The sequence below is a fragment of the Flavobacterium agrisoli genome (genome assembly GCF_016522065.1).
Classification (GTDB): Bacteria; Bacteroidota; Bacteroidia; order Flavobacteriales; family Flavobacteriaceae; genus Flavobacterium; species Flavobacterium agrisoli.
Genome location: NZ_JAEHFV010000002.1, coordinates 692056 through 749726, shown reverse-complemented (window position 1 = coordinate 749726; position 57671 = coordinate 692056). Strand labels below are relative to the sequence as shown.

Annotated in this window: 57 protein-coding genes and 1 tRNA gene (2 of these 58 only partly in view); 15 read left to right on the top strand and 43 right to left on the bottom strand. The window is 34.8% G+C overall.

Features of this window, described 5'->3' with window-relative positions; translation table 11 throughout:
* Positions 1-1217, top strand: partial view of an ATP-binding protein gene (locus I5M07_RS08280; RefSeq protein WP_200105747.1) — the 3' portion only. 1216 nt of this gene lie to the left of the window's left edge; only the last 1217 of its 2433 coding nucleotides appear in the window; its start codon lies beyond the left edge, outside the window; its stop codon occupies positions 1215-1217.
* Here I5M07_RS08280 and I5M07_RS08275 read toward each other — a convergent pair.
* The 11 genes from I5M07_RS08275 to pdxA form a co-directional block, all read right to left on the bottom strand.
* Positions 1214-2545 carry a sigma-54-dependent transcriptional regulator gene (locus tag I5M07_RS08275; RefSeq protein ID WP_200105745.1) on the bottom strand — a complete coding sequence of 444 codons (1332 nt, stop codon included), beginning with the start codon at positions 2543-2545 and terminating at the stop codon, positions 1214-1216. The two genes, I5M07_RS08280 and I5M07_RS08275, sit on opposite strands and share 4 nt — an antisense overlap.
* A 122-nt stretch (positions 2546-2667) precedes the next feature.
* Entirely contained in the window at positions 2668-2961 is a 294-nt protein-coding gene (locus I5M07_RS08270; RefSeq protein ID WP_200105744.1) for a hypothetical protein, read from the bottom strand.
* Positions 2962-2967: 6 nt separating this feature from the next.
* Entirely contained in the window at positions 2968-3267 is a 300-nt protein-coding gene (locus tag I5M07_RS08265) for a hypothetical protein (RefSeq protein ID WP_200105743.1), read from the bottom strand.
* Between the two features lie 46 nt (positions 3268-3313).
* Positions 3314-3610: a hypothetical protein gene (locus I5M07_RS08260; protein ID WP_200105742.1), complete on the bottom strand. Its 297-nt coding sequence runs from the start codon at positions 3608-3610 to the stop codon at positions 3314-3316.
* A gap of 57 nt (positions 3611-3667) precedes the next feature.
* On the bottom strand, positions 3668-3964 hold the full coding sequence (locus I5M07_RS08255; RefSeq protein WP_200105741.1) for a hypothetical protein: 297 nt from the start codon (positions 3962-3964) through the stop codon (positions 3668-3670).
* A gap of 257 nt (positions 3965-4221) precedes the next feature.
* A complete protein-coding gene (gene accC / locus I5M07_RS08250; RefSeq protein ID WP_200105740.1) occupies positions 4222-5571 on the bottom strand; it encodes an acetyl-CoA carboxylase biotin carboxylase subunit in 1350 nt (449 codons plus the stop codon).
* 91 nt (positions 5572-5662) lie between these two features.
* Positions 5663-6154, bottom strand: a complete 492-nt coding sequence (accB, locus tag I5M07_RS08245) for an acetyl-CoA carboxylase biotin carboxyl carrier protein (RefSeq protein ID WP_200105739.1) — start codon at positions 6152-6154, stop codon at positions 5663-5665.
* A 17-nt stretch (positions 6155-6171) separates the two neighbouring features.
* Positions 6172-7176 carry a beta-ketoacyl-ACP synthase III gene (locus I5M07_RS08240; protein ID WP_200105738.1) on the bottom strand — a complete coding sequence of 335 codons (1005 nt, stop codon included), beginning with the start codon at positions 7174-7176 and terminating at the stop codon, positions 6172-6174.
* A 175-nt stretch (positions 7177-7351) separates the two neighbouring features.
* Entirely contained in the window at positions 7352-7546 is a 195-nt protein-coding gene (gene rpmF, locus I5M07_RS08235) for a 50S ribosomal protein L32 (RefSeq protein ID WP_200105737.1), read from the bottom strand.
* A gap of 9 nt (positions 7547-7555) precedes the next feature.
* Positions 7556-8098 (bottom strand): YceD family protein, encoded by a 543-nt coding sequence (locus I5M07_RS08230; protein WP_200105736.1) that lies wholly within the window; start codon positions 8096-8098, stop codon positions 7556-7558.
* Between the two features lie 106 nt (positions 8099-8204).
* On the bottom strand, positions 8205-9254 hold the full coding sequence (gene pdxA, locus I5M07_RS08225; protein ID WP_200105735.1) for a 4-hydroxythreonine-4-phosphate dehydrogenase PdxA: 1050 nt from the start codon (positions 9252-9254) through the stop codon (positions 8205-8207).
* A gap of 58 nt (positions 9255-9312) precedes the next feature.
* On the opposite strand from pdxA, the gene I5M07_RS08220 reads away from it, so the two are divergent.
* On the top strand, positions 9313-9897 hold the full coding sequence (locus I5M07_RS08220) for a riboflavin synthase (RefSeq protein ID WP_200105734.1): 585 nt from the start codon (positions 9313-9315) through the stop codon (positions 9895-9897).
* Positions 9898-10161: 264 nt separating this feature from the next.
* On the opposite strand, the gene I5M07_RS08215 is transcribed toward I5M07_RS08220, so the two are convergent.
* Both I5M07_RS08215 and I5M07_RS08210 read right to left on the bottom strand, forming a co-directional pair.
* Positions 10162-10509, bottom strand: a complete 348-nt coding sequence (locus I5M07_RS08215; RefSeq protein WP_200105733.1) for a type II toxin-antitoxin system PemK/MazF family toxin — start codon at positions 10507-10509, stop codon at positions 10162-10164.
* Entirely contained in the window at positions 10499-10729 is a 231-nt protein-coding gene (locus tag I5M07_RS08210; RefSeq protein WP_200105732.1) for a hypothetical protein, read from the bottom strand. Before I5M07_RS08210 ends, I5M07_RS08215 begins: the two co-directional genes overlap by 11 nt.
* Before the next feature lie 535 nt (positions 10730-11264).
* Here I5M07_RS08210 and I5M07_RS08205 point away from each other — a divergent pair.
* Positions 11265-11468 (top strand): hypothetical protein, encoded by a 204-nt coding sequence (locus tag I5M07_RS08205; protein WP_200105731.1) that lies wholly within the window; start codon positions 11265-11267, stop codon positions 11466-11468.
* 107 nt (positions 11469-11575) lie between these two features.
* Here the strand turns inward: I5M07_RS08205 and I5M07_RS08200 are convergent, their stop codons facing one another.
* The 9 genes from I5M07_RS08200 to I5M07_RS08160 form a co-directional block, all read right to left on the bottom strand.
* Entirely contained in the window at positions 11576-14341 is a 2766-nt protein-coding gene (locus I5M07_RS08200; RefSeq protein WP_200105730.1) for a T9SS sorting signal type C domain-containing protein, read from the bottom strand.
* Positions 14342-14600: 259 nt separating this feature from the next.
* Positions 14601-18527 (bottom strand): T9SS sorting signal type C domain-containing protein, encoded by a 3927-nt coding sequence (locus tag I5M07_RS08195; RefSeq protein ID WP_200105729.1) that lies wholly within the window; start codon positions 18525-18527, stop codon positions 14601-14603.
* Positions 18528-19019: 492 nt separating this feature from the next.
* Complete coding sequence (locus I5M07_RS08190) at positions 19020-19895, bottom strand: cupin-like domain-containing protein (RefSeq protein ID WP_200105728.1); 876 nt, start codon at positions 19893-19895, stop codon at positions 19020-19022.
* A 270-nt stretch (positions 19896-20165) separates the two neighbouring features.
* Positions 20166-20324, bottom strand: coding sequence for a GIY-YIG nuclease family protein (locus I5M07_RS08185; protein WP_394369048.1), 159 nt, complete (start codon positions 20322-20324; stop codon positions 20166-20168).
* A 178-nt stretch (positions 20325-20502) separates the two neighbouring features.
* Positions 20503-20790 carry a GIY-YIG nuclease family protein gene (locus tag I5M07_RS08180; protein WP_200105727.1) on the bottom strand — a complete coding sequence of 96 codons (288 nt, stop codon included), beginning with the start codon at positions 20788-20790 and terminating at the stop codon, positions 20503-20505.
* A 204-nt stretch (positions 20791-20994) separates the two neighbouring features.
* Positions 20995-21411 carry a DUF5004 domain-containing protein gene (locus tag I5M07_RS08175; protein WP_200105726.1) on the bottom strand — a complete coding sequence of 139 codons (417 nt, stop codon included), beginning with the start codon at positions 21409-21411 and terminating at the stop codon, positions 20995-20997.
* 10 nt (positions 21412-21421) lie between these two features.
* Entirely contained in the window at positions 21422-21943 is a 522-nt protein-coding gene (locus I5M07_RS08170) for a hypothetical protein (protein WP_200105725.1), read from the bottom strand.
* A gap of 46 nt (positions 21944-21989) precedes the next feature.
* On the bottom strand, positions 21990-22232 hold the full coding sequence (locus tag I5M07_RS08165) for a hypothetical protein (protein ID WP_200105724.1): 243 nt from the start codon (positions 22230-22232) through the stop codon (positions 21990-21992).
* A 595-nt stretch (positions 22233-22827) separates the two neighbouring features.
* Entirely contained in the window at positions 22828-23328 is a 501-nt protein-coding gene (locus I5M07_RS08160) for a hypothetical protein (RefSeq protein ID WP_200105723.1), read from the bottom strand.
* An 83-nt stretch (positions 23329-23411) separates the two neighbouring features.
* On the opposite strand from I5M07_RS08160, the gene I5M07_RS08155 reads away from it, so the two are divergent.
* Entirely contained in the window at positions 23412-23633 is a 222-nt protein-coding gene (locus I5M07_RS08155; RefSeq protein ID WP_200105722.1) for a helix-turn-helix domain-containing protein, read from the top strand.
* A 13-nt stretch (positions 23634-23646) separates the two neighbouring features.
* Here I5M07_RS08155 and I5M07_RS08150 read toward each other — a convergent pair whose 3' ends face one another.
* From I5M07_RS08150 to I5M07_RS08135, 4 genes are all read right to left on the bottom strand, one after another.
* Complete coding sequence (locus tag I5M07_RS08150) at positions 23647-23865, bottom strand: hypothetical protein (RefSeq protein WP_200105721.1); 219 nt, start codon at positions 23863-23865, stop codon at positions 23647-23649.
* Positions 23866-23943: 78 nt separating this feature from the next.
* Positions 23944-25128, bottom strand: a complete 1185-nt coding sequence (locus I5M07_RS08145; protein WP_200105720.1) for a hypothetical protein — start codon at positions 25126-25128, stop codon at positions 23944-23946.
* A gap of 143 nt (positions 25129-25271) precedes the next feature.
* A complete protein-coding gene (locus tag I5M07_RS08140) occupies positions 25272-25706 on the bottom strand; it encodes a JAB domain-containing protein (protein WP_200105719.1) in 435 nt (144 codons plus the stop codon).
* A gap of 79 nt (positions 25707-25785) precedes the next feature.
* The gene (locus I5M07_RS08135; RefSeq protein ID WP_200105718.1) at positions 25786-26181 is read right to left on the bottom strand and encodes a hypothetical protein; all 396 of its coding nucleotides are present in this window, start codon (positions 26179-26181) and stop codon (positions 25786-25788) included.
* Positions 26182-26654: 473 nt separating this feature from the next.
* On the opposite strand from I5M07_RS08135, the gene I5M07_RS08130 reads away from it, so the two are divergent.
* Positions 26655-28220, top strand: coding sequence for a hypothetical protein (locus I5M07_RS08130; protein ID WP_200105717.1), 1566 nt, complete (start codon positions 26655-26657; stop codon positions 28218-28220).
* Positions 28221-28230: 10 nt separating this feature from the next.
* Here the strand turns inward: I5M07_RS08130 and I5M07_RS08125 are convergent, their stop codons facing one another.
* From I5M07_RS08125 to I5M07_RS08085, 9 genes are all read right to left on the bottom strand, one after another.
* Complete coding sequence (locus tag I5M07_RS08125; protein ID WP_200105716.1) at positions 28231-29268, bottom strand: DUF3871 family protein; 1038 nt, start codon at positions 29266-29268, stop codon at positions 28231-28233.
* Positions 29249-30112 carry an AAA family ATPase gene (locus I5M07_RS08120; RefSeq protein WP_200105715.1) on the bottom strand — a complete coding sequence of 288 codons (864 nt, stop codon included), beginning with the start codon at positions 30110-30112 and terminating at the stop codon, positions 29249-29251. Before I5M07_RS08120 ends, I5M07_RS08125 begins: the two co-directional genes overlap by 20 nt.
* A 147-nt stretch (positions 30113-30259) precedes the next feature.
* The gene (locus tag I5M07_RS08115) at positions 30260-31588 is read right to left on the bottom strand and encodes a DUF3987 domain-containing protein (protein WP_200105714.1); all 1329 of its coding nucleotides are present in this window, start codon (positions 31586-31588) and stop codon (positions 30260-30262) included.
* A gap of 125 nt (positions 31589-31713) precedes the next feature.
* Positions 31714-32520, bottom strand: a complete 807-nt coding sequence (locus I5M07_RS08110; protein WP_200105713.1) for a hypothetical protein — start codon at positions 32518-32520, stop codon at positions 31714-31716.
* A 66-nt stretch (positions 32521-32586) separates the two neighbouring features.
* Entirely contained in the window at positions 32587-33804 is a 1218-nt protein-coding gene (locus I5M07_RS08105) for a site-specific integrase (protein WP_200105712.1), read from the bottom strand.
* A 185-nt stretch (positions 33805-33989) separates the two neighbouring features.
* Positions 33990-34063 (bottom strand) — tRNA-Ile (locus tag I5M07_RS08100).
* 124 nt (positions 34064-34187) lie between these two features.
* On the bottom strand, positions 34188-34589 hold the full coding sequence (mce, locus tag I5M07_RS08095; protein ID WP_200105711.1) for a methylmalonyl-CoA epimerase: 402 nt from the start codon (positions 34587-34589) through the stop codon (positions 34188-34190).
* 17 nt (positions 34590-34606) lie between these two features.
* Positions 34607-36895, bottom strand: a complete 2289-nt coding sequence (locus I5M07_RS08090; RefSeq protein WP_200105710.1) for a hypothetical protein — start codon at positions 36893-36895, stop codon at positions 34607-34609.
* A complete protein-coding gene (locus I5M07_RS08085; RefSeq protein ID WP_233621989.1) occupies positions 36855-37859 on the bottom strand; it encodes a hypothetical protein in 1005 nt (334 codons plus the stop codon). The genes I5M07_RS08090 and I5M07_RS08085 overlap by 41 nt, the downstream gene beginning before the upstream one ends.
* 168 nt (positions 37860-38027) lie before the next feature.
* On the opposite strand from I5M07_RS08085, the gene I5M07_RS08080 reads away from it, so the two are divergent.
* Positions 38028-39734 carry an Ig-like domain-containing protein gene (locus I5M07_RS08080; protein WP_200105709.1) on the top strand — a complete coding sequence of 569 codons (1707 nt, stop codon included), beginning with the start codon at positions 38028-38030 and terminating at the stop codon, positions 39732-39734.
* Here I5M07_RS08080 and I5M07_RS08075 read toward each other — a convergent pair.
* A complete protein-coding gene (locus tag I5M07_RS08075) occupies positions 39731-40498 on the bottom strand; it encodes an amidohydrolase (RefSeq protein ID WP_200105708.1) in 768 nt (255 codons plus the stop codon). The two genes, I5M07_RS08080 and I5M07_RS08075, sit on opposite strands and share 4 nt — an antisense overlap.
* Positions 40499-40664: 166 nt before the next feature.
* Here I5M07_RS08075 and I5M07_RS08070 point away from each other — a divergent pair, with 166 nt between their 5' ends.
* Genes I5M07_RS08070 through I5M07_RS08055 form a run of 4 tightly spaced genes read left to right on the top strand, consistent with a single transcriptional unit; the run spans position 40665 to position 44653 of the window.
* Entirely contained in the window at positions 40665-41984 is a 1320-nt protein-coding gene (locus I5M07_RS08070) for a GntP family permease (protein ID WP_200105707.1), read from the top strand.
* A 3-nt stretch (positions 41985-41987) separates the two neighbouring features.
* The gene (locus I5M07_RS08065) at positions 41988-42455 is read left to right on the top strand and encodes a RidA family protein (RefSeq protein ID WP_200105706.1); all 468 of its coding nucleotides are present in this window, start codon (positions 41988-41990) and stop codon (positions 42453-42455) included.
* Between the two features lie 3 nt (positions 42456-42458).
* Positions 42459-43571: a D-TA family PLP-dependent enzyme gene (locus tag I5M07_RS08060; RefSeq protein WP_200105705.1), complete on the top strand. Its 1113-nt coding sequence runs from the start codon at positions 42459-42461 to the stop codon at positions 43569-43571.
* Positions 43572-43582: 11 nt separating this feature from the next.
* Complete coding sequence (locus tag I5M07_RS08055; RefSeq protein ID WP_200105704.1) at positions 43583-44653, top strand: dipeptidase; 1071 nt, start codon at positions 43583-43585, stop codon at positions 44651-44653.
* Here the strand turns inward: I5M07_RS08055 and I5M07_RS08050 are convergent.
* Positions 44650-45423, bottom strand: a complete 774-nt coding sequence (locus I5M07_RS08050; RefSeq protein WP_200105703.1) for a DeoR/GlpR family DNA-binding transcription regulator — start codon at positions 45421-45423, stop codon at positions 44650-44652. The two genes, I5M07_RS08055 and I5M07_RS08050, sit on opposite strands and share 4 nt — an antisense overlap.
* A gap of 89 nt (positions 45424-45512) precedes the next feature.
* On the opposite strand from I5M07_RS08050, the gene I5M07_RS08045 reads away from it, so the two are divergent.
* Positions 45513-47795 (top strand): family 20 glycosylhydrolase, encoded by a 2283-nt coding sequence (locus I5M07_RS08045; RefSeq protein WP_200105702.1) that lies wholly within the window; start codon positions 45513-45515, stop codon positions 47793-47795.
* 52 nt (positions 47796-47847) lie between these two features.
* On the opposite strand, the gene I5M07_RS08040 is transcribed toward I5M07_RS08045, so the two are convergent.
* The 3 genes from I5M07_RS08040 to I5M07_RS08030 form a co-directional block, all read right to left on the bottom strand.
* Positions 47848-48594, bottom strand: a complete 747-nt coding sequence (locus tag I5M07_RS08040; protein ID WP_200105701.1) for a succinate dehydrogenase/fumarate reductase iron-sulfur subunit — start codon at positions 48592-48594, stop codon at positions 47848-47850.
* A gap of 91 nt (positions 48595-48685) precedes the next feature.
* The gene (locus I5M07_RS08035; protein ID WP_200105700.1) at positions 48686-50686 is read right to left on the bottom strand and encodes a fumarate reductase/succinate dehydrogenase flavoprotein subunit; all 2001 of its coding nucleotides are present in this window, start codon (positions 50684-50686) and stop codon (positions 48686-48688) included.
* A gap of 3 nt (positions 50687-50689) precedes the next feature.
* Positions 50690-51523: a succinate dehydrogenase cytochrome b subunit gene (locus I5M07_RS08030; RefSeq protein WP_200105699.1), complete on the bottom strand. Its 834-nt coding sequence runs from the start codon at positions 51521-51523 to the stop codon at positions 50690-50692.
* 347 nt (positions 51524-51870) lie between these two features.
* On the opposite strand from I5M07_RS08030, the gene I5M07_RS08025 reads away from it, so the two are divergent.
* Complete coding sequence (locus I5M07_RS08025; protein WP_200105698.1) at positions 51871-53232, top strand: hydroxymethylglutaryl-CoA synthase family protein; 1362 nt, start codon at positions 51871-51873, stop codon at positions 53230-53232.
* A gap of 142 nt (positions 53233-53374) precedes the next feature.
* A complete protein-coding gene (locus I5M07_RS08020) occupies positions 53375-54667 on the top strand; it encodes an aminopeptidase P family protein (protein ID WP_200105697.1) in 1293 nt (430 codons plus the stop codon).
* A 67-nt stretch (positions 54668-54734) separates the two neighbouring features.
* Here the strand turns inward: I5M07_RS08020 and I5M07_RS08015 are convergent, their stop codons facing one another.
* A complete protein-coding gene (locus tag I5M07_RS08015) occupies positions 54735-55253 on the bottom strand; it encodes a ferritin (RefSeq protein ID WP_200105696.1) in 519 nt (172 codons plus the stop codon).
* Between the two features lie 93 nt (positions 55254-55346).
* Positions 55347-55703: a hypothetical protein gene (locus I5M07_RS08010; RefSeq protein WP_200105695.1), complete on the bottom strand. Its 357-nt coding sequence runs from the start codon at positions 55701-55703 to the stop codon at positions 55347-55349.
* Positions 55704-55915: 212 nt separating this feature from the next.
* Here I5M07_RS08010 and I5M07_RS08005 point away from each other — a divergent pair, with 212 nt between their 5' ends.
* Both I5M07_RS08005 and I5M07_RS08000 read left to right on the top strand, forming a co-directional pair.
* Positions 55916-56719: a TIGR00266 family protein gene (locus tag I5M07_RS08005; RefSeq protein ID WP_200105694.1), complete on the top strand. Its 804-nt coding sequence runs from the start codon at positions 55916-55918 to the stop codon at positions 56717-56719.
* An 86-nt stretch (positions 56720-56805) separates the two neighbouring features.
* Positions 56806-57588, top strand: coding sequence for an alpha/beta fold hydrolase (locus tag I5M07_RS08000; RefSeq protein ID WP_200105693.1), 783 nt, complete (start codon positions 56806-56808; stop codon positions 57586-57588).
* 2 nt (positions 57589-57590) lie between these two features.
* Here the strand turns inward: I5M07_RS08000 and I5M07_RS07995 are convergent, their stop codons facing one another.
* Positions 57591-57671, bottom strand: the 3' end of a protein-coding gene (locus tag I5M07_RS07995) for a PD-(D/E)XK nuclease family protein (protein ID WP_200105692.1). It continues 2682 nt past the right edge of the window; the window shows 81 of its 2763 coding nt (coding positions 2683-2763); its start codon lies beyond the right edge, outside the window — the gene reads right to left on this strand; it ends in the stop codon at positions 57591-57593.

Genomic DNA, 57671 nt, shown 5'->3' with positions numbered 1-57671 from the left:
CCGCTAATTTGCAATCGGTTTACCAGCAAAAACCTATTGAGTTAAATCTTAACATTGATGAAACGTTTCAAAGACCTATTTTAGGTGATGCTATCCGCCTCAAACAAGTTTTGCTTAATATTATTGGAAATGCTTATAAATTTACCGCAAAAGGCTATATCAATATCAATGCATCGCTTTCGGCTAACGGGGAAATTGCCTTTATAAGTATTGCCGATTCGGGAATTGGAATTGAAAAAAATAGTCAGAAATTAGTCTTCGAAGAATTTGCGCAAGCCAATACTTCCATCGTCAAAAATTATGGCGGCACGGGATTGGGATTGGCCATTTCTAAAAAAATAATGACGCTGTTAGGAGGCGAATTATATCTTAAAAATAGCTCCGAAAAAGGAAGTATTTTTGAAATTCGGATGCCCGTTCATTTTGATTCGGATTACCATCCTAAAAGCTCTCCAATCCCGAATTTGAGTTTGAATTTAGCCCCTAAAACGGTTGTTTTGGTGGATGACGATGCCGATTTGCTAGGACTTTCAACAGAAGTTTTAAAAAAACATTTTACGGTTGCCGCTTTTTTAGAAGCCGAAAAGGCATTGGATTTTATGCAAAACCAAACTTTTGATGTATTGGTTACCGACATTCAGATGCCAAACATGACCGGATTTGAATTGGTTGCTGCTTTTCAAAAAAATGCGAATGAAAAATACCACAATGAGCCCATTATTGCCGTTACCGGTCAGTCGAATGTGAGCGAGGAAGTCTACCAAAAAGCCGGATTTTCGACCGTTATTAAAAAGCCCTTTTCGCCTTCACTTTTAATCGAAACTGTTACAGCGGTGCTCAACCATACTCAAATTCCACTACAAGCAAAAAAAGATAACGATACGAAAACAACGCAACGATATTCGTTGCAATTACTAGAAGACTTCTTAAATAAGGACACCGAAGCCATTCAAAAAGTACTCCAATCGTTTGTAACGAATACCCATTTGAATATGGACTTATTAAAAAGCCAAATTTCTGAATTGGATGGGGGAAGAATCAAACAAACCGCACACAAAATGGCGCCTATGTTCAAACAAATTGAAGCACATTCCATCGCTCGTATTTTGGATGATTTGGAATCGAACGATTATACCGCAATCGCATTGAATGACTTGTATCACGATTTGGAAGAGCAAATTACCGCACTTTTTACTGAATTAGAAAAAAGGATTTAATTAATATCGTACAACTTCAACTTGTTGTATAAAGTCTTGCGGGTAATTTTTAGCAATTTGGCCGCTTCTGATTTGTTGTTTTGTGTTTTTGCTAAAGCGTATTCGATGGCCTCTTTTTCATTTTCGGACAAAGAAAAAGCATCGGTTTTAGATTCTTGCGGCTGAAAAAATTCGGCTGGCAGCACGTTGGTTTCGATAAAATCGCCTTGTGTTAGTAGTGTGGCTCTTTTTACACAATTTTGCAATTCCCTTAAATTCCCAGGCCAATGGTAATGCTGAAAAATATGAATTACTTCTTTCGAAAATCCGATTACTTCTTTGTTTAATAAGGCATTGGCTTTATCCAAAAAGAATTCAGCAAAAAGCATTAAATCATCCTCTCTTTCGGATAATGAAGGCGAATGAATGGAAAATTCATTAATACGATGGTACAAATCTTCACGGAAATCGCCATTTTTTACCGCCTCACGCAAATCTTCATTCGTAGCGGTGATAATGCGTATGTCGACTTCAATTTCTTTGTTACTCCCAACGGGTTTTATTTTTCGTTCTTGCAAAGCGCGCAACAACTGTATCTGGTTTTCGTAGGATAAATTACCGATTTCATCTAAAAAGATAGTGCCTTTATTTGCCGCTTCAAAATAGCCTACTTTATCCGAAATGGCACCCGTAAAAGACCCTTTTAAATGACCAAAAAATTCGCTAGCCGCCAACTCTTTTGGGATGGCGCCGCAATCCACAGCAATGAAATTTTCTTCTTTGCGATTGCTTTTTTGATGAATGCTTTTGGCAATTATTTCTTTTCCGGTTCCGCTTTCACCGATGATTAAAACCGACATATCTGTGGGACTAACCAGTTGTATGTGTTCGTTTAATTTTTTGGAAGCAGCCGAAATACCTTGAACATAAGTTGTAGTAGGTTTAGCCGCTTTCGATTCCGGCTTCTTTTTTTTCTCCTCGACTTGTGTCCTGTTTTGCAAAGCATTACTAATCACCACTAAGACTTCATCGGGATTGAACGGTTTTGAAATGTAATCGGAGGCACCGTTTTTTATTGCTTTAACGGCAGTATTCACATCCGAATAACCCGTCATTAAGATTACGGGAGTTGCGGGATTTGCCTCTAAAAATTCGGCTAAAAGCGCAATACCATCTGCATCGGGTAAACGCAAATCGGTCAGGATTAAATCAAAGTTTTCTTTTGCCACAGCCAAACGCCCTTCGGCAGCCGAAAATGCAGTTGCTACCGTATAGCTGTTTTTGATTAGAAACTTTTCTAATAATTTGCAAAACGAAATATCATCTTCGATAATTAGAATCTTGGGCATTGGTTTGGACTGTTTTTACGCTAAAATAAGACTTAAATTATTGTATTTTCACAAAATTATGCAAAAAAAGAGAGGCCACATAAAGCAGCCTCTCTTCCAAAACATAAACCTAATCCACCTAATTATATTTTTAACCAGTTACCATTGACATCTGCTATCACAGTAGCCTTTTGGTCGTTAACTGCTATTTGTAATTTGTATTCCTTTTTATCGTTAACAAATGCTTTTTCGAGCTTTGCAGCAGGATAGGCTTTATTTAGTGCGGTTTGCACCGCAACAGGAACCGAATCTGGTGAAATTTCGGTATAGGTATCTTGCACAATTTTATTGAGTTCGATTACACTATACGTTACCACCGATGCGTAGGTTGTGAGGCCTAGCAAAACAAATGTTAGCGCTAAGGTTAACTTTTTCATGGGTTATTATTTTTTTATGATTTTCCCTTCAGCGTCGGTGAAAACCGTGTAACTTTTATCGCCCATAGCAATATCCAATTTGTACTCGGTGTTGCCTTCTTTTGCGTATGCTTTTACTAATTTAGCACCAGGAAAAGAACTTTCGATGGTTGATTTTACCGCTGCTGGTACAGCATCGGCTGCAATTTCTTTATATTCATCTTGTACCATTGTAATAGTACTTGATTGGGTTTTTACCGGATTAGTTGTGGCAAAAACATTTAGTGATCCAGCCAAAACTAAGGCTGCTACGATTAACTTTTTCATGTTGTTTTATTTTAAATGTTGTGATTTGATGAGGGGTAAAAAGGGCTTATTTTTGAATCCAATTTCCATTGGCATCAGCAAAAAGATTTCCTTCTTTATCTCCTACTTTCACATCTAATTTGTATTCTTTTTTCTCGTTTACATAGGCTTTAGTTACCACAGCATCTGGATAGGCTTTTTTAAGCGCTTCGGTAACCGCTGCTGGCAATTCTTCCAATTTAATTTCGGTGTATTCGTCTGCTACACTAACTGATTTTACAATTGGGTTTACATTGTGAGCTGTTGCTACAGTTGTTGTTAAACCTCCTAAAACGATTGCTGCTGATAAGATTAACTTTTTCATAATGATTCATTTTTTAATTTTTATTATTGATATAGACTACATTCTATTCTGTATTTTTTATTGTTGGATCCAAGTTCCTTTTTCATCTGCGTATAAGAACCCTTCTTTATCACCGATTTTCACTTCGATTTTGTATTCTTTTTTCTCGTTTACAAAAGCTTTGTTGATTACCCCTTCTGGATACGCTTTTTTAAACGCTTCGCTAACCGCTGCAGGTAATTCTTCCACTTTAATTTCGGTGTATTCGTCTGCTACACTAACCGATTTTACAATTGGATTTACGTTATTTGCGGTTGCCACTGTGGCTGATAAACTTCCTAAAAGGATCGCTGCTGATAAGACTAACTTTTTCATAATGTTTTATTTTTAATAGTTACTAGTATTGTTTACGCTTTGGATAATGAAATAACTGTGCCTGAAAATTTCAAAACAACAAAAAATCATAATTTCTTAAAAATCAGTTATTTAAAAAGTATGAAAATGATAGACTTTTAAAAAAAAGTGTGTAATGGGTACAAAAAGTGTGTACTTTTTACACAATTGGTTAGGTGACAAGCAAAAAAAAGCCACACATAAAGTGCGGCTTGTATCATAAAAACGTTTAACTAAAATTATTCAGCTAGCGGTTTCATTTTAAAAGTTTCCATAAAAGCGGTGGTATAATCCCCTTCAATGTATTTCGGATCATCCATCAATTGTCTGTGGAACGGAATGGTCGTTTTGATGCCTTCGATAACAAATTCATCCAAAGCACGACGCATTTTGCTAATGGCTTCTTCGCGCGATTGTGCTGTTGTAATTAACTTGGCAATCATCGAATCGTAGTTAGGCGGAATAGAATAACCCGAATAAACGTGTGTATCCAAACGAACTCCGTGTCCACCTGGCATGTGCAAGGTTGTTATTTTTCCTGGTGACGGACGGAAATCATTATACGGATCTTCGGCATTAATACGACATTCGATAGCGTGTAATTCCGGTAAATAGTTTTTACCTGAAATTGGAATTCCGGCAGCCACCATAATTTGCTCACGAATCAAATCGTAATCAATTACTTGTTCCGTAATTGGGTGCTCTACCTGAATGCGTGTATTCATTTCCATGAAATAGAAATTACGGTGTTTGTCAACTAAAAACTCAACCGTTCCCGCACCTTCGTACTTAATGTATTCGGCCGCTTTTACCGCTGCTTCTCCCATTTTAGTACGCAATTCATCCGTCATAAAAGGCGAAGGCGTTTCCTCTGTTAATTTTTGGTGACGACGTTGAACCGAACAATCTCTTTCTGAAAGGTGACAAGCCTTACCATAAGCATCCCCTACCACTTGAATTTCGATATGACGTGGCTCTTCGATTAATTTTTCCATGTACATGCCGTCGTTTCCAAAAGCAGCAGCCGCTTCCATACGTGCACTTTCCCAAGCTTTTTCAAGCTCTTCTTCTTTCCAAATGGCGCGCATTCCTTTTCCACCACCACCGGCAGTAGCTTTCATCATGACTGGATACCCAATTTCTTTGGCCACTTTTTTCGCTTGTTCAAACGATTCTAAAATACCGTCAGAACCTGGAACACAAGGAACACCTGCCGCTTTCATTGTAGCTTTGGCAGTTGCTTTGTCTCCCATTTTATCAATCATATCAGGAGCGGCACCAATAAATTTGATTCCGTGCTCTTGACAAATTTTTGAAAATTTAGCATTTTCAGATAAGAATCCGTACCCTGGGTGAATGGCGTCTGCATTGGTAATTTCGGCAGCCGCAATGATATTTGACATTTTTAAGTAGGACAAATTACTTGGCGGTGGCCCGATACAAACTGCTTCATCAGCAAATCTAACGTGTAAACTCTCTGCATCGGCAGTAGAATATACCGCCACGGTTTTAATACCCATTTCTTTGCAGGTACGAATCACGCGAAGTGCAATTTCCCCTCGGTTTGCAATCAATATTTTTTTAAACATCTCTTTTGAAATTTTAAATTATAAATTTTAAATTTTAAATTATTTGAATGAGTTGCAAATTCTTCATTCAAAATTCTTTATTTAAAATTTCTTATGATGGATCAACTAAAAATAAAGGTTGATCGAATTCAACTGGCGACATATCATCTACTAAAATTTTAACAATTTTACCAGATACTTCCGATTCGATTTCGTTGAATAACTTCATCGCTTCGATTACGCACAATACATCTCCTTTTCCGATAGCAGTACCTACTTCTACGAAGGCCGCTTTATCTGGAGAAGGTTTTCTATAAAATGTTCCGATAATCGGTGATTTTATAGTTATAAATTTCGAATTATCTTCGGCAGGTGCAGCAGGCGTAGCGGCAGCAGGTGCAGCAGGAGCTACTGGAGCTTGCGGTGCCACAGCTTGTTGTAAAATAGGCTGCGCTGGCAATTGCTGTACGTAAGTCGTTTCGGTGGTATTTCCTTCCAAAGTGGTTCTAATGGTAATTTTCACATCATCCATTTCTAACTTAACTTCAGCAACTCCCGAATTTGCTACAAATTTAATTAGGCTTTGAATTTCTTTTAAATCCATAATGATTTGTTTTTAGTTTAATTTTTATTTGTGTCGTATGCCCATTTTAAGAAAATAGATCCCCAAGTGAATCCGCCTCCAAATGCAGCAAAAATAACATTATCTCCTTTTTTCAATACGTGTTCAAAATCGGCCAAAACCAAAGGCAAGGTTGCCGAGGTCGTATTGCCATATCTTTCGATATTCATTAAAACTTTTGAATCTTCTAAATTCATTCTACCCGCCGTTGCATCAATAATGCGTTTGTTGGCTTGATGTGGCACCAACCAATTTACCTGTTCGTTGGTTAGATTATTTCTTTTTAAAATTGTTTCGCTTGCATCGGCCATATTGGTAACCGCAAATTTAAAAACAGTTTTGCCATCTTGCATGATGTTGTGTTGTCTGTTTTTAACCGTTTCTTCGCTAGCTGGAATTAAAGAACCTCCAGCCGGAATTTTTAGGAAATCGCGCCCTACACTATCACTTCTTAGGTATTCGTCCTGCAAGCCCAAGCCTTCGTGATTGGGTTCGAACAAGGCCGCTCCGGCACCGTCTCCAAAAATAATACAGGTAGAACGATCGGTATAATCTACAATCGAAGACATTTTGTCGGCTCCAATTAACAATACTTTTTTATATCGTCCTGATTGAATATAGGCTGCCGCAGTAGACATTCCGTATAAAAAACTAGAACAGGCAGCTTGTAAGTCGTACGAAAAGGCATTGGTTGCCCCAATCGAACTGGCAACGTGTACTCCGGTAGAAGCTACCATCATGTCGGGGGTAGCGGTGGCCATGATAATCATATCGATGGTTAGGGGGTCCACATTTGCTTTTTTAATTAAATCTTCTGCCGCTTTAATGGCAAGGTAAGAAGTTCCTTTATCAGCATCTTTGAGAATTCTTCTTTCTTTAATTCCGGTGCGAGTAGTAATCCACTCGTCGTTAGTATCGACCATAGTTTCGAGTTCTTTGTTAGTAAGAACAAAGTCCGGAACATAGGATCCAACAGCGGTAATTGCGGCTGTGATTGTGCTCATTATATACTATTATTTCTTTTCAAATACGCTTTATCTGAAAAATTTATAAAAGACTTGAAAATTACAAAAAAAAATTGAAACAGATTGTCAGCTATTTCCTTATAAACCTGAAAGTTATACCCAACAAAAAAAACTCTCACATAGTGAGAGTTCTAATATTATTTGCTAAAATGCCTTACGCAACCGCTTCCGATTTATCGATAACAACTTGCCCTCTGTAGTACATTTTACCTTCATGCCAGTATGCTCTGTGGTATAAATGTGCCTCTCCAGTTACAGGACATGTAGCGATTTGAGCTACAGTAGCTTTATAATGTGTTCTTCTTTTATCTCTTCTTGTTTTCGAGACTTTTCTCTTTGGATGTGCCATTTTACAAAATTATTTATCCGTTAATAGTTGCTTTAATTTTTCCCAACGCGGGTCTATATCTTCTTCTTTATTACTCTCTTCCTTCTGTTCTTTTACGGCTAACTCTTCGAGTTTTGCCAAGGTTTCGGTTTTTAATGTCCCATCTTTAACCCCTGGATGAATTCGTTTTTGAGGAACCGAGAGCACAATCATTTCATAAATGTATTGCGCCACATCCATCTCAAATTCGCCATGAGGCAAAATCAACAACTCTTCGTTATCGTTGTTAAACGTTTCGCCAAAACGAACGATTAAATTCATTTTTCCTTTTACAGGCAAATCGAACTCTTCTCCTGTTAGATCACAAGGCACGTTTACGGTTCCTTTGTGTTTGAAACTCAACTCCAACATGGTGTTCTTTTTCTCAAAAACCAAATCGACTTTGATATCTGAATTTTGAAATTCGTCGTAATCAAAGTCCGCAAAGAACTTGTTATTTATCTGATACTCAAAATGGTGTTTCCCTAGCTTTAATCCTACAAACGGAATTAAAAATTCTTTTGTTTTACTCATCGCAACATCAATTTGAACCATTCTGCGCTCTTAATCAAGGGTCAGAATTGGGGTGCAAAGATATAAAATAATTACAAAACAAATAATCTTATACACCTTTTTTTGTTTATAACTGTTTTTCTTTTATCTTGAGTGGCTTAGCCGTAATTTCCTCATACTGTTTTCGGGAGCGAAAAATATCAATTGCCAAGTACACTGCTTCTTTAAACGAATTAAAATCGGCTATATCTTTTCCGGCAATATCATAGGCTGTACCGTGATCTGGAGAGGTGCGCACTTTGTTTAAACCGGCGGTATAATTTACTCCTTTACCAAACGCAAGTGTTTTAAACGGAATCAAACCTTGGTCGTGATACGCCGCTACAATGGCATCGTATTTTTCGTATTGGTGACTTCCAAAAAAGCCATCGGCAGGAAAAGGGCCAAAAACCAAGGTGCCTTTTTCAAACATTTTCTGAATAACCGGCTTCATGATTTCGTCATCTTCTTTGCCAATCACACCGCCATCGCCGCAATGTGGATTTAATCCTAACACGGCAATTCGAGGTCTAGAAATCGTAAAATCCTGAATTAAAGATTGTTTTACCGTTTCGATTTTTTTAGTAATTAAATCTTCTGTTAAATGCGATGCCACTTCGTTCAATGGCACATGATCGGTTAACAAACCCACACGTAAATTATCGTGCACCATCATCATCAAGGCATTTCCTTCTAGTTCTTGATGTAAATAATCGGTATGTCCCGGAAACTTAAATGTATCCGATTGAATGTTGTATTTGTTAATGGGCGCCGTGACCAAAACATCTACCAAACCTTCTTTTAAGGCTTGCGTAGCGGCTACAAAGGACTTTATCGCGTACTCGCCTACTTTATCATCGTTCACGCCTAAATTAACATCGACTCCTTCTTTCCACAGATTGTACACGTTGATTTTACCCGGCACGATTTGACTCAACTCATCGATTCCGTGTAACACCGCCGAAGACGTCATGCTTTTTTTGAGGTACGACATGATTTTTACATTGGCAAAAATAACCGGCGTACAGCCTTCTAACATTCTGGCATCTTCGAATGTTTTCAGTACTACTTCGCTTCCAATACCGTTTAAATCTCCAATTGAAATTCCAACTACTATATTTTCTGCATTTTTTATCATGTCTGGCGGTTATTTATTACTAATTTTGATGTTACAAATTTAGTAAAATAAAATCAGAATGTTTACCGGAATTATAGAAACCCTAGGTCGCGTGGTGCAAATTGAAGCCGAACAAGACAATCTTCATCTTACGATTGACTCGACCATTAGCTCGGAATTGCAAATAGACCAAAGTGTGGCGCATAATGGCATTTGCCTTACGGTTGTAGCCTTAGCCAACACACAGTATACGGTGACTGCCATAGCCGAAACCATTCAGAAAACCAATATTGGCCAATGGCAAGTGGGTCATTTGGTAAACTTGGAACGCGCCATGAAATTGGGCGACCGTTTGGATGGGCATATTGTACAAGGTCATGTAGACCAAACCGGAACTTGCATTGCCATAGAAAACGCCAACGGCAGCTGGAATTATACGTTTGAATATGATGCCGCTTTACATAATATCACCATCGAAAAAGGATCTATTACCGTAAACGGTGTGAGTTTAACGGTAGTAAACTCCAAAAACAACCAATTTAGCGTCTCGATTATTCCGTATACTTTTGAGCATACTAATTTTAATGCTTTTGAAGTGGGTACGGTGGTGAATTTAGAGTTTGATGTGATTGGGAAGTATGTTTCTCGATTGTATAAGAAGTAGTTTTGAGGGGTGGGTTGTGGGTTGTGGGTTGTGGGTAACTAGATTGTAGATATTGAGTTTGAAACTGGGAGACTCATACTTTTTATAGCCTCTCGACTGGACTCGAGGTGACAAATTTATATGTTTACTCTCTTGGTATTAGGCACTACTTTTCTTTAAGAGACTTACGAAGACTAGCATTTTGTTTTAGGAAAAATACGGTGAAAAACGGCTATTCTGCGAAATTGCATAGGGGACAAGAGCCAATGGATTGGGTCATCTTGCTTATTCTAAATCCATAATTATCCGTATGTTTTCTTTTATTTTTTCTATTAAATCACTTGGTAATTTCCCTATTTTTTTGCTTAATCTTTTATTGTCAATTGCTCGAATTTGATCCATCATTATATCACAATCTTCATGTAAATTGGCCATTCCTTTTTTAAGATGCACTCTTAGAATATCAGCATCCTCTTGAACATTTGTAGTTATTGGACAAACGATTGTTGATGGATGTGCGATTTTATTTAAAAGATCTGTTTGAACAACTAATACAAGTCTCGATTTACCCGTTTCAATCCCTATTTGAGGATTTAAGTCGGCAATCCAAATTTCATATTGATTAATCTGCATAGTCCATTTTTTCAAAGTCTTTTACCACTTTCATTGACTCTATTTTTACCAATTCAGATTCCGCTTTAAGTCGCTTTTCTAAAATTTGTCTTTTCTGAACTTTGTTATAATATTCTATTGCTTCATTTATATACCTATTTCTAGGAATACTTATTTTTGAAAGAATTTTTTCAGTTTCTCCGAATATCGAATCATCTATTTTAAGTGATACTGTTTTCATGTGCTTTAATTTGATATCACAAAGGTATATCTTTTTTATACATGAATTTATAGATTACGGATTTTTAGTCTTGTGTAAGGAGTGAATTGTGAGTTGTGAATTGTGAATAGTTCAAGTGAGGAGTGAAGAAGATTGCAGAATTGAGTTTGAAACTAGGAACTTCATACTTTATGAGACCTCTCCTTCGTCGAGGTGACATACTGTGGGTATTAGGCTTTTGGCATTGGACATAAGCGTGTTGGGATTTCTTTTTCCTTTGCTCGGGCGAAAAACCTCTCGATACGTTTTTTATTACGTTGCACTACATAAAAAACACTCGAGGTGACGGACGTTATTTTCTTAATCTGGCCTCTCGGCTGGGCTCGAGGTGACTTACTGTGGCGTTTGGTTTTTTTAGTCTTGCGTGAGTAGTGAATCGTGAATAGATTGTAGAATTGAAAAACCCTTTCAGAGTTCCAAACTCTGAAAGGGTTGGTACGATAACGCGACGCTATTTTAATTTTGTGCTTTTTGCTTTTGGGTATATTTGTGTATCATGTATAAACCAAAAAGGAAGGCAACCACTACTATCAAACCGATGTGGTTGTTGATTGGGGCAGGTTCTCCTGGAGGCTTAATTATTGGCCCTGGCGGATTTGGCGCTGCAAAAAAATTGCTAGTCGACCCTAAAAAGAACAACAAAACCAATAACACTTTATATTTTCTTTGCTTCATAATTAAAAAATATGGTTTTTTTTAAGATAAAAAAACACAAAATGGATTCTACTTTTACAATTATCTATTACAACACTAACAAAACTATACAACTACTATAATATTGTTCTTTTATCTCTGAAACCTATAGGTCTACTTAAAAACTACTTTCGTTGTTTGAATCTTCCCACTTTCTAAAATCACTTTAACAATTATTACCTGATTTGCACTTTTCAAATTTGAAATTTCTAAAACAGAATTATTTACTTTGTCGCTCTTGAAAATTATTTTTCCTGAAATATCAAAAACAACTACTTTTTTAATGTTATCTGCTTTACTATCAATTGTAATTATTTTATTTTTTACCAACACCGTCAGTTTATTCACATCAGATTCTATTTTATCTATACCTAATGAAGTATTGGTATATTTTAAGACAAAACGATCATTATAAACACCATCTAAAGATGTAAAAACATAATCACCCTTACGTAAATCCCAAACTTTTTTCTCTATTTTATCTTCTAAGTAAATAGGCTGATTGGCTAAATCTCCATCAACATGATCTATACCAATTTTAAAAGTTCTCACTACATTAGGTTTGTTTCCTAAATTTAAGCTAAAACCAAGTGGCACCAAGTCATCCTTTGAAAATGGCAATTCCCGTCCTTGTATAGTGTAATCAGTTGCCTCATTAATACTATAAAAATTAGCGTATACATTTCCGTTATAAACGAAACCATCATATAAATTATCGTGGGAATTGGTAGCCCCTTCTACATAGCCAATTAGTATTTGTTTAAAAAGTCCTTGACTATTAGTTAAATTTAACCAAACACGATGTTTTTCTAAAGCGGTAGATTTTCTAAATTTAAAAAATTGAGTATTATTCCCAACCACTCGCATGTCATTGGTAAAGTTAGCATAACCGTCTCCACCATCTACAGTATAATCTTCTACCGAACACACAATAAAAGATTGCCCTGCCGCAATAAAACCTGAAGGCACTTTATTATCGACGTCACTTTCTGCTGGAAGGCCTTCACCGGGAAGCGTAGGATTGGTTTCAGTTCCACCTACAAGACTATACATTGCATAATCATCTGCAGTATAATTATAATAATATTGACTGTTATAATCAGGGTTAGCAGGGTCATCTATGTGGGCAGGTGGCGTATTGTGTGTCCAAAAACTTAGTGTCCCTAATATATCATTTTGATTGGCTAAAATAAAATCATCTGCACTAATGGCTGATGGATATGGATTCCCTATTAAATTCCAATTCCAGACAGATAAAGGCACCGCAACTGGGCCATTATTTGGGACACCTTTAAAATCTGCTATTTCTGTATAAGGAAAGGTTACTTGTCTAGGAGCCTGAATAATGTAACCTACACCTGGCTGCATTATTTCAGTATCCGTTATGGCTTTCCAAGCGCCATTATCAACTTTATAACCTCTATACCCCTGCGCATCATCTTTAAACGTATCTGGTGATAACGCTCTAGCATTTTGATCTTTTATCGGAGACGACCAGTAGGTATAATCCAAGTATTTCATTGGTTCAGAATTACGTGTGTAAGTTATAACCCCTGTATTAGACTCATCATTAAGCTGCACCAAACTAGCTCCATCCTCAAATGTTAAAACGCCATTAGACCCTATACCAAAATTAGCTGTATTCACATCCAACCGATTAGCAACTGTAAAAGTATGACCCGATTTAAAAACAACTTTTGCATTTGTTTGGTCTGCTATGTGACAACTACAAGCCTCTACACTACCACCATCTTTTCCTGAATCATAATTACCATTAAAATCAACATGGTCATTAATAGTCGGCTTGGTAACTCCCGACCAAGCTGTACCATCCCAAGTTTTGGTCTCACCTGTACACTCTTCACTAACGGTGACAATACCAGTATTACTAAAAAAAACATCATTTTTATTAGCAGCCGATGACGCAGTAGTACCCCAAGTACCTCTATTTTTTATAGTATTCCCTAAAGTTAATAACTTCGCGGTATGATTTAATCCTGCGCCTAAATTGGCAACCACACCAGAAGCAATGGTAAGGTTATTATTTACAATAGTAGTTGCTCCGAAGGTTTTAGCACCGCTGCCTGAAAGCGTTAAATTATTATAGGTTGTTGTGTAAACAGTTTGATTAGTAGCATTGTAATTAACGGTTGCTTTCAAACCACTTAAATTAACAACAGCCCCTGAACTTATTGCTACTGGATTGGCATAAGACAATACCAAAGTTTTATCATAAGAAGCAGCGGGATATGTAATTGCTCCCGTGCCAGGATTAAAGGTAATAGGAGTTGAAAAGGTTGGCATAGTCAAAGTAGACACACTTGGTGCAGTATTCGTTGTTTTTATTTGACCTCCAATTTTTACAGTACCTGCTTCATGACTAAAAGTTGCATTATTAGTTTGGTTGGAAGCATAGACACTACTATAAAGTGATAAATCGCCAGTTATATTTAGGTTTGTAATTGTTGAATAAATTTTTGTTGGAGGACTTGAGGTATTTGGACTTGAAGAATCACCAACATCTATACTTACACAATTTATAGTTCCCATTCCTAACAAATACAATTCCCTTATACTAGAATTCGAGGAATTAACATAAATTCTACCGAAAATTGTTAAAATAATTCCCGAATTAACATTTAAATAACCCGAATTTGAATCCAACTCAATTGAAGCACAAGCGGCATTTGCTGTTATAGTAATAGTATGCGCTGTTCCAATTTTTACATTATCAGTATTTGAAGGAACTGTGCTTCCACTTGTATTCCAAGTTTCAGGATCATTCCAATCTCCTGATTTTATTGAAGTGAAAGTAGCAGCCTTTACTGTTGCTTGCACCACAACCAAAAACACAACGCTAAAAAATAATTTTATATTCATAAGTAATACGGTATCAATGGGTATATAATTGCGCCAAAAATAGGGATTTTTTTTTAACAAGTTGCTGGTTGGTAGTTGATAGTTGTTGGCTCTTTCGGCGGTGGGCGGTGGGCGGTGGGCTGATGGCTCATTGCTGATGACTGACTGCTGATGGCCGATTGCTCATATTTGCTGTGGTTCTCGACTGCGCTCGAACTGACAACTATCTCAAAACTCAAGTCTTATAACTCTTCACTCCTCACTATTCACTATTCACTATTTAAAAAACTATTTTACGCGTTACCACTGCCCCATTTTCCAATTCCACTTTCACTACCAATACTTGATTGGCAAGTTTGAGGTTTGCAATTTGTAACTGTGTTTGACCAATTCGTTCTTTGCTGTACAGCACTTTTCCCGACATATTATACACCCACACTTTGGCCATTGTTTCGGCATTTGCCTCAATACGAATATTTTTATTGGCCACAGAAACGGTTACCCCATTTGCAACTTTTTCAAAATCATCATTCCCTAAAGTGGTTGTACTGTATTTTAGCACGAAACGATCGTTAAAAGTCCCTTGATCCGTGGCAAAGGTGTAGCCCGCTTTGCGTAAATTATAGGTGATTCCGGTTAATTTGTCTTCGATAAACACGGCTTGATTGGTTAAATCGCCATCGGTTTCGTCTATAGCAATAGTAAAATTGCCAGCAATGGTGGATGAATACCCTAACGGAATTACATCGCTATTTGAAAATGGCCACAAACGCCCTTGAATAGTCAAGGTTTTGTTTTGCGCCAAACTGTAAAAATTAACATAGGCGTTACCATTATAGGTTTCGGCATCGTAAAGCGGTTCGTATTCATTGGTTGCTTCTGGCACGTACCCTACTAACAATTGCTTAAAAGCACCTTGCTCGTTGGTTAAATTTAACCAAATACGGCTTTTATCGCTATTGGTTTTTGAATTTTGACCTGTTTTTGCCTTACGACGCATTCCATTATTAAATATTACCTCACCAGTTGTTGTAGGCATGGTCTGGACAAAGAATGCTTGTCCCCCAGCAATTTCAAAATTATTTGAGCTTTCTAAACCAGTATCGTTCATTTGTGTTTTTGTAATGCCGACTGCATTATACACTTTGTAATCATTATTATTTAAATTTTTACCCGTTAATGATGGATCGCTATTGTTCCAAATGTAAAGAGACCCTTTGATACTGTTCTTGTTATCTTCTAAAAACTGTTCCGCATCGATAGCCGAAGGATATGGATTACCTACCAAATAATCTTTACTCCCTAGAGGAGTTTGGGTTGTTATAGTTCCATTATTAGGCACTCCTATAAATTGTACCGGTTGACTATATGTTTTACCAGAAGCAAAAGCTACTTCGTTATTACTGTAAGTTCCTGGTCTTGGCACGGCAATAATATAACCTTTTCCTGCTTGCATCAATCCCGTCCAAAATACCCAACCATTTTTCCAATAGTAGTAATCAGAGCGATAGGTATTGGGCGACAAAGCTTTGGCTGTTTGCCCGACAACTGATGACGACCAATAGGTATAGTCATAATTCTTCATTGGTGCAGAGGTACGTTTGTAAATAAAAGAACCAGGCGTTATCTGGGTAAAAGTTGATGCTTCGTTTTGTAACAATGAACCTTTATCTGCTATTACTAATTTTCCGTTTTCGTTGATATCTATTTTATTTATAACTGTTAAAGTTCTATTTGCCGGAACAGTCAAAATTTTACCTGCTGTAATCGTGCAAGAGCATACTTCTAAATCACTAGCCAAGGTTATATTATCTTCAATAGTAATAGCTGCACCTGAAGGCGGGGTAGTTATGCCATCATAGATAAAATCAACTTTTTCAAAATTAAATGCAACATTAGCAAACCCTCCATTTTCTTTTAAGCGTACTTCCATTTCGGTTGTTTCGTTTAAAAGATACTTTTCTCCAGCATTTATGAATTCTGCTTCTTTACCGTAGCCACTGCTAAGTTGGTATTTTCTTTCTCCATTAATATATACTTCTACATCATCATCGGCATTGACAAGCTTAATTTGATAATACCCACACTCAAACCCCTTACGGCGGTAACTTACTGTAAAATTATCATTTTGAATTGGAGCACCTTGCCAATTAGTGTAATTTGAAGGCGAGGTAGTTTTATTCCAAAAAGCTTGCGAATTGATATCCCGATTTGCATCTACATAATAACCGGCATAACTAGCTTTTAAAATTGGGGCGGCAAAATCTAAACTTGGCTTAGTAAAACCATACACATTCCACACCCTATCTCCAAAAGGTAAATTTACGCCATCGCCTTTGGTTAAACCATAGGAGAAACTCACCCTAGAAACACGTAAATTTTCGTAATATTCTAATCTAAATAAATGTTCACCAGCCGTTAAGTGTTTTTGTGCAGCTGTAGTCGTGTAATCATGGTCCTGCCAATTACTCATAACTGGAGTAGTTTCATCACCAACATACAAACGATAACCATCATCGCCACCTACAGTAAAATTATAAATTCCTGTTTCAGCAATAGTCACTTTCATTAAATAGGTTACAAAAAATTTATCAGTTTGTGCTGTTCTACAAAAATCATTTGGTCGAACACTGGTATTTCCTGTTATTGTGGCTTCCCCTACATTTCTATCAAAAATTGGACTCTCCGCCACAGTTCCAACATAAGTTGTTGCAGCAGGAGTGTCACCAGTATAGTTGTACACATAACCATTCCAGTAGTTAGCACCAGGTGCTAAAGGTGAAGGTGCAGTACAAGACAAAACGGTAATTGTTCCCGTAGCTGTCACCGAACCACAACCCCCTGTTAAGGGTATACTGTAATTAAAAGTCCCCGCCGTTGTTGGCGCACCCGAAATGGTAATGGTGCTATTAGCCCAACTAGCCGTTACTCCTGCTGGAAGACCGGTTGCAGTACCAATGCCTGTTGCTCCAGTGGTGGAATGGGTAATCGCTGTCATGGTTTCATTACGATAGACGGATGGTGAGGATGAGGCTTGAGTTACGGTATTGGTTGCTGTTGGCGTTATTGTTACTGAATATGGTGTACTAGCACCACAACTGTTAGTAGCGACCACCGAAACCGTTCCTTGACCAGAACCTATGGTGATGTTAGCCGAATTAGTTGACCCTCCGCCAGTGATTGCCCATCCTGTACCAGTAACCGACCATGTGTACGATGTTGCACCATTTACAGGTGTTATGCTAAATGCATTTCCTGTAGTATTGGCGCATTTGGTTGTTGGTACAGTTATAGCGCTAGGAGTAGCTGGAACGGAAGCAATTATCACAGTTGTACTAGTTGTGCGCGATGCATTATTAAAACAACTCCCACCGTTATATGTATAGGTAACAGTGTAGTTACCTGGTGAACTTGTTGAAGGAGTAATTGTACCTGTTGAACTGTTAATAGTTAGTCCTGCAGGAGAAGCAGAATAAGAACCTCCTGTTGTACCCGTTCGTGTTACGGCCTTTGTATCTGTTATAGACTTACAATAAGGACTTGATGGATATGAGATTGAAGCTGCACCAGAAGTAGAATACATCTTTGGAATTGAGCTTTCACTTGTTCCACAACTAGAAGAAGTCGCTCTTACTCTGTAATAATAAATTGTGCCTGGCGTTAAACCTGTTAAAATTACCTCTTGACCACCCACCTGTTTATTATTATAAGCAGACAAAATTGAGCTTGGCGTAAAATTAACATCCGTAGCAACATCTATATAATACCCTTCAGCATTTGGATTTGTCACTGCATTCCAAGTTGCTTTAAACCCATTACATTGCTGATCACTAGGCTCTCTTGTTATTGGAATGGATAATGACAATGTAGAAAAAAACATAGATTCAGAATTAGCACTTACTGCCCCACAACCACCATTTGCTCTTACTCGATAATAATACTTTTGACCCGGAGCTAGTCCTGTTAAAAAAATTTCTCTATTAGTACCTACATTAAAATTATTATAATTGGGTAAAATAGAACTGGTAGAAAAATCAGCACTTGTTGCAACATCTAAATAATACGTTGCATTGTTTACATTACCCCACTTTGCTTTAAAACCATCACATTTTGCCTCAGCAGGTTGTTCTTTAGAAGGAGCAACACATTGGGCATATACTTGATTAATATTTATTGTAGCCAATAACAATAGTAAAATTCTCTTCATGTGGTATTTTTCTTTTAAAGTGAATTTGCAATCCCTAACCCAATAAAACACTCACAACCAATGCTTTACTTTTTAAAAAGCAAGATTTCCTAAAACCTTGAAAAATTCTTACCTTTTTAATGAAATTGCTGAAAATATACCTGCAAAATTATTATGAAAATGATTTTCATTATCAATTTTACCGACTTTTAGATAAACTACTTGTTTTATCGACGAAATGCACTTTTGTTTTAATTTAACATTAAAAAAAACCGAAAAAACTTACTTTTGAAAGTGTTTTACACTAAAACTAAAACGCAAAAAGAAAGAAAAAAACTACATTTAAAAATAAAAAAAGCGAGCAACTGTTCTGGTAAGTGTCACTATAAAGTCTAGGCTCGACCTTAAACCATTGCGTCTGTTTTTTATTTAAAGAAGTGTAAATACAACACTTAGGTGGTGCAAAACAAAATAAACTGGTAGGTAAGAAATCATTTTCATATACACTTTTAGTTATGCTGCCTTTTTTAAGGCTCTGGTTGCGTTTGAAATGGCTTTCTTTTCTTTCCAGAGCATGTATTTTTGTTTGAAACGTGCCTTCATGAAGTTATCAAATTGGCGGCGCAAGGTTAGGTTCCACAACGAATGGGCTTTTACCCGCCAGGATTTGTCCCAAGCACGCAACGAAATCGAAAAACTGCCGTCTAAATATTTCATCCAGTGCCACCACCCTGTTGGCATAAAAAGCGTATCTCCATGCTCTAAAAAACACTCCACTCCCTCGACTCCCTTTAAGGCTGGAAATTTATCAAAATCGGGGTTTTCGATATCAAAATCTTCTAAGGCGTAGGTCGCAAACGGAATGCGGTACAATCTTGCTTTCCATTTGTAATCAAATAACAATACATGTTTGCGTCCGTGAAAATGGGTGTGAAAAATATGGGCCATATCGATGTCGTAATGCAAAAAAGTAACGGAGCCTTTTCCGCCAAAAAACATATTGGGGTATTTGTCTAAAAAACCGCCCATTAACTGCTTGGGTGCCCGATAATCATCTAATAATTTGGTAGCGTATTTAATAGGATCGAACAAAAAAATACGCAAATCGGTTGGCGTATCTTGAATTAAATTAATGTATTCCGAAAAAGGCATTTGGGTAGTGGCGGCATTAATAGGAGCCGCTGGATCGGCCTTAGCCGAATCGTACAAAGGCACTTCAACATTGCCCACGACTTCTTTCATATAGTCTAAATTCCACTTATTAAACGCCGGCCAATCCCGTGCTAAATTTCGTAACACTACTGGTTTACGGGTTTTTAGGTATTTTTCTTGGAATTCTTCGGGGCTAATGTTTTCGACAATTTCTATTGGGGTTAGGTGCAGTGCCATATTTTTAAAAAGCGGTTTAACTATAATTGTAAAGTTAAAGTTAAGAAAAAAAACATTCTGCTAAACTGCTGTTGGTTCTTGTAAAAGAAATTAAATTATGCTTTACATAATAAGCAGGTTACAAATACTCTATTTTTATGTTTTTGTAGACAATAAGAAAAATAAGTGGCATTGTAAGGCTTGTTTAAGGGATGCTCTAACTATATCGCTCCAATAATTTAGCACTCATTTCGGGATATTTTTGCAAGTTTTTTATGTATTGCGCACTTTTCATCGACTTGATGTGTTTTCAATTTTCATTGCTTGTGATAGGGAGACACAATTAATAACTACAAAAAGTGTCCAATCATCTGTTTGCGAAGTATAATGATTGCCGTAACCCGACGTATTGTGCATGGCGATTCTGTTTTCTACATTTTCCTGTGTAATGCCAGTATAAAATTTTTAAGTTTTGCAGAATAGAGGATGTAGCAACAATTCATAAAAAATAGCAGGTATAAAAAAAAGCACTCGAATGGAGTGCTTTTTTGTGGTCCCATTTTTCCCGATAATCATCGGGAGAACCAAGGACCACCTGTCCCGATAGCTATCGGGAGAGTCAGCTGCTCTATCTATATCGCTCCAATAGTTTGGCTCTCATTTCAGAATATTTTTGCAAGTTTTTTATGTATTGCGCACTTTTCATCGACTTGATGTGTTTTTCAATTTTCATTGCTTGTGATAGGGAGACACAATTAATAACTACAAAAAGTGTCCAATCATCTCCTTGCGAAGTATAATGATTGCCGTAACCCGACGTATTGTGCATGGCGATTCTGTTTTCTACATTTTCCTGTGTAATGCCAGTATAAAATTTTTTAAGTTTTGAAGAATAGATAATATAGCAACAATTCATAAAAAATAGCAGGTATAAAAAAAGCACTCGAATGGAGTGCTTTTTTGTGGTCCCACTTGGGCTCGATTTCTATAAGTCAACAACACTACTTATCAAGTACTTACAAATAATTTTAAGTGATAGGTTGCCTAATTAGCTGCCTTTTTAAGTTCCTTACAAGAAAGCTTTCAGTAATTGCTTCAAAAACTTTAAGATTAATTTTATTCATTTAACCTTTTCGTATATATCATAATTAACTTTATCTCCAATTGCAAATAAGTGAATTTTGACGTCTGAAACAAATACTACGCTATCTTTCATTACAAGAAGTACATTTTCTGGAAAACTTCTAACTAGTATATGATCTTTAAATTCCCAAGTACCTTGTTCTTCTATTACATCTGAGCATGTCATATAGCTTTTATAGTCTACCGTTTTATTGCTATTAAACTGATATGTATTTTTGCAATTATTTCCGGTATCAAAATAGCCCTCCCCTTTTACACTACCTCCACCTACAATCTCCCATTTTCCAATTAATTTATTTTGCTGACTATCCAAATCATTGGAATCATCACTACTACAACTACTGAAGCCTAAAACTATGGCATTCAATAATAAAAAAAGTATTTTTTTATTCATTTTTAATAATTTAATAGTTAATATAATTTTTATCAATTTTATAATAATTTGTTTCAAATATTTCTATAAACTCAAGTACATTAATAAACTGCATTTTATCTATATGTAGAATTAGATTTTTATTTATTGACCTAACCAAAGGAACTGTAACCTTTCCATCAAAGCTAATATCATCATTAAAAGTTGCTTCATACCTTTTTAACCATTCAATGACTCTTTTTTCATCTCCTATTACTCTTTTATATTGCCCAACAATGTAGTTATACTTAAGCTCTTCTTTATGAACCTTTAACACATCAAGAAGCTTCTTATATATTTCTATGAATAAGCAATTTTTATCCCTTTCATAACAAAGACAAGGAAGTGGAAATATATTATACTCTGCCCAGCTCCTCCATTTTTCACAGCTAGTAGTTCTAATAGCATTTTCAAAATCTTTTTTATGTTTATAAAGCCAACCTTGAATTTGACTTACATTAAGCATTACTTCTTGGCCTTCTATTTCTTGTAAAAAACTTATAAAATCAATCATTTAATAAATTTTATCAAATTGAGCATCTTTTTAAGAGTTAACACTGTTAATTGTTTCCTTTAAGCCCACTTAAGAAAACAGCAGCTGGAAAGCTGATTATGCCTAAAATAGCATAAAGATTATTCTCACCAAACATTTTAAAAATCCAGTATATCTCAGATAAAACAGGTAAGAACAATGTTATAATACCACTCCAAAATCCATGTGAAAAAGCTATAATAACTGTCCAAACATGGTATGAGATAAGTGCGGTTTGAAGTAGAAATGCTAGTAAATTTAAATTTCTCATATTTTTTATTTTGTTGATTTTGATTTTTTATCCTATATAATAATTAGCTCCCATCTTAGTAGTACAATCTAAGGATATTGGGTTTGAGAAGTTTAGTAGTTCTTCTTATAATTTTATTATACTAATTCCCTAAAAAACAAAAGATAGAAGCTAAAACAATACAGAATAATCCTATAATATTCAAAGTTCTCTTATTTAAAATAGAATAGGGTGGATATATTGAAAAAGCAAGAAATGGAATTACTAAAAAAGATAATATAATATTTAATACTATCGCTACAAACCAATTTATACTAAACCCACCTATTAAAGGGAATAAAGCAAAAATAAAGCTACTTACAAAATATAGAATTACACTAAATGATACTTCATTTAGGTTTTCTAAAGTATTATGCGAATGATATTGTTTATTCCTTTCAATTCTCCTAATTGTATCCTTATAAAGTGCTAAAGGAATATGAAATAAAATTATTGAAGTAACTAGTAAAAATGTTTGCATAATTTTTTAAAATTTTTCCATAGTAGATAATAGGTTAAAATAAATTTTTATAAAGCTTATTATCACTAAAATAGTTTGTTAGTTATTACGTTTTTTTTAGCTTAAAAATGAATTAATTGATTTTGTGTCATCTCTAAACTTTAAGATCCAAAATAATAGATAATCATTTACTTGTGTCTGAGTGAAATTTTTAAAATGATGACTGCTAATTTTTGAATTAAAGTCATTAATAAACTTCATCTTATTGACCTCTATATATCCTATATTTTGAAAATATTTATTAGCCATTTCTTTATTTTTTAATCTGTACATACCAAATTTGAAAATTTCTAATGAAATCTCATCTATAGCTCCATGATAATGAGCCTCTTTTATATTCATTAAATTAGGTTTTAATTCAGCAACCTTAACCATTTTAAAAATCAAATTAGATATTTTTAATTCATCAGGTGTCAATTCATTCTCTCCATATCTTGACACTTCTTTTATGATTTCATCTGCTATATTTTTTGATTTTTCTGAGTTGTCAAAATATTGAACTCCAAAGTACATTATTGCCAGTACTAGTAAAATTGAAATAATGGTAATTATATCCATGTTTTAAAAATTTAAATGTTGCCATATATGGCATTAACTTACAAACATAGAAATCTTTCCTTGACTTGCCAAATATGTCAAGAATGGAAAAATCAGATTTACTTAAAATCATAGGAAAGAGAGTTCAAGAGAATAGAATAATAAAAGGTTTATCTCAAGTTGACCTAGTTGGCAAAATGGAGGGCAATATTGATACAACAAATATTTCTAGAATTGAATCAGGGAGAACTAATCCTACTATCTACACATTGTACAGAATAAGTCAAGCTTTAGAAGTTGAATTAACTGATTTAGTTAAGTTTTAATGAAACCTTTGATTTATTTTTTATGTTGCCAACAATATAAATCTCCATCCTTTGATACACAATGTTTACATTGTTTTCCTGTACTTTTAGCCGTTGCTTGACACTGACTATAATTACAATCATAGTTTGTCTCTACAGTTAGAGAGGTTTTTTTTGTATTTTCTTCAAAATTAGGAGTTGCAAATAATGCTGAAACTACAAATCCAAATACTAACAATAATTTAATTTTCATAAAGCGTATATCTTTTATATTATGAAACAAAGATATAGCCTCATACTATGTGATTAAGATTGTTGCAAATTTGCAACTTTAAAATAGTTGCTGTTCAATTATAGGGATCTTTTTTATATCCCTACCAAAATCATCCGAAGTAATAATATAGTGATTGGCATATTGCTTATCCATCTTTTTGTAAAAAGCAGATTTTACTCTAGAGATATGCGTATAAATAGATTTACTATTGGGGTCAATTAAATCTTCTATGCTATTCATCATTTTGTTGTAATTAGACTGATTAGATATTTTAGAATACAAATCTTTTAGTTCGCTTTTATAAATACCCAATCTCTTAATATTTATACCTTCTGGATGATTGTGAAATAATAAATAAACTACTTTAGTTAAGTGACTCATTGAGATTTCTAAATCATTAAAGTCAGGTAAAATTATATTAAATTCGGCAGTGATTCTAATGTTGCTAAGTGAATCTATTTGAATCTTATTGGCAAAATCTGTTACTAAACTTTTAAGAATGGGTAAGGCAAACAATATTTGCCCTGACTCTTTTAAATCATTTAATTGGTTCTGAATTTCATGAATCTTTACAATTGTATCTTCATCAAGATTTTCGTATGGATTAACCTTATGGCTAAATTCCCTAGGAGAAAAATGATAATTACTTAACTCTTCATCTAGTACTTGTTTCTGAAAAGTAAAGTATTCCAGTAGTTTTTTAAATGGTTGCAAATTAAGATTAAAAAAATGCAAATCTTCACACTCAATAACACAAGCTTTATCATTATTAAAAAAAAGAAAACCTGTTTGTGTATTTCCAGTATAACCTAAATAATCCAATACTTGTTTTGTTATATTTGGATTAGGTTTGGGCTCTTTTATAGTATTCCCCAAATAAACCTCAGCCAATTCCAAAAATTCATTAAGAGGATTCTTGGAATTCTCATTTAAAAAAGAAAACTCTTTAAAATACTGTGTTTCAATTCGGGGAAAATAAAAAGTAATAATGTCATCAAAAATTAAACCTGGAGATTTAAGTTTAGAAAGATTTATAAAGTTTTTGCCACATTCTGCAAATAATGATTTTAAATAATCCAAATCACTACCAATATAATTAGCCAAGTGATAATTCTCTTCACAAACAGAATCAAAAAATATTAATGCATTTTTATCTAAATCAAATTCGGTTATATTATGATTGATTTTATATGGAATAAATTCTTCCACTTTAAACCCTTTAAAAACCTCATTTAATTCCAATTCTTTTTTTTACTAAAGTAGTAAAATTTGGCTATTATAAAAATATCTGAGAACTTTTGCATTTTACACACTCTTGTCCAAAACAACATATCTTAGGTTAGTGATTAAAAGAACTTCTTAAAGCTACATTGTTCCTTCTAGCTCTAAAGGATTCCATTATCACTAAAACTATAGTAGTCTTTCAAAGATACAATTAGATGATCTAGAAGCACTAGATCTAATAAAATGCAAGCTTCCTTAAGTTTTTTTGTGATTGCTATATCAGATTGACTTGCATTTAAGTTGCCACTAGGGTGGTTGTGAATCAATACTAGAGATGAAGCATTACACTTTAATGCTATAGCTAGAATAATTCTAATATCTACAATAGCTCCTGAAATGCCTCCTTTTGATAAGTTGTGGATGCCTAGAACTAAATTAGCTCTATTTAATAGAACCAATTTTACTTCTTCTTGAAATTCAATAAGATCATGATTCCAATTTGTTTTTGCTAGCTCAAACAACATTTGGCTATTAGTTACTTTTATCTTTTCAAAATTGGTATTTGAATAAGAAACTTTTATTTCTGCTACTTCCATAATTTAAAATTTAAAAAAATCCGTCCTTATTTTGTACACCTATATAAAGGATAATACGAAAAGTGGACGGATTGATAGTTTACATTACGAATGATTCGTTTTGCTGACCATTTTTAGAAAATGAATTTTCATTACCTAATAAGTTTTGAATTGCTTGATCTTCTTTTAAAGATTGGGTTAATTCTGGTTCATAGCGATACCTGTGATTTAAAGTAATTACTTCCCCAGTTTCTTTAATAGTGTACTCAAAAGGTTGGCAAGCAATTTTTTCTATAGTACCAGGCATTTCAGTACCAATAAGAGCTTTGCACGTTACTTCGTCAAATGTTGAAGTAATATTTGCTTTTTTAGCTGTCGCGTAGAATTGATTTGTTTTACTGCTTAAAACCATTTCTACACCGCTTTGAATTTCTAAAACACAGAATTCTTTTCCTTCCTCTGTTTGTCTTTTTACATAGTTAATAATACGTACCATAATTTTTGAATTTGAGTTGAACAATAGCTAAAATAAAAGCAGTAAAACATCTACAAAAAATTACAGCTTTCAACTTGAATTCTTAGATAGATGTTTTTTGATGTTTTTATTCTAGCCAGAAGATTTTTTCTCCTGTCCAAAATAAGTGGGGGTGTTTAGTGTTGTGGAGAAATAGAAATAAATAGAGAATAAAAAAACATTCTAAAAATTTTATAGAATGAGTAAAAAAATACTCGATTAGTAAAAAACACCTTTAAATGTTTATATCAATAAAGTACTGACAAAACAATACTCAAAAAATTCTACAGAAATAAAAACAAACTGTTTTAAGAATTTATCTAGACTCAAAAAAAAGTAAATTGCTATAAAGTTTGGCGGGGACTCTTTAAAAATAAAAAAAGGCACAGCCATCTTCTAGAGTCAGTTGTCCAAGCATTTTTTTTAAAATTATTTTTTTTATATATTTTTACTTTATGGCTGTACCTTTAAGAAATCTTTTCAATGAAAAATCGCATAGTGAATATTCAAAAATAATTCTCTCGAATATACCTGAGACTAGTTTATGTAAGCATGAAAACTTTTTTTCTCTCGTACATTATCACCTATCCTCTCCAAATAAATTTTATGATAAATTTACATCTAGTTTATTTTCAAATTTTTTAGACTCAACAATTAAGCACTCCAGCAATAGAAAAACTCTAATTGAATCTATTGCTTTTAATTTTTATGATTTAGATCAGGCTCTAAAAGCATTAGATGAAATTAATAATAAGGATATTCATGAAAAAAACATTTCACATCAAGAGGTTGAAGCTATATACGAAATTAGTAATCTGTATCTGTATGAATACTTAAAAATAAATGACTTAATATTAATGGGATTAATTAAACCCATAGCATATTATTTAAGAAAAAAAAACAATAAAGGAGTAGAAAAATTGGATATTTTTAATTGCGTAGAAACACTAGTTACAACAAAAGAGTTTGACTTTTTATCAAATGCATATAATCATACTATAAGAAATGCAATTGCTCATGGAAGTGTGTTATTTAATGGAAAATCAATGATATTTAGAGATAAAAAGAAAGAAATTTCACTTACCATTAAAGAGTTTATTAAAAAATTTGATGAACTTATAGATATAGTAAATGGTATAGCATACGCCTATAGAAAATTTTACTTAATAAATTTATTCGTTTTTGAAGAAAAAAATATATTAATTCCCAATTCAATTAAAATTAATGAATTAAAAACCAAAGCAGAACACTATGCTTGGAAAATTTTATACAACTATGACACAACTGTTAACCACAAAAAACAATGTAATTTGTACGTTTCAACTATATTAAACAGTAGAGATTTCATGAATTTATCTGCCTATCAGACTGCTATTTATTTGGAACATCTTATGCCAAATGCTTATGATACTTTATTTATTCAAATAAAAACGAAATTTAAAATGCCTTGTTGGCAAAGTTTTGACATGAACAAGCTCAGGGCTTATATAAATGATGGAGTTCAAGATATTATAACAGATGGTACTTATTTTTTTGATCAAAAAAAATTCGGAAAGAAATTAGACCATTTAAAGTCGTACAAAAACTTGTTTAGTAATCATTTAAATTATGGAAAATTAATTGAAAGTAGGTATATAAAGTTTCATAGTAAAAGTTTTTATAATGTTATTGAAAAACATTGCTTAGTCTTAAATAAAAATGCAATAGGAGATATAAAAAGTTTTATCAGGAACAATACTAAACTACTATTAAAAGAGGCTACAAATTTTAAAAACACAAAAACAATTTTTTTTTCAAAAGAAAAGCAATTATCAACCAAGTATATTAGAGTACTTATTTACTTAGAGAATATGAGGGAACGATCATTTGAAAACTCTTCGTTCAGTGATGAAAAGCTTATTGCTATTTTACATATGAATAAATCAAAAAAAATACAAAATGTTTTACCTTCATTTGGAGAAAAAGAAGAAAATAGATATTGTTCAATTTTTTGGAGTAAAAATCTCCCCACAATTAAGTGAGGAGATATTCTCAACTCAAAAACCAATGGTAGTCTCCACTACCAATTAGTGCTTTTGAAACACCTTTTGTAAAATCAAAGGCATTTACATTTCTATCCAGAAATGTGTCAATATAACTGCTCTTATTGGCTTGAGTAAAGAGGTTGTAAACATTCCAAAGGTTTATATCTCCTTGCTCATTTCTACAAAAGCTTTCATCTTCATAGTAATCTTTTGCTATGGTGTTAAGCTGTCCATCATTGAAGCTTAAATTAGGAATGCTCAACTTATCCTTTTTAGGTAAATGTTGGTATAGCCTAGCTCTTCCCAATAACTGAGCAAATTGATGTTCAGAGAGAGATAGCTTAGAGAATTGCTGCATTTGTACTAATTGCCTTTCAGTATTAAAATTGTAGAGGACCTCCATAATTTTACTCTCAAGCTCATGGTACGAACTTACCCGCATTTCCTCTACAAACCCATCTGCACTTACACAAAGATTACAACACACTTTTACTTGAAACCCAATGAAAAATTTAAATTTTTCAAAGGATTTTTTATTGTATAAATTCTCTAAATTGTAACTCCTTACTCCACCAATAGTGAGAGCAATTTCATTTCCATTGATAGTTTCAATAATACTTGGAATCCTAATGATGAAAGCCATCCTTTCAAAATATTGAGTTCTTTCGTGATCTAGTAAATCCCTTGCTTGTTTATGTATTGCATCAGGAGTTCTACCCTTTATTTGATGTGACACACGTATCTCTGGTTCATCAAAAATATGATTAGGGAATGCTTTACTAGCACAATCCTGAGCTAAGTTTATAAACTCCTGATGGGCAATTGTTCTTTCATTATCTTTAGAAAAGACAGGAATAACACAATCACTTTTTAAGACTTCTAAACCAATTTCTGATGTGTTAGCCTCAATAAAAGGTTTGGAAATAAAACTAGGTGCTTTAAATTCATTCAAACTACTAGCTAGCTCAATATAATTTGGGCTAGTAGGCATAACAGGTTTTAACTGGAATGCTCTTTCTGGGGATTCAGTTAATTGTAGCTCCATTGTTGCTAAATGTTTTAGGGTTTAATATTAATTCTTTTGCATTTATAGTATCTTTCTGAGTCTTAAAATCATACTCAAGTAATTCTCTCCATTCACTATACTGACTATATAACTTTGTAAGTTCAGCTATAGTTAAGGATGCTTTTATTTTTTGTCGTGCATCTTGTAAGTTAGTTCCACTGTTACACCATTCCAGAATCTTTTTTCCTGTGTGAGAATTGATGATAAACTCTGGTTTACCCATAAACAGACCTGTTCTGTCCTTGCTAGAAACAGCAAAATGTTTAATATCTACATCAAATACTATTGTAAATTCATAGTCCAAATCATTTCTTTGAATGGCTTTTAAACCTACTTTCTCAGGGATATATTTCCCATCTTTTTGGTTAAGTACATAATCTTGTTTAGTCCGCATTGTTGCTATAACATGTGCATCTGCTTGTAAAATCTTGTCTATGAATGCATTTTGTCTAGGAGTTACTTTTGCCCAATTGGAGAATGAATTTCCTGCCAAAGAGCTATGATAGTCTAACAACTCTTCCCAAGATTGTGAGATAGAATCTATAATAATTACTTCCATTCCCGCCTTTTCACATACATCAATTGCCTTGATGTAATTTTCAGGTGTAAATGGAGGTGTTAATGTTAGTACATTGTACTGACCTAAATGCGCATATAAATCTGCACTACCATTTTCAGTGTCAATAATAGCTATTTTAGAGAAATTGCCATTTGTTAAACCTTGTGCTAATAGTAAACTTGAATAAGTTTTACCACTTCCTGCACTCCCTTGAAGAGCTAGTTTTATTTTAGCTTTCTTCCTTTCTGATTGTCTTAATTGCATAAATAATAATATTTAAAATTGTTAATAATAGGATGAATGATTTTTTACTTAAATATTTAAAACAAAAAAAGCAGACACCTATTTCTAGATGTCTGCTTTTTATTTTGCAAACTTTGCTGCTTTTGCAACTATTGCATTACTTAACTTTTAATTTAATACAATCTTTCTATAATTTCCTTGAGAAACTTTACAAATGACTTTTTTACTTTCCCATTTTTTTAATAAATCATCAAAAGTTCTTGTAGCAAAACCAAAGTTTAATGCTATTTTTAATCCAGCAGCTCTTCTAAAATTTTCGGGAAGTCTTAACAGTAAACCTCTCTCAGCCATAGTTAAACTAATTGTTTTACTATTAAACATATCAAATACCTTCAAAGAATGGTCAAAAAGAATTTTTACTAACTCAATAGTAAGCTCAACATCCAAGTCATCAGCATAAACTTCAGCAGTAGTCTCATCAATTTGTTCGTACTTCCTTAAAATGGTTAATATCATAATTATTCTAAAACCAATCAAGCCCATTCTTCTTACAACTGATGTAAAATCAATTTTTCTAGTATCTCTAATAATTTGATCAGCCCTTGACATTCTTTCTTGAAAAGAATCCCATTGTAATTCAGTTAATTTAACATCAACTCTCTCTAATCCTTTAAGTTTGTCATATATCAATTTTACAACTCTTCCTGCATCATCAAATAAATCATCATAATTAATTGCTTGAGCTTTTGGAGAAACGTCTTGCCAACCCTGATAATCATTAAAATTGTAATATAAGAACCTACTAAATAACCCATTGCCTTTAGAATTTACAAGAGGCTGAACTTGATCTGGAGTTCCAGAAAGCACAATAGATAATTTTGGATTTTTTATACTATCATACCTATCATCTAATTGTCTGCTTATTGAAACTGTTTCGTGGTGAAATGCTTTTCTTAACAAATCTGAAAAATCACCATACTCATTCTTTAGCATCTTCGAAAGAGAATCAGCCTCACTTTCAAAAATCAATGAACTCTCTGATGAATTTTGTAAATGACTATGAATTTTTGATGAACTAGTATTCCCAGGAATAACTTTTAATTCTAATTTAGGCAAATCAAAATTTGTCCCTCTATTCTGGCTTCTGGTTTCTGCAATTTTAAGCTTGCTTGCTGCCACCACTGCTTCGTGAATTGGTTCTATTAATTTTTGAGACCAATTCATTACCCCCTTACCTGAGGCAGGTGGAGCAATAATAAAAGTATATAAATTAGCACATACTGTTCTTTTATTATAAACCCCAATAACATTTGGCAAACAAGCACTTAGTACTCCAACAGAAGATAATAGAATAACATCTTTTTCCCTTCCTTCAAAACAATCTACCAAGCCCTTTAGTAAGGGTGGCAGTTTTTCATATATATTTTCATTAACATATAAATTGCCATCTAAAGAAGAATTTACAACAACTTCTAATTTTTTGATTTTTTCAATCATAAATAATTTTTATTTAAAGTTTAAAATAGGGCTTTCCTATTTTTCGACTACAAAATTACTTTAGATAGAGAGGGAAATTTGGAACAGAATAAATCAAAAAAAAGAACATTTTTTTTTCAATGCTATTAATGGTATAAACTTTTTCTACCAACAATGTAATGTCTGAAATTTTTGATATCTATTATTTCTAGAGTTTCGGTAATATCTTTATATAATAAATCACGAGTGTGACTATTGTTGGTTGGCACTTGGAAGATGTGAAAAAATGCACCAATAAACTTTAATGCATCGGCATCCTTAGAGAATTCATCCCTTAAGGCATGATATAGCACCTGAGCATAATCATATTTAGTCTTTTCACCTAGTTTAGATAATATAACCTGATTAGTTGACGATAGTATTTCACCCTTTCTTTTATGAAAATTATCTTTATTTATACCATATCCTAAGCACATGGCATCGTATAGTTCTTTCAAAACAAAAAAGTTATTAACCTTAGTAGTACCGCTTGAATTGAATTTGAAGGAAATGGAATGTAAATCTATTTGATTATCGGCAAAAAGAAACTTCTCCAAAATATCAAAAAGAGATTTATAACCTTTTTTTAGTTTATCAAAGTCATTCAATAATTCATCATCTTTTTCATATAGTTTTGAATTCATCATCCATTGGTATTGCAGAGCACACCCAATCGTAACAAACTCTTCGATTGTCACACTTAAATCATGTCTAGCCATTAAGTCTATTAATAATCTATTATTAAATTTGGGGATTTCTGCATTTTTATAATTTAAAGAAAAAGACTTCGTTAGAGATTTAACTTCATCTGAAAAGTTTTCAAAACTCAACTCGTAAGTTACCATATCAGCAGAATTATATAACTCTGCTTCATTATTACTAGCACCAAATTTTTTCCATTTGTATAAAGCCATAACTAAAAATTTACTAAACCATAATTAGTAGCAAGGTCTGCAAAAACTGCAAACCTTGCAAATTAACTAATTCAAATTATCAAGCTTTCTTGATAAAATCTTCATGTGTTCACTTATTTTCTTTTGAACTATTTTACCATAATGTTCTTGAGTAATACTCATTTTTGAATGACCTAGCAATTCAGATACAATTTCCATAGGCACATCATTGTATAGTAAAACTGTAGTAGCAAAAGTCTTTCGTGCGATGTGATGAGTTAGGTTTTTTTCAATACCAATAATTTCAGCAATTTCCTTTAGATAGGAATTAAACTTCTGATTACTTATGACAGGAAATACAAACCTTAAACTACTATCAAAATATTCCTTTATCAAATTGTTACTTTGCTGAAGTAAAGGAACACTAATTAATTTCTGGGTTTTATCTCTTCTCATTTTAATCCACTTATTACCATCGAAACCAATAACAATGTGTTGTTGTTCTAATTTTCGCATTTCATTATATGCTAAGCCTGTATAACAGCAAAAAACAAACATATCCTTTACTTGTTTTAATCTTAGCTGTGAAAATTTGAAATTCTCTAATTTAAAAAGCTCTTCAGGCGTGACATAAACTACTTCTTTTTTTACTCTTTTTACCTTATACATTAAAAATGGGTCTTTTTCTAAAAAACCTTCTGAGATGGCAATTTTAACAATTCTCCTAAATCTTTGAATTGTTTTATTTATAGTAGCTTGACTGAGATTTTTTTCAGTTTTAAGAAAGAACTCATAATCAAGAAGAAATTTCAGACAAAGATCTGCAAATTCAAAGTCTTTCTTTTTAAACTGATATTTCAAAAAGGATTTCAACAGTTCTTTCGCTTGCCTGAATTTCCATAGTGTGCCTATAACATAATCTTTACCTACTAACTTCTCTACTTTATCATTATGCTCTTGAAACAGTTCCAAAATAGTTTTGCTCGATTTTCCTTTTTCTCCCTTATACTGTAAATAAATATCTTCAACATTAAAGGTATTTTGTTGAACTTGTAGAAATAAAAAAGCCTGATTAATTTTATTTTTAATCAGGCTCATTTGGGTATTTATATAATCATTTTCTTCATTGGAGGGCTTCGCTAATTGCTCTTCACTAAACCAATTTTCAGGTTTTATAAACAATCCAGTTGAAAAGGGTTTTCTTTTACCACTGAATGTGATTCTGCATTTTACAGGACATTTGCCCTGTTTGTTTGTTTTTACCTTATCCAATAAAAACAAAATTGATATTTTATTGATTTTCATTATAGTAATAATTTAAAAGTGGGGTACCTATTTTAATTATTGGAACACCTAAAAGAATGCCTTTTTTTGGCTTTTTGTATTTTTTTTAGTTGAATTGAGAATAGAGGAACCATCCTACATCCCTGACTTTAGGGCATAAAAAAAGAGCCCAAACAATCTTATCGATAGTTTGGACTCTTAATCTGTGGTCCCACTTGGGCTCGAACCAAGGACCACCTGATTATGAGTCAGGTGCTCTAACCAACTGAGCTATAGGACCCGTTTTGAGACTGCAATATTACTACTATTTTTTATGTGGTGCAAATAAAATGACTATTGATTGCCACTTTCCTTTTTCAGCAGAAATAGAATTTTATAAGCTATTCATTTTCAAAAAGATGATTTTACGCGATATCTTGACACAACTCAATTAAAACGCCGTTTGTGGTTTTGGGATGCAAAAAAACAATCCGCTTGTTGTCGGCTCCCAATTTGGGAAGATCATTGATTACCTCAAATCCTTCTGTTTTCAATCGTGCTACTTCGGCCTCTATGTCGTTAACCGCAAAAGCTATATGATGAATTCCTTCCCCTTTTTTTTCTAAAAAACGAGCAATTGGACTCTCGGGATGGGTAGCTGCCAATAGTTCTATTTTTTGTGTTCCTACTTGGAAAAAAGAAGTCAAAACGCCTTCGCTACTTACCGTTTCTGTTTTATAAGGCTCTACTCCCAGCAATTTTTCAAAAAGCGTATTGGAAGTCGCCATGTCTTTTACTGCAATCCCGATGTGTTCTATTGTGTTCATTTTTAGATAACGTTATTTTATAATTGCTTGACATAGGTACTAAAAAAACCGCATTCTCGTATAACTTCTTGGTAATATTTGGTGTCGCGATAGTGTTGTTGCAATTGTTTGAATCCATTCCACGCCAAAAAATTAGTTTTATCACTGTAAAAATCCCAATAATCCTTTTGTTGGAAATAATATCGATTGTTATAAAATGCATTTCGCTCGCATTTGGCCAACAAATAAACACATTTCGCTTTTTGTTCGGGTGTTTGTGCCGCTGCGAGTGCTTGTTGGTAATATTTTTGAGACAACGAATTATCTACAATCATTTGCATCATGGGCGCTCTAAAATAGGTCGGACTCGATCCATACCCGACTATGGAAATTTCATAAAAAGTACGCCCGTTCCCAAAATGACTGATGTTGTAAAAAGCATTTCCTAACAAAAGTGCGTTGTTGTACACCTCCTCTTTTTGTTCCAATTTGGTTTGCATCAACTGAATGGTTTCCAGAAAATTCAATTCAGTATATTTTCGTTTTTGATAGGCTAAATGGTCGCAATCGTGGCAATCTTTGATCGTTCCGTTAAATGGATTTCCATAAAAAACCTTTTTCCCTATACTATCATTTTCCTTCATAAACGCAATGGCTTCGGGAATTTTGTTCTGAAAAGTGGCTTGTACTGCTTGAAAATTTGAAATATCGGTCACTTTCAATGGATAAATCTCTGCTGCTATTTGCTCCAATTCCGTTTTGTTTTTCATCAGCAGAAAAGCTTTCATATCCAACAGGTTTTTCGGATTGTCATAAAAAGCATTTCCCCTACCCCAAATTTCGTATTCTGAAAACGAAAATAATTCGGCCATTACCGCATTATTTTGATCTTTAAACAAAGTCGCCAAATATTTTTTACTCCAATCCGCGGCGTGGTTGTATCTAAACTTGTCAGCGGCGGTTTTGGGCAATTCCTCGTATAACCAATGCAAATCAGCCAAGATTGTTTTTTGATTTGTGGCCGTAATAGACTCTATTTTACTGAGATTGTTTATAAAACGGAGCAAACGCAATTGTTGCTTGGCCAAAGTTGTGGGCGGAAGCTGTGTGGTTGCTTTATCAAAACACGCATCGGCTTGGCCATATTTACCGCTTAATGTTTGCAAATATCCTTTGGCCAATTGCCACATAAAAGGGTTATCGGTATTGGGTAAATTGGCTATTTTTGATACCAAATTCAATGTTGATTGGTTGACTTCGGCTATTTGCTTTTTTTTATTTTCCGCTAGTGATTTTTCTTTAAAAGTGAGCGCTATCTTTTGCTCTTGGTTGTTGATTAAACGGGTTAACAAATAATTCAAATGCGGACTCGAAGGCTGTATTTTTATAATTTCTTCAATCGCATTTTGCTCATCGCCATAATAACCACGCAAAGCCCAAAGTCCTGCTTTTTCTTCAGCCGATTTTGTCATTTGCAACGACTGATTCCAATCGGTGTTTTCCTGCGGATGAAAACTCGTAGCAGCCACCACGCGCATTTCGGGACATTTATCAAAAATGAGTCCGTATAAATAATTAGCGGTTGCATAGTTTTTGGCTTTATAATGCAAACTTGCGATATAACCTACTGCTCGATAATACAAAGTGTTTTTAGGAACGTCACTTTTGGTTGCATTAAAAAAGGCAAACGTATTTTGTTCCTGATTGCTATAAAAATAGGCTTTAACGGTCTGAAACCAATACCTGTTTTTTAAAAAAGGATCTTTGGTGGTTTGGTATTCTTTTTCGATGGTTTTAACCACTGCTGCATCCGAAAAGGTTTTTTTAGGAACGGGTTCGTAGCTCCATCTTTCTTCCGAAACCGAAACCGTTTCGAGTTGTTGCGCCAAATTCAAAAAAAAGATAAACGATTTTGTTTTTTTATCTTTTAAATCGATTCGAGAATACCAAAGTTGCGAAAAGGCATTTTGTTTTTTGGTTTTGAAATACAAATCCAAACCCGCTACATGTTGCCTGCTGGTATCGGTTAAGAAAAAACGAATTTCCTTTTCGGTCATTTTCTCTTTTAAATACGTTTGCCAATCGCGAATGTTTTGTTCGTTAAAACGGGAATTGTGATCCCGGTCGAAGCCAATTTCGTAAAAGAAATCACCCGACAAAAAAAGAGGCGCATAAGAAGCATCGGCAAAAGTTTCGGGGGCAAAATTCGTTGACCATTTAAAATCAAAATCCCAATCGCCACCCGCACATGCATACATGATGCCGTAAACCGACACCAATGCCACACTAAAAACGATTGCTAATTTCTTTGTAAACCGTTGTTTCATAATTTTTAAAATTGGCTTCGTCTAAATCGTAAAATATGATTTCTTCGGGCGTATCGCTCAGGTTGTCCGATAAATCATCGGCCATTTCTTTTAAATCCCGAGTGGTGATGGCTTCTATTTTGACCACATCGCCTTTTCGATAAAAAACACCCGTTCTAAAATTGGACTCGTTCACTTCAAATTGCGTATCCGAAATCATGCTAAAATGGTGATCCAATTGCAAATCTTCGATAGTCAATTTGCTGCGTAAACCCAAAATTCTATTCTCTCGAATGTGAATTCCCCAAGCGTAAATGGGCAAAGCCACTTTAAGAGGTAACGGGTAATTGGCCACACTTTTCAGGTATTTTTGTGCTATACTGCGGTCGTAAATAGAGTTTAGCGACTGAACCGCAATCGTACCCATATTGTAATACATTAACACGGCCGAATTTACAGGCGGTACTTTGGTTTGTTCGGCGTATTTAATTTGGTGCAAACGAATAGTGCCCGAAATTTTTTTCTTTGATTTTTGCTTAATGGCCTCGATAAAAGCCATGAATTTATCCCGAGACTGTATCGTCCAATCGCAATCAATCTGAATTTCCTCGCACGAAAGCTGGTTGGCAGTATTCATTTCTTGAATCATCTTGAGGACTTTTTCGACCAAATCGGGAACGCTAACTTTGGCAGACAAGAGGACTTTATTTTTCAAATACACTACAGGCACAATTGTTTTAACCGTTGGTTTTTGTACAAAATAAATTGGCGTTCGTGGGTACGCTTCTTCAGTAATGGGATGCAAATCGACATCAAAATAACGAATGTAGATTTTTTGTACCTCATTTGCTTTCAAAATTTGCTTCTCGGTTTGCGACAAATAAAAAGACGTTTTCCAATAATAAAAAGCCACCTGCGGCTTGTTAGTATCACTGCAGGAAGTTAGACAAAAAAGAAGCGCCGTTATCCAAAAAAACTTTTTCAATAAAAATTCAATTTTACTCAAAAGTAAGAAATATCAATGGTTTAAATAGGCATAAAGACTAGAAGTTTTGGCATATTACCGTTTTGATTTACTTAATAATTCGCTAAAAAATTTCGATTACAGTAAATATAATCGTTATTTTGTGGCATCACTTTAGACCTAAACTATATGTTGCAAAAGACGGCCAAAATCCTAGTTATCATTTTAGCATTTGCCCTACACAGTTGTGCCAAAAGAGGCTCTATCACGGGCGGATTAAAAGACACTTTAGCGCCGGTTTTAAAGTCGAGTTATCCTAAAAATTTCAGCACGCAGTTTTCTGAAAAAAAAATCAGATTGAACTTTGATGAATATATCAAATTAAAAAACATTAACAAACAGCTTGTTATTTCGCCACCTATGAAAAACGAGCCCATCATCAGTCCGTCGTTTGCTAGTAAATTTATCGATATTAAAATTTTAGATACTTTACAACCCAACACGACTTATAGTCTTAATTTTGGGCAAAGTGTAGCCGATAACAACGAAGGAAATGCTCTGAACCAATTTAAATATGTTTTTTCGACGGGTGATTATATTGATTCGTTAAAACTTGCTGGTCGTATTAAAGATTCTTATAGCAAAGAAGTCGATCATTTTGTTTCGGTGATGTTGTACGAAATCAACGAAAATTATACCGATTCGATTATTTACAAAGAAAATCCGCGTTACATTACCAATACTTTAGATAGTTTGGAAACCTTTCAATTGGAAAATTTAAAAGCGGGAAAATACCTTTTGATTGCTTTGAAGGATGCGAATAACAATAATAAATTCAACCCCAAAGAAGATAAAATCGGGTTTATCAAACAACCCATTACCATTCCGACCGATACCCTTTACGAATTGGAATTGTTTACCGAAAAATTGCCTTTAAAAGCCTACAAACCTACTCAAGCTTCAGGCAATCGGCTTTTGATGGGCTACGATGGAAAACAAAATTTTAAAGACGATTTACCTAAAATTGTATTAAAAAAGAACGATAGTATTGTACAAACCATTATCACTCAATACCCCAACAAAGATTCGTTGCAAATTTGGTATCCTTCGATCAAAGCCGATTCGTTGCAAATGGAAGTAAACCACCACCAATACCAAAAGCAATTTTCGTTTAAAATAAAAAATCAGAAAAAAGATTCGTTGGATATTCGAGCGGTACAAAACGGTTCCATCCATTTTAGAGAACGATTTACACTTGAAAGCGCTACGCCTTTAACCACTTTTGATGCCAATTTAATTCACCTTATTAATAAAGATTCGGTAGCGGTTCCGTACACTACTGATTATGATGTTTTTCTTCAAAAAATGTATTTGGATTTTGAAAAAAAACCATCAGAGAAATACCAAATCACCTTTTTGCCCGGCGCTTTAACCGATTTTTATGAGCAAAGCAACGACACTTTAAGCTATCAACTCAGCACCAAAGAAATTGAAGAATACGGCAATTTACGACTCGATTTAAAAAATGCCAAACGTTTTCCAATTCTCATTGAGTTAACCAATAAAAAAGGAGATGTGGTGGTTGCGAGCGCCTATACAGAAGGCGAAACTAAAATTGAATTCAATCTTTTAAATCCCGAAATGCTTAGTTTGCGCGCGATTTACGACGACAATAAAAACGGCCAATACGATGCCGGTAATTTTCTTGAAAAACGCTATTCAGAAGAAGTCCTGCATTTTTCGAAAGAAATTGATGTTCGGGCCAATTGGGATGTTCAACAGGATTTTGACATGAGTATTCCGTACACGCCAGAACCGGTCATTAAGCCTAAAAAGAAAAAAGAGAACGAAAAAGAAAAGGAGAAAAAACGCAAGCGAAACAGTAGTATCTTTTAAAGTCGCAACGAAAAATCATCTTGGTCTTTCAAAAAGGCCTTATTTTTTCGGGTATCCTCCAACACTTTTTTATCCAAGTCAACTATAAAAACACCCTCTGCTTCTTGTGGAACTAAAACTGGCTCTCCGAGGCAATCGTGCACTTGTGAATGTCCTGTATGTTCGTAACCGTGACCATCCAAACCCACCCGGTTTACGCCAACGGCATAACAAACATTTTCTATGGCGCGTGCTTGCAACAAAACATCCCAAGCTTTTATTCGTACGGTAGGCCAATTGGCCACATACAGCAATACATCAAAATCTTCGTTGTTGCGAGAAAAAACTGGAAAACGTAAATCGTAACATATTAAAGGACAAATTTTAAAACCCAAGTAGGAAACCAGCAAACGTGAATTTCCCTTGGTATAATGCTCATTTTCGTGGGCTAACGTAAACAAATGTCGTTTGTCGTAATACTGCCATTCGCCATTTGGAAAAACAAACAGCAAACGATTGTAGAAGTTATCGTTTTCTTCGATAATGAGGCTTCCCGTAATGGCTATTTTTTTTTGTACTGCTATTTTTTGCATCCACAAAACCGTTTCACCATTCATTTTTTCGGCCATCTTTTTGGCATTCATTGTAAAACCTGTGGTAAACATTTCGGGCAAAACCACCAGATTCACTTCCGAGATTAACGTCTTGATTTTCTGTTCAAAGAGATTCCGATTAGCAGTTGGATTTTCCCAAATAAGTGAGGATTGCAATAAAGCGACTTTCATAACATCAATTATTTAACTTAAAGATACATTTAAAATGGTTCTGTTAAAAACATGTTATATGCAAAATTTATGCAATTTTTTGCAAAAAAAATGCAACTATTAAAAAAAACACTATATTTGAAATGTGCTAAACATCCCAACCTTACATAACCACTATAGATAAAACATGAATTTATTACTTTTAACACTTGGCATTCTTTTTTTAATTGTACAAATTTCATGGTTTAAAATCAACCCCTTTTTAGCTTTTGTTTTCACTTCGATTGTAGCAGGAATTCTTTTCGGTTTACCCCTAAATACCATAGCCCCGTTAGTAGAAAAAGGATTGGGTGAAATGTTGGGGGCGATAACCTTAATTATCGTATTTGGGAGTTGTATCGGAAAAATTACGGTGACATCGGGTGCAGCTACAAGTATTGCGCAAACCGTAATGCAATATACAGGAGAAAAATACTTGCGATTGGGGATGATGATTACGGGCTTTCTGGTCGGAATTCCACTATTTTACAGCGTAGGATTTGTCCTCTTAGTTCCATTAATTTTTTCGGTTGCCAATCAATTTCAACTTCCTAAAGTCTATGTAGGAATTCCGATGTTGGCTTCGCTTTCGGTTGCCCATGGCTTTTTGCCACCACATCCTTCTCCTATGACTTTAACCAAAATGCTACAAGCAGACTTGGGTTTGGTGCTAATTTATGGCTTTATTATTGCCATCCCGACTATTTGTATTGCCGGCTTGTATTTTTCAAATTTTTTAAAAAACATCACAAGCGTAACTACGCCATCTGAATTTGATATAGAAAGCAAAAAAAACCATGAAAATATACCTGGCTTTGCGGTGAGTCTGTTTTCCTCTTTATTTCCTGTTTTTGCCTTAACAATAATGGCTATAATTCCCTTCATCACAGAAAATAAAAATATAATCACAATTTGCCAAACGCTAGCACAACCCACTATAATCATGTTAATTTCGTTGCTACTCTGCACCTATACATTAGGAATCAGACGTAGGAAACCGCTACAAGAAATTATGGCTGAATATGCCGATGCAATAAAAGATGTAGCTTTAATTATATTTATTTTAGGAGGTGCAGGTTGTTTAAAAGAAATAATGATTGCCAGTGGTGTCGATCAAAACATTGTGGCTGCGCTACAAAAAACCAACATCCATCCTTATTTTTTAGCTTGGGCAATGGCTGCCATAATACGTATTTGTGTGGGTTCGGCCACCGCGGCTGGTTTAATGACCGCCAGTGTTTTACTTCCGTTACTACAGTTCAATAGCATAGACCCCAATTTACTTGTTTTGGCCATAGGAGCAGGTAGCTTGATGTGTTCTCATGTAAACGATCCTGGATTTTGGATGTTCAAAGAATATTTTAATATCAGTTTAAAAGATACTTTTAAATCATGGACCGTTATGGAATCTTTGGTATCGGCACTCGGTATTGTATTTCTATTTATTTTAAACGCAATTATACACTAAAAGATGAATTTTTCAGCTCAAAAAAACTTTGAAGCCTTACAGCTTTCCTTGCCTCCCGCGCCACAACCATTAGGTATTTATAAACCATTTTTAATCGATGGAAAATACTTGTACCTTTCGGGACATGGTCCTGTACAAAATGATAAATCACTCATTATTGGTCGAATTGGAGAAGAACTCGACATAGAAGCAGGTAAATTAGCGGCGCAACAAGTAGGACTCACCATGTTGTCTACGATAGTTACGCACATTGGTAGTTTAGACCAAGTTAAAAGAGTAATTAAAGTATTAGGAATGGTAAATTGCACGGCTGATTTTTTAAAACATCCGTATGTAATTAATGGTTGTAGTGAATTGTTTGCGAAAATTTGGGGAGAAGAAAACGGAATAGGCGTTCGCAGTGCAGTAGGAATGGGCTCATTGCCAGATAATATTCCGGTAGAGGTAGAAGCATTATTTGAATTACAGTAAAACATGAACAATTGGTGGCAAATAACAAATGAAAAGGAAGTAGACACGCCTTTTTTAGCCGTGTATGAAGAACGCATGGCGCAAAACATGCAATTGGCCATTGCCATGATGCAAGGCGAATTACAACGATTCCGTCCTCATATAAAAACACATAAAACAGGCGAAATACTAGCTCTATTTAAAGTAAAAGGCATTGAAAAAATAAAATGCGCAACTATAGCTGAAGCGGAATTGGCCGGAATGTACGGTGTAAAAGACATCTTGATGGCTTACCAACCTGTTGGTCAAAAACTGAATCGTTTTATTCAATTGATTTTAAAATACAGCGACCTTGCATTTTCGTGCTTTGTTGATAATCTAAAAACAGTCGATTTAATACAAGTTTCAGCAGCTGAGTTTAATATTACTATAAAAGTGTACCTCGACTTGAATACCGGAATGAATAGAACGGGTATTGCTATTGAAGATGATTATATAGCAGTAGCAAAAGAAATACTAAATAAGCCCAACTTACATTTAGAAGGATTTCATATTTACGACGGTCATTTAAAAAGCGAAATTACTACTCGCCTGAAAGAGGTTTCAGAATCGTTTTCACGTATTCAAAAAAAGATACGCAAACTGGAATCTGAAGTTGATCGCAGTTTCAAAATAGTGGCCGGCGGTTCGAATACCTTTCCGTTTTATGCCAAGCAAACCGAAGTAGAATGCAGTCCCGGTACTTTTGTGTTTTGGGATGATAATTATAGTTTGCATTTGCCGGAACAAAAATTTTCACCTGCAGCATTGGTGGTAGGCACCCTTATTTCGCAGCCAACATCCACTACATTTTGTGTTGATATTGGATATAAATCGATTGCCTCCGAAAACCCAATTGAACAACGAATCCGATTTTTGAATGCACCAGATTTGATTCCCATTGGCCATTCTGAAGAACATTTAGTAGTAGCCAACAAAGGAACAGCTACATGGGAAATTGGTGATTTGGTTTATGGTTTACCCTATCACATTTGCCCCACGGTAAATTTGTACGAAACGCTTCAAATAATTAATTCAGAAAACAAACGCTACACCCAGTGGAACGTTTTAGCAAGAAATAAAAAAATTAGTATCTAAAAAATTGGAATATGTTTATTTTTGATGCCCATCTCGATTTAAGCATGAATGCGCTAGAGTGGAATCGCGATTTGCGAAATCCTGTAAAAACACTGCGGGAACTCGAAAAAGGCTTGACTGATAAGCCAGACAGAGAACGCGCCACGGTTTCGTTTCCAGAGCTTCGAAAAGGAAATGTCGGAATTGTAGTAGCCACCCAAATTGCGCGATACGTAAAACCCAATATTAGCATTCCGGGTTGGAATTCACCAGAACAAGCTTGGGCACAAACTCAAGGTCAGTTACAATGGTACAAATGCATGGAAGAAGCGGGGGAACTTTTTCAAATCACTAACAAACACACCCTACAACAACATATCGCATTGTGGAACAATGATGACCTTAATGATCAAAAACCTATTGGTTATATTTTAAGTTTAGAAGGTGCCGATTCCTTGGTTACGATAGATTATGTTGAAAGAGCCTATCAATACGGGCTTCGCGCAATTGGACCAGCTCATTACGGCCCTGGTCGTTACGCCAACGGAACCGATTCTTCGGGCAAAATGGGGCAAGCCGGACTCGATTTGCTTTCCGAAATGGAACGTTTAAATATCATTTTAGATGCCACTCATCTCTGTGACGATGCTTTTTGGCAAGCTTTAGACCATTTTAATGGTGCCCTTTGGGCGAGCCATAACAATTGCAGAAGTTTAGTGAATCACAACCGACAGTTTAGCGACGAACAACTAAAAGCATTAATTGAACGTGGTGCTGTAATTGGTGGTGCATTAGATGCCTGGATGTTAGTTCCTAATTGGGAACGCGGCATTTCAAAACCCGAAGCAATGAATTGCAATTTACAAACCGTATTTGAACACCTAGATCATATTTGCCAGTTGGCTGGAAACGCCCGTCATATCGGAATTGGCTCTGATCTGGATGGCGCTTTTGGCACCGAACAATGCCCGCACGATTTGGATACTATTGCCGACTTACAAAAATTGGTAACTATTTTTAAAAGTAATGGCTATAGCGAAAGGGATTTACAACACATTTTCCATCAAAATTGGATTGACTTTTTAATGAAAAATTGGCATTAAAGAAAATTCGTTTCTGGAACTCGCTCTTTGTATTTTGTAATTTTAGAATTTGAAGGAGATACTTCTGTTATCACATAATCAACTTCGGACAAGTTGGCGATTTTCATTTTTAAAGTAGTGTCTAATTTTTCAGAAATGGATAAAATAGCTGTTTTATCAGACGCTTGTATCATGGCTTTTTTAAGCTGAACCGTTTCCCAATCCGAGTCCGAAAAACCGCCGTCTATATCTAAAGCGTTGGTGCCTAAAAGCAATAAATCGGCTTTGATTGTCGCCAGTTGGTGGTAGACATCGCCACTTACACACATTTGACTGTATCTGGAAACGGTGCCACCGATCATGATGACTTTTACATTTGGTTTATCTAAAAGTTCAACGGCAGATAAAGGAGTAACTGTAAAAACAGTTAATTGTAATTCGTTTGGAATTAAACGGATGAATTCGCGAATTGTCGTTCCGCCACCTAATAATAAAATCATGCCGTCGGTTACCAATTGAATGGCTTTTTGTGCAATTGTTTTTTTGGCATCATCTGCATAAGGTGCAACGGCAGAGGTGTGATGGTAGGCTTTCGTCATCGCTCCGCCTTTTACTTTGATTAAAAGTGATTCGTATTCTAGTTCGTTAATATCGCGACGAATAGTGTCTTCCGAAACCAACAATTGAGCCGCCAGCGTATCAAAACTAACACGAGTATGCAAATTTATTTCACGAAGGATGTGATTTTTGCGCGCTTCTTTTGAAAAATTGACCGTTGTATTGGAATTCATTTTTAAAATTTTCATCAAAAATAACCATAATTGCAACTTAAAAATAGATTTTGCAAAAAATTTGCAAACCTGCTTAAAAATACTTTTTTATGAAATCATTCTATTCCTTTTTCCTTTTCATTTTGTGTGTTTGTCTCCATTCTCAAAATAAAAAAATAATACCGCAACCCAATCAATATACTGAATTGGGAGATAGTCTTGCGATAAGCGGCAAAATTCAAATTAAACTCCCAAAAAAATGCAGCGAACAAGAACAAAAAAGTATTGCCTTATTTCAAAACGCCATCAATTCCAATTTTGATGATTCCAATTCAGAAGTAGAAGTCGATTTTCAAATTGAAAAATTAAAAACGATAGAATCCTATAGTATTCAAATAACAACTCATAAAATAAGTATTAAAGGGCAAGAAGTAGGTCTTTTTTATGCCGTTCAAAGTTTATTGCAATTACTTCCCAATAAACCCATAAAAAACGAAACGATTTATTTACCCACTCTCGAAATTCAGGATACGCCTCGCTATGCTTATCGCGGTTTGCATTTGGATGTGTGCCGCCATTTTTTTGCTACCGATGTTATAAAAGATTACCTCAATCAAATGGCTTTTTACAAATTGAACAACTTTCATTGGCATTTGACCGACGACCAAGGATGGCGTATTGAAATAAAAAAACACCCCAAATTAACTGCAATTGGGTCAAAACGAGCGCAAACATTAGTAGGCAATAAATTTGAACGATTTCCGCGCTTTTTTGATGGTCAGTCCTACGGTGGTTATTATTCGCAAGAAGAAATTAAAGAAATTGTTCGTTATGCTCAAGAACGATACATTACAATTATTCCTGAAATTGAAATGCCAGGTCACGCTACTGCTGCTTTAGCCGCTTATCCTCATTTAGCTTGTTTCCCCTCAAACGAATTAAAAGTGATTGAATCCTGGGGTGTTTTTGAAGATGTTTTTTGTGTCGGAAATGAGGAAACATTTTCTTTTTTAGAAGATGTTTTAACAGAGGTTACCGAATTATTCCCAAGCAAATACATTCATATTGGAGGAGACGAATGCCCTAAATCAAGATGGGAAAAATGTCCTAAATGCCAAAATCGAATGGCAAATTTGGGATTAAAAAACGAACATGAATTGCAAAGTTATTTCATCAAACGAATAGAACTTTTTTTAAACCAAAAAGGACGAAACATTATAGGTTGGGATGAAATTTTAGAAGGAGGTTTAGCGCCTAATGCCGTGGTAATGTCTTGGCGAGGCGAAGAGGGAGGAATTACTGCAGCCAAACAAAAACACGAAGTTATCATGACACCGGAAGATGTCCTATATTTAGATCACAATCAGGGTTTTTCGCCCCAAGAACCTTTAACTGTAGGGCGTTTAACTACTTTAGATGAAATTTACAATTATAATCCAACTCCAACACCCTCATTGACACCTAAACAATTGCAGTATATTAAAGGCGTACAAGGGAACTTATGGTCTGAATATGTTACAAATCCATCGAAATTAAACTATATGTTATACCCTCGGTTATTGGCATTAAGCGAAATTGCATGGACTAATATAGAAAATAAAAACAGCACCAATTTTAAGCAATATCGAGTTGCGCATCATTTAGAAAAAGCAGAACAACAACATCGCAATTACAAAGTCCCATCGCCACTTGGAGCTGAAAACTATGCTCTTATTGCTTCTCAATATACCTTAAATTTGAAACCCACCATTAACGATGGCCAAATTTATTATACCTTTGACGGTTATATTCCTGATGAAACCGCCGTTTTATATAAAAAACCGATACGCATTACAATACCCAAAAAAGAATACCGTTCTATCAAAATTATTCAAATAAGCAGCAGCGGAAAAAAAAGTGAAGTAACATCCATAACAGTGCGTAATCCAGAAAAAAAACCGGCCTTACCTATAAAGGCTACTCAAAACGGACTTTCATTTGCTTATTACAAAGTAAAAACCATTGCACAAACTTTGGATTTAGAGCTGGAAAAACCCGCAACAAATGGTGTTCATAAAGGGCCGATTAATGCTGAAAAATGGAAAACGAAATTAGAGCGTTATATTGGTTTGCAATTTACTGGTTATATCTATATACCCGAAACAGTAAATTACACCTTTTCAACCCTGTCGGATGATGGTTCCACTATGTTTATAGATGACGAATTAATTGTCGATAATGACGGTATACATTGGATGCATGAAGCTTTTGGAGCCGTTCGCCTAGCCAAAGGATTTCATAAAATCAAGGTTAACTATTTTGATTTAAGTGGAGGAACCACCTTAAAATGTTTTATACAAGCAGAAGGAAAAGAAAAAAAAGAAATTGAAGAAAATCAATTGTTTTATGAATAAAAAAAGCGCATCCAACTAAATGAATGCGCTTCGGTATAATATTGAAAAACTACTATCCTTTTAAACTTGCCGAAAGATATTCCCGGTTCATACGTGCAATATTTTCAAGCGAAATTCCTTTTGGACATTCGATTTCGCAAGCTCCTGTATTAGTACAGTTACCAAAACCTTCTAAATCCATTTGGTGTACCATGTTCATCACACGGTCAGCCGCTTCAACTTGTCCTTGTGGCAATAACGCATATTGCGAAACTTTTGCCGAAACAAACAACATGGCCGAAGAGTTTTTACAAGTAGCCACACAAGCTCCGCAACCAATACAAGTAGCGGCATCAAATGATTTATCAGCATCTGCTTTGTTTACCGGAATGGTATTCGCATCAATTGTATTTCCAGAAGTGTTTACCGAAATAAATCCTCCTGCATGTTGAATACGATCGAAAGAGCTTCTGTCTACCACTAAATCTTTAATTACTGGGAATGCTTTTGCTCTAAACGGCTCGATAAAAATCGTATCCCCATCTTTAAACATACGCATGTGCAACTGGCAAGTAGTCACCCCTCTGTCTGGTCCGTGCGCTTCACCATTAATGTATAAAGAACACATTCCGCAAATACCTTCACGACAGTCGTGGTCAAAAGCTACTGGCTCCTCTCCTTTATTGATTAATTGCTCATTAAGCACATCAAGCATTTCAAGAAAAGACATGTCTGGTTCAATTCCGTCGATTGGGTAATCAACGATTGCTCCTTTATCTTGGGCGTTTTTTTGACGCCATATTTTTAATGTAAGTTTCATCTTTTATAAGTTTAAAAGTCTTAAAGCCCAAAGTCATAAAGTCAAATTCTTAAACTTTTAAGACTTTTAACTTTCGACTTTCGACTAAGTCTTATTTATAGCTTCTTTGAACTAATTTAATGTTTTCGTAATTAAGAGGCTCTTTGTGTAAAACAGCATCGCTCGGTTTTCCTTTATACTCCCAAGCAGCTACGTAGGCAAAGTTTTCGTCATCACGCAGTGCTTCTCCCTCTTCTGTTTGGTATTCTTCGCGGAAGTGTCCTCCACATGATTCGTTACGGTGTAACGCATCTTTAGCGAACAACTCACCCAATTCTAAGAAATCGGCAACACGAATTGCTTTTTCTAATTCTTGGTTGAAGCCTTTATCAGTTCCAGGTACTTTTACATCTCTATAAAACTCTTCACGTAAAGCAGCAATTTCTTCCATTGCTTCGGTTAATCCTTTTTCATTACGAGCCATCCCTACTTTATTCCACATAATTTTACCTAATTTTTTGTGGAAGTGGTCAACAGAATGATTTCCGTTGTTGTTCATGAATTTATCAATAAGCGAGCGAACATTGTTTTCGGCCTCATCAAATTCAGGTGTATTTGTAGGTATTGGTCCCATTTTAATATCTGGAGCTAAGTAATCTCCGATAGTATATGGTAATACAAAATATCCGTCAGCCAAACCTTGCATCAAAGCAGAAGCTCCTAAACGGTTGGCTCCGTGATCTGAGAAGTTTGATTCTCCGATAGAAAAACATCCTGGAATAGTTGTCATCAAATTATAATCAACCCAAGTACCACCCATTGTATAATGCACTGCAGGATAAATCATCATAGGTGTAGTATACGGATCCTCATCAACGATTTTGTAGTACATTTGGAATAAGTTTCCGTATTTACTTCTCACTACATCGGTACCTAATTTGGTTACCAAAGCACTATCGTTTTCATCTAATCCTTTAATGTGCGCTTGTTCTTTTCCGTAACGTTGAATAGCTGCAGCAAAATCCAAATAAACCGCTTCACCTGTTTTGTTTACGCCAAAACCAGCATCACATCTTTCTTTAGCTGCTCGCGAAGCAACGTCACGAGGCACTAAGTTTCCAAAAGCAGGATATCTTCTTTCTAAGAAATAATCTCTATCCGCTTCGGCTAAGTCAATAGCTTTTTTCTTTCCTTCACGAATAGCTTGCGCATCTTCCAATTTAGCGGGTACCCAAATACGTCCGTCATTACGTAACGATTCCGACATCAACGTCAATTTCGACTGATGATCTCCAGAAACTGGGATACAGGTTGGGTGAATTTGTGTGTAACAAGGATTGGCAAAAAACGCTCCTTTTTTGTGGATTTTCCAAGCTGCAGTAGCATTAGAACCCATCGCATTGGTAGACAAGAAAAACACGTTTCCGTAACCTCCTGAACCAATTACCACTGCGTGAGCAGAATGTCTTTCGATTTCACCTGTAATCAAATTACGAGCGATAATACCTCTTGCTTTACCATTCACAATTACTAAATCTAGCATTTCGTGACGGTTGTACATTTTTATTTTTCCACGTCCAATCTGACGGTTCATTGCCGAATAAGCTCCTAACAACAATTGTTGTCCGGTTTGTCCTTGTGCATAAAAAGTACGAGAAACCAAAGTTCCTCCAAAAGAACGGTTATCTAATAATCCGCCGTATTCACGAGCCAATGGTACTCCTTGCGCCACACATTGGTCAATAATATTAGCCGAAACTTCAGCCAAACGGTACACGTTAGCTTCACGAGCACGGTAATCTCCTCCTTTTACAGTATCATAAAACAAACGGTAAACAGAGTCACCATCTCCTTTGTAGTTTTTTGCCGCATTAATTCCCCCTTGTGCTGCAATAGAGTGTGCACGACGTGGAGAATCTTGAAAACAAAAAGCTTTTACATTATAACCTAGTTCAGCCAATGTTGCTGCAGCAGAACCACCTGCTAATCCGGTACCAACTACGATAATATCTAAATTACGTTTGTTAGCAGGATTTACTAAGTTGATATGGTCTTTATAATCGGTCCACTTGTCAGCTATTGGGCCTTGTGGAATTTTAGAATCTAAACTCATAATTTATGCTTTTAAAAAGAAATGAATATAAATAGGAATTATTGCGAAAAGTAATGGAACAATTATCGCAAATCCTTTACCAAATCCTTTAATAATTGGAGAATATGTAGGGTTGTTTACTCCCATTGTTTGAAATGCACTTGCAAATCCGTGTAATAAGTGAAATGACAAAACAGCCATTGCCAACACGTATAATATAGTAGCGATTAATCCCGTTTGCGGATCTTGAAAAAAGGCAACCGTAATTTTGTGTAAATCTTTGTATCCTTCTTTTACTTTGATATTAGCCATACCATCAAAAAACTCGGTTCTGTTTTTGATTACCAAACCATTATCGTTTACTTGACCTACTGGAATATAACCTCCATCAGTAGTCAAATAAAAATCTTGTTTTTGACCTTGCATGTCAATACTTATGGTTTGCAAAGGCATTTTTTCGTCAAAATGCATTACTGCCCAAAAATTAACCATGTGTGTTACAATAAACACCAAAATTAAGGTTCCTAACACTGCCATGTTTCTAGAAGCCCAAGCACTATTTGCGGCTGCATTATTTTTTGCATAACCAATAGGGCGAGCTGCTCTGTTTTGAACTGTTAACATAATTCCATCAATCGCATGAAAAAGGATTGAAATGTACGTTAAATAAGAAAGTAATTTTACTGCCGGATTGGTAGTCATAAACAATGCATATTGGTTAAAATGTAATGCATCACTGAAAATTAATTGTAAATTTCCAGCTAAGTGACCCGCCAAAAACAAGCATAAAAATAACCCCGTTAGAGCCATCCAGTATTTTTTAGCTAATGATGACTTTAAAAGTGCCGATTTTGCCATAAGAATTAGAATAATTTGTTTTATATAATTGCACAAAAATAAGGCAATTCAGTTTCAACTACAACCATTTCGTTGTTATTTATAATGATTTTAAAAAGAACTACGTATACGTATTTTTACGTAATAAATTCAACAAAATCTAGATATAATTTTATAAAATCTAAAAATTAACGTTCCTTTTTTTTTATTTAACAATTTAACAGCTTGTTTCAATTGACGCTTTCTTTGTTAAAAAAAACATTTTTACGCTTTTTTTTTACAAACCAAACAACCCTAAAAAAAGTACTGCCGCATCAATTAAAATCCACTACATAATTTTACCTTTACCGGCTTCAAAAAAAAAGAGAATGAAAACAGGAATTGATGCTATTGCATTTGATGTTGCCAACATACATTTACCCATAAAAACGTTGGCAAATGCCCGAAATATTGAACCCGAAAAATTAGAAAAAGGTCTTGGCTTGCTTAAAATGACCTTTCCCGATGTGCACCAAGATACGGTTGTTTTTGGCGCCAATGCTTTAACCAAGCTCATCATAGCTAATAAAATTAACTTAACAGAAATCAGCCGAATTTATGTGGGTACCGAAAGCGGTGTTGACAGCTCTAAACCGATAGCTTCTTACTTAATTAGTTTGATGGAGCAGAAATTTGGTGAAGGTATTTTAGAAGAATGTGATGCAGTTGACTTCACTTTTGCTTGCATTGGTGGTGTTGATGCGATGCAAAATTGCCTCGATTATATCAAATTAAATCCAACTAAAAAAGCAATCGTCGTAACTACGGATTTTGCCAAATATGATTTGAATTCAGGCGGAGAATATACGCAGGGCGCAGGAGCAGTTGCCATGCTAATTACCGCAAATCCCAAAATCATTGCTTTTGATGACCATTGGGCAACCAGCACGAAAGGTGTTTTCGATTTTTTTAAACCCTACCGAGCAGTTTCTAAAGAAGAAATCACAGGAAACTCAAATAATGATGCTTGGTTTGATAATTTAGAAGCCGAAATCGAAATCCATAAAGACCAACCCGTGTTTGACGGCCAATATTCCAATCAATGTTATATGGATCGCACGCTCCATGCTTACTTTTCATTCAAAAAACTAAAAAATACTACCGAAACTCTGTACAACTCTTGGCATAGTATCGTGATGCATTTGCCTTATTCTTTCCAAGGGCGACGCATGTTATCCGAAATTTACGCTTTAGACAGTGCCGAAAAAATCATTGGCGATGATATTGCTCCAGCCGATTATCAAGTAAAAATCAAAGAAGTGGCAAAATCGGATAATTACAGAAGTTTTGTTGCCGAGAAATTACAACCAGCTGAATTGGCTTCTTCTCTAATTGGAAATTTATATACGGGTTCCATTTTCATGGGATTGCTATCGACTTTGGCTCATTTTTATGATACGAACAAAGAAGTTGCAGGAACAAAATTTGGATTCCTTGCTTACGGAAGCGGATCAAAATCAAAAGTTTTTGAAGGCACGGTTCAACCGGAATGGAAATCAGCTTTTGAAAATATTAACCTTTTTGAAAATTTAGCCGAAAGCGTAACCATAGATTTTGAGACCTATAAAAGTCTGCACAAAAAAGAACAAAAACAAAGTGTTCGAACTCCAAAAAACGAATGGGTTTTAGACCGAATTGAGAAAGAAATCCCTGTTTTGATTGGGGCGCGTTATTATAAATGGATTGATTAATTACATTTTTAAAACCAAGAAAAGGCCATTTCTAAACTCGAAATGGCTTTTTTATTAGAAAACTTTAAGAATTGTCAAACCTACACAATGGCATATTTTATTAATTTTGAACTTTACTTTAAAAACTCAATCCTAATTAAATATGAAATACCACCAAATAAATAGTTCGTTATTTATAAAAAACAGACAAAAATTTACTGCCAAAATGAAACCCAATGCCATTGCGGTTTTTAATTCGAATGACATTTACCCCATTAGTGCCGACAGTACGTTGCCTTTTTCCCAGCATAGAGATATTTTTTATCTGAGTGGTGTCGATCAGGAAGAGAGTATCTTGTTATTATTTCCAGACGCTCCCTACGAAAACCAAAAGGAGATCTTGTTTTTAAAAGAAACTAGCGAACATATTGCTATTTGGGAAGGCGAAAAGCTAACGAAAGAACGTGCATTTCAGGTTTCGGGAGTTAGAACCGTTTATTGGCTACAAGATTTTCATAAAGTTTTAAAAGAATTGATGAGTTATGCCGAGACCATTTACATCAATACGAATGAACATTACCGCGCTTCGGTAGAAACGGAAACACGCGAAGACCGTTTCATCAAATGGTGGAAAGCGACTTACCCGGCACATCAAGTAGCTAAAAGTAATCCTATTTTACAACAATTACGCTCGATAAAAGAAAGCGAAGAAATCGATTTGATTCAGCAAGCTTGCGATATTACCGAAAAAGGTTTCCGCCGATTGCTATCATTCGTAAAACCCAATGTAACCGAATACGAAATTGAGGCCGAATTAGCTCACGAATTCATCCGCAACCGCTCTAAAGGTTTTGCTTACACGCCCATTATTGCTTCTGGAAATAATGCGAATGTTTTGCATTATATCGAAAACAACCAACAATGTAAAACTGGCGATTTGATATTATTGGATGTAGCAGCCGAATACGCCAATTATTCCAGCGATATGACTCGAACGATTCCAGTTTCTGGAAAATTTTCCGAGAGACAAAAAGCCGTTTACAATGCAGTTTTGCGAGTTAAAAATGAGGCAACCAAAATGCTTACTCCAGGAACACTTTGGAAACAATACCACATTGAAGTCGGCAAAATTATGACTTCGGAATTACTTGGTTTAGGTTTATTGGACAAAGCCGACGTGCAAAACGAAAACCCAGAATGGCCCGCTTATAAAAAATATTTCATGCACGGCACTTCACACCACATGGGATTAGACACACACGATTATGGTTTGCTTCATGAACCTATGAAACCCAATATGGTTTTTACAGTTGAACCTGGAATTTATATTCCCGCAGAGAAATTTGGTATTCGTTTAGAGGATAATGTAGTGGTTCAAGAAAAGGGAGCTCCTTTTAATTTAATGCGAAACATTCCGGTTGAAGTAGACGAAATCGAAACTTTGATGAATTCCTAAAACACAAAAAGTCCCTTATTAATTGACAATAAGGGACTTTTTCTCATTTAAAACTAAAGCGATACTACTAGCTTATTTTTGAAATTTGAACATCTAATTCAAATTTACCTGTTGCTTCATTTTCGTTAATTAAGTCGAATAATTCTAATGCTCTGCGTGCATTTTTCTCTTCTTCTCTTTGCTCTACAACATACCACATCATGAATTCTTCTGTAGCATAATCGTTTTCTGCTCTACATTTTGCAATTACTTTATTTACAGCCTCTGTAACAGCAATTTCATTTTCTAAAGCAATCTCAAAAATTTCTTTAAAAGAAGCAAATTCTTGTTGTACTTCTGGAATTGATGGGGTAATCGCAATACCACCCATATCCGTAATATATTTAAATACTTTTAAGAAATGCTCTCTTTCTTCTTCGGCTTGCTTGTACATGTAATCCGCAGTATTTTCAAATCCATTGCGATCTAACCAAGCTGCCATCGCTAAATATTTATTGGAAGCATCACTTTCAATTTTAGCTTGCAGGTTTAATATTTTTTCAATTCCTTCTTTTAAAGAAGAATTAACTCTTAATAAATCTTTCATAACCATCCTGTTTTGTAATGTAAAATTACAAAAAACAAACCAAAGTGGTCAAAATAGGAGAAAATTTGTATTTAATCTAAGTAAAGGGCTTTTTTAAACTAAATCTGGTTTTAAAACCGAACAGAGTAAAGAGTGTAGTTGTAAGGTAAATTTAGTTCCGTTTAATAATTCGCGAAGTTGCACAATTTCACAAATAGTTAAGTTTCTGGAAAAATTACGTTGTGTAGTTTCGATTAATTGTAAATCGGATTTATCAGAAAGGTCATATAACATGTTAAGAACGTCAACACTGTTTACTTTTCGCTGAAATAATAAAAAATCCTGAACCTTGTATTGTGATTGTGTTCCAAAAATATGAAGTACTATTCTGTGGGTTACATCGCATTGATAGCTGTATCCTTTATCGGTTTCAAACAAAACGTTACTTTTCAAAGTACTAATTGAGCTCATTCTACTTACATTAATCGGTAGCAAATTTAAATAATAAATTATAAAATACAATATAATTAAGACTAATTTAAAATAACAAAATTATTCTAATTCGTAAAATAATCCCAATAACATGTTGCTGATAATATAATGCTCCTATTTAACCTGTGAATTTTATCAAAATCCGTAACTTTAATCCATCTTTAAAGACCAATGGAATAAAGTATCTAAAAATGAAAGCACACGAAATAGATTATCAGATTTTTGGTGAAGAAATGCAATACGTGGAGATTGAATTGGATCCACAGGAAATTGTTATTGCCGAAGCGGGCAGTTTCATGATGATGGAAAACAATATCCAAATGCAAACTATTTTTGGTGATGGCTCAGAGCAACACGGAAGCGGTTTGTTTAGTAAAATCTTAAATGCCGGGAAAAGAGTTCTTACTGGCGAAAGCTTATTTATGACGGCATTTTTAAATCAAGGCTATACTAAAAGCAAAGTTTCTTTTGCATCTCCTTATCCTGGAAAAATTCTACCTATTGATTTAACCGAATTTCAGGGTAAATTTATCTGTCAAAAAAGTGCTTTTTTATGCGCTGCCAAAGGGGTTTCTGTTGGGATAGAATTCTCGAGAAAATTAGGTCGCGGTTTATTTGGCGGTGAAGGTTTTATCATGCAAAAAATTGAAGGCGACGGCATGGCATTTGTACATTCGGGAGGAACAATGGCTAAAAAAGTATTAGGCCACGGAGAAATCTTAAAAGTAGATACTGGCTGCATTATTGGTTTTACCCAAGATGTAGATTATGATATAGAATTTATTGGTGGCATTAAGAATTCTGTTTTTGGTGGCGAAGGCTTATTTTACGCTACCTTAAAAGGTCCAGGGACGGTTTACGTACAATCTTTACCCTTTAGCCGTTTAGCCGACAGAATTATTGCTTCTGCCCCTCAAACAGGAGGAAACAGTAGAGGTGAAGGAAGTCTACTTGGTGGTTTAGGGGACTTGTTAGATGGCGATAATCGGTTTTAATTTATGAAAAGCTTCTACTAAAAGGAGCTTTATTTTTTAAGCACAATTAAAAACGATAATTTTGTAAATTGCTAAATTCATTCCCATTGAAAACTACTTCCTTTAAAAAAGCACAGATTTGTTATTCCGATACTGGAAAAGGAACTGCAATAGTTTTACTTCACGGCTTTCTGGAAAACAAAAAAATGTGGAACCATTACACTTCTTTTTTATCCGAAGAATACCGAGTAATCACAATAGATTTATTGGGTCACGGTGAGTCGGATTGTTTGGGTTATGTACACGAAATGGAAGACAATGCTAGAGCAGTCAATCAAGTTTTAAAAGATTTAAAAATTGAAAAAGCGGCACTTCTTGGTCATTCGATGGGCGGTTATGTTGTGTTGGCTTTTGCGGAATTATTTCCAGAAAAAACAAAAGGTATTATTTTACTGAATTCAACCGCAAAAGAAGATAGTGCGGAAAGAAAAACAAATCGTTTAAGAGCCATCAAAGCGGTACAACAAAATCTTTCGGCTTTTGTAAGCATGGCGGTTTCCAATTTATTCAGCGAAGACAATCGAAATCGTTTGATCGCCGAAATTGAAAAGGTAAAAAAAGAAGCCTTACAAACACCTCTTCAAGGTGTAATTGCTTCGCTAGAAGGAATGCGAATTCGTAAAAACAGGGAATTTATTTTACAAGAATCAACTTTCCCAATGTTATTGATTTTAGGCAAAAAAGACCCCGTTTTGAATTATGACGAGACCGTTCAACAAATTAAAGACACCTCCGTACAATTGGTTTCTTTTCCCGATGGACACATGAGCAGCATTGAAAATCAAGAAGAATTGATTACTATTTTACAGGGATTTCTATCCGAAATTTAAATTTATATTTTTTCTTCAAAAGGTGTTTTTTCATCTAAAATTTCTTTTAACAAAATCGCGATCTGTTGGGTATATTCCTCAAT

Excerpts from the sequence above, each read along its gene's own strand:
- I5M07_RS08275 (WP_200105745.1), bottom strand. The coding sequence starts at position 2,545 with ATGCCCAAGATTCTAATTATCGAAGATGATATTTCGTTTTGCAAATTA.
- I5M07_RS08270 (WP_200105744.1), bottom strand. The coding sequence starts at position 2,961 with ATGAAAAAGTTAACCTTAGCGCTAACATTTGTTTTGCTAGGCCTCACA.
- I5M07_RS08265 (WP_200105743.1), bottom strand. The coding sequence starts at position 3,267 with ATGAAAAAGTTAATCGTAGCAGCCTTAGTTTTGGCTGGATCACTAAAT.
- I5M07_RS08260 (WP_200105742.1), bottom strand. The coding sequence starts at position 3,610 with ATGAAAAAGTTAATCTTATCAGCAGCAATCGTTTTAGGAGGTTTAACA.
- I5M07_RS08255 (WP_200105741.1), bottom strand. The coding sequence starts at position 3,964 with ATGAAAAAGTTAGTCTTATCAGCAGCGATCCTTTTAGGAAGTTTATCA.
- accC (WP_200105740.1), bottom strand. The coding sequence starts at position 5,571 with ATGTTTAAAAAAATATTGATTGCAAACCGAGGGGAAATTGCACTTCGC.
- accB (WP_200105739.1), bottom strand. The coding sequence starts at position 6,154 with ATGGATTTAAAAGAAATTCAAAGCCTAATTAAATTTGTAGCAAATTCG.
- I5M07_RS08240 (WP_200105738.1), bottom strand. The coding sequence starts at position 7,176 with ATGAGCACAATCACAGCCGCAATTACCGCTGTTGGATCCTATGTTCCG.
- rpmF (WP_200105737.1), bottom strand. The coding sequence starts at position 7,546 with ATGGCACATCCAAAGAGAAAAGTCTCGAAAACAAGAAGAGATAAAAGA.
- I5M07_RS08230 (WP_200105736.1), bottom strand. The coding sequence starts at position 8,098 with ATGAGTAAAACAAAAGAATTTTTAATTCCGTTTGTAGGATTAAAGCTA.
- pdxA (WP_200105735.1), bottom strand. The coding sequence starts at position 9,254 with ATGATAAAAAATGCAGAAAATATAGTAGTTGGAATTTCAATTGGAGAT.
- I5M07_RS08220 (WP_200105734.1), top strand. The coding sequence starts at position 9,313 with ATGTTTACCGGAATTATAGAAACCCTAGGTCGCGTGGTGCAAATTGAA.
- I5M07_RS08215 (WP_200105733.1), bottom strand. The coding sequence starts at position 10,509 with ATGCAGATTAATCAATATGAAATTTGGATTGCCGACTTAAATCCTCAA.
- I5M07_RS08210 (WP_200105732.1), bottom strand. The coding sequence starts at position 10,729 with ATGAAAACAGTATCACTTAAAATAGATGATTCGATATTCGGAGAAACT.
- I5M07_RS08205 (WP_200105731.1), top strand. The coding sequence starts at position 11,265 with ATGTATAAACCAAAAAGGAAGGCAACCACTACTATCAAACCGATGTGG.
- I5M07_RS08200 (WP_200105730.1), bottom strand. The coding sequence starts at position 14,341 with ATGAATATAAAATTATTTTTTAGCGTTGTGTTTTTGGTTGTGGTGCAA.
- I5M07_RS08195 (WP_200105729.1), bottom strand. The coding sequence starts at position 18,527 with ATGAAGAGAATTTTACTATTGTTATTGGCTACAATAAATATTAATCAA.
- I5M07_RS08190 (WP_200105728.1), bottom strand. The coding sequence starts at position 19,895 with ATGGCACTGCACCTAACCCCAATAGAAATTGTCGAAAACATTAGCCCC.
- I5M07_RS08180 (WP_200105727.1), bottom strand. The coding sequence starts at position 20,790 with ATGAATTGTTGCTATATTATCTATTCTTCAAAACTTAAAAAATTTTAT.
- I5M07_RS08175 (WP_200105726.1), bottom strand. The coding sequence starts at position 21,411 with ATGAATAAAAAAATACTTTTTTTATTATTGAATGCCATAGTTTTAGGC.
- I5M07_RS08170 (WP_200105725.1), bottom strand. The coding sequence starts at position 21,943 with ATGATTGATTTTATAAGTTTTTTACAAGAAATAGAAGGCCAAGAAGTA.
- I5M07_RS08165 (WP_200105724.1), bottom strand. The coding sequence starts at position 22,232 with ATGAGAAATTTAAATTTACTAGCATTTCTACTTCAAACCGCACTTATC.
- I5M07_RS08160 (WP_200105723.1), bottom strand. The coding sequence starts at position 23,328 with ATGGATATAATTACCATTATTTCAATTTTACTAGTACTGGCAATAATG.
- I5M07_RS08155 (WP_200105722.1), top strand. The coding sequence starts at position 23,412 with ATGGAAAAATCAGATTTACTTAAAATCATAGGAAAGAGAGTTCAAGAG.
- I5M07_RS08150 (WP_200105721.1), bottom strand. The coding sequence starts at position 23,865 with ATGAAAATTAAATTATTGTTAGTATTTGGATTTGTAGTTTCAGCATTA.
- I5M07_RS08140 (WP_200105719.1), bottom strand. The coding sequence starts at position 25,706 with ATGGAAGTAGCAGAAATAAAAGTTTCTTATTCAAATACCAATTTTGAA.
- I5M07_RS08135 (WP_200105718.1), bottom strand. The coding sequence starts at position 26,181 with ATGGTACGTATTATTAACTATGTAAAAAGACAAACAGAGGAAGGAAAA.
- I5M07_RS08130 (WP_200105717.1), top strand. The coding sequence starts at position 26,655 with ATGGCTGTACCTTTAAGAAATCTTTTCAATGAAAAATCGCATAGTGAA.
- I5M07_RS08125 (WP_200105716.1), bottom strand. The coding sequence starts at position 29,268 with ATGGAGCTACAATTAACTGAATCCCCAGAAAGAGCATTCCAGTTAAAA.
- I5M07_RS08120 (WP_200105715.1), bottom strand. The coding sequence starts at position 30,112 with ATGCAATTAAGACAATCAGAAAGGAAGAAAGCTAAAATAAAACTAGCT.
- I5M07_RS08115 (WP_200105714.1), bottom strand. The coding sequence starts at position 31,588 with ATGATTGAAAAAATCAAAAAATTAGAAGTTGTTGTAAATTCTTCTTTA.
- I5M07_RS08110 (WP_200105713.1), bottom strand. The coding sequence starts at position 32,520 with ATGGCTTTATACAAATGGAAAAAATTTGGTGCTAGTAATAATGAAGCA.
- I5M07_RS08105 (WP_200105712.1), bottom strand. The coding sequence starts at position 33,804 with ATGAAAATCAATAAAATATCAATTTTGTTTTTATTGGATAAGGTAAAA.
- mce (WP_200105711.1), bottom strand. The coding sequence starts at position 34,589 with ATGAACACAATAGAACACATCGGGATTGCAGTAAAAGACATGGCGACT.
- I5M07_RS08090 (WP_200105710.1), bottom strand. The coding sequence starts at position 36,895 with ATGAAACAACGGTTTACAAAGAAATTAGCAATCGTTTTTAGTGTGGCA.
- I5M07_RS08080 (WP_200105709.1), top strand. The coding sequence starts at position 38,028 with ATGTTGCAAAAGACGGCCAAAATCCTAGTTATCATTTTAGCATTTGCC.
- I5M07_RS08075 (WP_200105708.1), bottom strand. The coding sequence starts at position 40,498 with ATGAAAGTCGCTTTATTGCAATCCTCACTTATTTGGGAAAATCCAACT.
- I5M07_RS08070 (WP_200105707.1), top strand. The coding sequence starts at position 40,665 with ATGAATTTATTACTTTTAACACTTGGCATTCTTTTTTTAATTGTACAA.
- I5M07_RS08065 (WP_200105706.1), top strand. The coding sequence starts at position 41,988 with ATGAATTTTTCAGCTCAAAAAAACTTTGAAGCCTTACAGCTTTCCTTG.
- I5M07_RS08060 (WP_200105705.1), top strand. The coding sequence starts at position 42,459 with ATGAACAATTGGTGGCAAATAACAAATGAAAAGGAAGTAGACACGCCT.
- I5M07_RS08055 (WP_200105704.1), top strand. The coding sequence starts at position 43,583 with ATGTTTATTTTTGATGCCCATCTCGATTTAAGCATGAATGCGCTAGAG.
- I5M07_RS08050 (WP_200105703.1), bottom strand. The coding sequence starts at position 45,423 with ATGAATTCCAATACAACGGTCAATTTTTCAAAAGAAGCGCGCAAAAAT.
- I5M07_RS08045 (WP_200105702.1), top strand. The coding sequence starts at position 45,513 with ATGAAATCATTCTATTCCTTTTTCCTTTTCATTTTGTGTGTTTGTCTC.
- I5M07_RS08040 (WP_200105701.1), bottom strand. The coding sequence starts at position 48,594 with ATGAAACTTACATTAAAAATATGGCGTCAAAAAAACGCCCAAGATAAA.
- I5M07_RS08035 (WP_200105700.1), bottom strand. The coding sequence starts at position 50,686 with ATGAGTTTAGATTCTAAAATTCCACAAGGCCCAATAGCTGACAAGTGG.
- I5M07_RS08030 (WP_200105699.1), bottom strand. The coding sequence starts at position 51,523 with ATGGCAAAATCGGCACTTTTAAAGTCATCATTAGCTAAAAAATACTGG.
- I5M07_RS08025 (WP_200105698.1), top strand. The coding sequence starts at position 51,871 with ATGAAAACAGGAATTGATGCTATTGCATTTGATGTTGCCAACATACAT.
- I5M07_RS08020 (WP_200105697.1), top strand. The coding sequence starts at position 53,375 with ATGAAATACCACCAAATAAATAGTTCGTTATTTATAAAAAACAGACAA.
- I5M07_RS08015 (WP_200105696.1), bottom strand. The coding sequence starts at position 55,253 with ATGAAAGATTTATTAAGAGTTAATTCTTCTTTAAAAGAAGGAATTGAA.
- I5M07_RS08010 (WP_200105695.1), bottom strand. The coding sequence starts at position 55,703 with ATGAGCTCAATTAGTACTTTGAAAAGTAACGTTTTGTTTGAAACCGAT.
- I5M07_RS08005 (WP_200105694.1), top strand. The coding sequence starts at position 55,916 with ATGAAAGCACACGAAATAGATTATCAGATTTTTGGTGAAGAAATGCAA.